We start from the raw sequence: 41,042 nt of genomic DNA, 5'->3' as shown, positions 1-41,042 counted from the left end.
GTCCCGCCTTCGCACCTCCGCCTTGCCAGATCGGCGCGATATCCCGCTCGCGACGGCGCCGACGTGAGAGACGCACGCTACAACCCCAGGCTCCGACCGATGATCTCCTTCTGGATCTCGGTGGTGCCGCCGTAGATCGTCTGGACGCGGGAGTTCAGGAACGCCTGCGCGATGGGGTACTCGCTCATGTAGCCGTAGCCGCCGTGGAGCTGCACGCCGGTGTCGACGGTGCGTTTCTGGAGCTCGGTGGTCCACCACTTCGCCATCGACGCGGTCGAGGGGTCGAGCTCGCCGCGCACGTGCTTCGCGACGCAGTCGTCGACGAACACCCGGGCGATCCGGGCCTCGGTGGCCATCTCGGCGAGCACGAACCGGGTGTGCTGGAACGTCCCGATCGGGCGGCCGAACGCGGTGCGCTCCTTGACGTAGGCGAGGCACAGGTCAAGCACCTTCTCGACCGCGCCGACCGCGGCCAGCGCGATCGAGAGCCGCTCCTGGGAGAGGTTCGTCATCAGGTGCACGAAGCCCTCGCCCTCGTTGCCGAGCCGATTGGCCTTCGGCACCTTCACGTTGTCGAAGAACAGCTCGGCGGTGTCCTGCGCGTGCTGGCCGATCTTGTCGAGGTTGCGGCCGCGCTCGAAGCCCTCCATGCCGCGCTCGACCACCAGCAGGCTGATGCCCTGGTGGCCGGCGTCGGGGTCGGTGCGGCACACCACGATCACCAGGTCGGCGAGAATGCCGTTGGAGATGAACGTCTTCTGCCCGTTGAGCACGTAGTGGTCGCCGGCGTCGACCGCGGTGGTGCGGATGCCCTGGAGGTCCGAGCCGGCGCCGGGCTCGGTCATCGCGATCGCGGCGATCAGCTCGCCGCGGGCCAGCCCCGGGAACCAGCGGGCCTTCTGCTCGTCGTTCGCGGCGGCCACGAGGTAGGGCACGATCATGTCGTTGAACAGGGGGAATGCGCAGCCGTAGACGCCGCGCCTGGCCATCTCCTCGACGATGACCGCGTTGAAGCGGTAGTCGGTGGTGCCCCCACCGCCGTACTGCTCGTCGAGCTGGAGCCCGAGCAGCCCCTGCTCGCCGGCCTTGCGCCAGACCTCGCGGTCGACGATGCCGTCGGCCTCCCACTTCTCCTGGTGCGGCACGCACTCGCGCTCGAGGAACGCCGCGACACCGGCCCGGAAGTCCTCGTGCTCCTGCTCGTAGACGCTGCGGTCGAGGCTCATGCGAGGTCCCCGGCGAAGCGCGAGCGCAGCGAGTGGTTCGTGGGGGTGTTCATGAGGCGTCGACCAGCTCGCGCATCTGCGCGACCAGGGCCACCGGGTCCTCGGCCGCGGGCGTGATCTGCAGGTTGGTCACGCCGGCCTCCTTGAACGCCGCGACCCGCTCCGCGACGTACGACGCGGGGCCGACGAGGTTGCCCAGCTCCAGCATCTGGAGCGGCACCGCGGCCTCGGCCTCCTTCTTGTGGCCGTCGAGGTAGAGGTCCTGGATCTTCTTCGCCTCGGCCTCGAAGCCGTACTGGCAGGCGAGGTCGTTGTAGAAGTTCTTGCCCCGGGCGCCCATGCCGCCGACGTACAGGGCGACGAAGGGGCGGGCGAAGTCGAGCAGGCCCTTCACGTCCTCGCCGATCGCGCACATGCCGCCGGCCGAGATCTCCAGCGGCGCCAGTCCCTCCGCCCGCCGGGCGCGGCCCTTGTCCAGCGCCTCGCCCCAGACCTTCGGCGCCTGCTCGGGGAGGAAGAGGATCGGCAGCCAGCCGTCGGCGATGGCGGCGGTCTGCTCCACGGACCTCGCGCCGAGCGCCGCGACGTAGATCGGGACCGCGTCGCGCTCGGGGTGGGTGAGGATCTTCAGCGGCTTGCCGAGGCCGGTGCCCTGCCCGGGCGGCAGCGGGAGGTTGATGATGCCCTCGTTGGTGAGCACCTGGCGGCGCAGGCCGCGGCGCATCAGGTCGATGATCTCGCGGGTGCGCGCCAGCGGCTTGTCGTACGGGACGCCGTGCCAGCCCTCGATGACCTGGGGCCCGGACGCACCGAGACCGATGATCGCGCGGCCCCCGGACACGTTGTCGAGCCCGGCCGCGGTCTGGATCAGCGTGCCGGGCGTGCGGGAGTAGATGTTGAGGATCGCGGAGCCGATCTCGACCCGCTCGGTCTTGGCCGCGAGGTAGCCCATCAGGGTCGGGGAGTCGAAGCCGTAGGCCTCGGCGATCCAGACCGTGTCCAGCCCGGCCTGCTCGAGGGCGGCGACCTGGTCGGCGGCCTCGCGCGGGTTGCCGGCGTACATCAGGGGCAGGGAGAGCTTCATGTCCGGCAACTGTGACAGAATCACTGTCACGATCGCAAGGGTCCTCGACGGGCCGCTCGACCAGCTGGGGAAGGACGGCGCGTGACGACGTATCGCATCGCGGTGATCGGGGGCACCGGCCCGCAGGGCAAGGGCCTGGCCTACCGCTTCGCCCGGCACGGCCACGAGGTGGTGATCGGCTCGCGGACCGCGGAGAAGGCGGTGACGACCGCGCACGAGGTCGCCGACCGGCTCACCGCGGAGGGGCACGCGCCGGTGCTGTCCGGTGCCGCGAACGTCGAGGCAGCGGCCGGCGCCGAGGTGGTCCTGCTGTCGGTGCCGTACGACGGTCACGACGAGCTGGTCGCGTCGCTCGCGGACGCCCTCGCCGGCAAGGTCGTGGTCTCCTGCGTCAACCCGCTCGGGTTCGACAAGCGCGGCGCGTACGGGCTCGACCTCGAGCAGTCCGCCGCCGAGACCGCCAGCGGCCTGGCCCCGGACGCCCGCGTGGTCGGCGCGTTCCACCACGTCTCCGCGGTGTCGCTGTGGGGGGAGGAGGAGTACCTTGACCACGACGACGTGCTGGTCGTCGGCGACGACCGCGACGCCAAGGAGGTCGCGCAGGAGCTGGCCCGGGCGGTGACCTCGCGGATCGGGGTCGACGCCGGCAAGCTCCGGCTGGCCCGTCAGCTCGAGCCGCTCACGGCCGTCCTGATCTCCATCAACCGCACGTACAAGGTGCGCTCGGGCATCCGCATCACCGGCCTCTGACCCGTCGTCGAGTCGCGCCCCCCTGAGCGTTGAGTCGCGCCCCGCTGAGCGTTGAGTTGCGCCCCGCTGAGCGTTGAGTTGCGCCCCGCTGAGGGTTGAGTTGCGCCCCGCTGAGGGTTGAGTTGCGCCCCGCTGAGGGTTGAGTCGTGCCGGGCTGAGCGTTGAGTCGCGGATCCCTTGCAGTGCTGGTCAAGGGAGGCGCAACTCACTGCTCAGGGAGGCGCAACTCAACGAAGAGGGCGGGGCGAGGGCCAGGAATAGCGTGGTCCTGCGGGCCCGAGATCCGCAGGCCCCGTGGGCTCGACGTACCCGCCGGGACGCTGCCCGAAACCCATCCTCGCAGGTCGGGTTTCGAGACCCGTGTCGTTGAGTTGCGCCTCCCTGACTGGCGGGCGCCCAGGGAGGCGCTTCTCATCGCCCGGCGGGGCGCTCTTCTCATCGCCCAGGGAGGCGCTTCTCATCGCCCGGCGGGGCGCTCTTCTCATCGCCCAGGGAGGCGCGTCTCATCGCCCAGGGAGGCGCGTCTCATCGCTCAGGGAGGCGCGTCTCAACGGGGTGGGGGTCAGGTGCCGTTCCAGGAGCGCCAGAGCGCGGCGTAGGAACCGTCGGCGTGCACCAGCTCGTCGTGGCTGCCGAGCTCGGTGATCCGGCCGTCCTCGACCACCGCGACACGATCGGCGTCGTGCGCGGAGAACAGCCGGTGCGCGATCGCGATCACGGTCCGGCCGTGCAGCACCGCGGCCAGCGACCGCTCGAGGTGCCGGGCGGCGCGCGGGTCGATCAGCGAGGTCGCCTCGTCCAGCACCAGCGTGTGCGGGTCGGCCAGGACCAGCCGGGCCAGCGCCACCTGCTGCGCCTGGGCAGCGGTCAGGGAGCGACCCCCGGAGCCGACCGCCTCGTCGAGGCCGTCGGGCAGCGCGCGCACCCACTCCTCCGCGTCGACCGCCGCCAGCGCCGCCCAGATGTCCTCGTCGGTGGCGCCGGGCTTGGCGGCCAGCGCGAGGTTCTCGCGCATGCTGCCGACGAACACGTGGTGCTCCTGGGTGACCAGAGCGACGTGCCCACGCAGGTCGTCCAGCGGCAGCTCGGTCAGGCCGACCCCGCCCACGGTCACCGAGCCCGCGCCCGGCGGGTGGATGCCCGCGAGCAGCCGGCCCAGGGTCGACTTGCCGGCGCCGGACGGGCCGACCATCGCGATCCGTTCGCCGACGCCCACGGACAGGTCGACACCGTGCAGCACGTCGCGCCCCTCGACGTACGCGAACCGCACGTCCTCGGCGTCGAGCTTCTCGCCCTGCGGCTGCGCGCCGGTGGCGACCCGGTCGTCCGGCACCTGCGCGACGCCGAGCAGCCGGGCGAGCGAGGCCGCTCCGATCTGGAGCTCGTCCATGATCGCCACCACCCGGTCGACCGGGTCGATGAGCATCTGGACGTAGAGGGTGGCCGCGGTGACCTCGCCCAGCGACACCTGCCCTCGGGTGTAGAGCCAGCCGCCGAACAGCAGGGTCGCCACCGTCGGGAGCAGGTAGGCGATCTCCATCGACGGGAAGAACACGGTGCGCAGGCGCAGGGTGTACTTCTCGGCGTCGTAGGAGTCCCCGCAGTTGCCGTCGATGGTGCGGATCCGCTCGTCGCCGAGGCCGAGCGACTCGACGGTGCGTGCACCCTCGGTGCTCTCGGTGAGGGTCGCGCTGATCGCGGAGTACGTCGCGTTCTCGCGGAGGTAGCCGTCCTTCGCCCGGGCGAGGTACCACCGCAGCCCGATCACCAGCGGAGGGACGCCGAGCAGGCACGGCAGCAGCACCCACCAGCCCACCGTGATCGCGGCCACGAACGTGAGGGCCGCGGTGACCACCGCGATCGTCCACTCCGGCAGCGCCCAGCGCACCGACCAGCCGAGCTGGTCGACGTCGCGGGACGTGCGGGTGAGCAGGTCGCCGGAGCCGGCGGACTCCACGACCCCGACCGGCAGCGCCAGCGTGTTGTCGACGAAGTCCTCGCGCAGCTCGGCCAGCACCTGCTCGCCGAACGACTGCGAGACGTAGCGGGCGTAGCGGGTGAGCACGGTCTGCAGGACCAGGAACACCGCCAGCACCGCGATGATCGTGTCGACATGGCTGGTGGTGGTGCCGTTCTCGACCGACTCGACGAGGTCGCCGAGCAGCCGCGGCGCCGCCAGGGCGGCCAGGGCCGCCAGCGCGTGCAGCCCGATCATCAGCGCCACCTTGGTGCGGTGGTGCCGGGCCAGGTGCGCGGCGTACGCCCTGACGTCCCGGGAGCCCGCGACGGGGAGGACGGTGTTCATCGGGCCTCCTCCATCGCGGCCTCACGGGTGACGGTGGCGCGGTACGCCGGGTGGGTGTCGAGCAGCTCGCGGTGCGTGCCGGTGGCGACCACGCGGTCGCGGACCAGGAACGCGACCACGTCGGCCTCGTCCAGCATCAGCGGGCTGGAGGTGGTGACCACCGTGGTCCGGCCGGCCCGGTGCTCGCGGAGCCGGGCCGCGATCCGGGACTCGGTGTGGGCGTCGACCGCACTGGTCGGCTCGACCAGGACCAGGATCTCGGGGTCGGTCAGCAGTGCCCGCGCGAGCACCAGGCGCTGGCGCTGGCCGCCGGAGAAGGAGCGCCCCTTCTCCGCGACCTCGCCCTCGAGCCCGCCCTCGAGCGCCTCGAGGACGTCCTCCGCGCTCGCGGCGTGCAGGGCCAGCGCGATCGCCTCGTCGTCGGCGTCGGCCAGGGCGAGCCGGTCACGCAGCCGGCCCATGAAGAGGGAGGACCCGGTGTCGGACACGACCACGCGGGTCCGGACCTCCGACGGGTCCAGCCGGGTCAGCGGCACCCCGCCCAGCCGGACCTCGTCGTCGGGCTCCGGAGTGTGCAGGCCGAGCCGGTCCGCGAGGTGCGCCGAGTCGTCGGGCTGCTCGGACACGACCGCCGTCAGCAGGCCGGGGCGTGCGGAGAACCCGGTCCGGGTGTCGACCAGCGTCGACCCCACCGGGGGCGACGGCTCCGGTGTCGGCACCGGACGCAGGTCCGGCTCGAGCGCGAGCACCCGGCACACGCGGCGCGCGGCCACCCGGGCCCGGATCACCTTGTTGGCGTACTCGGTCGCGGTGCGCAGCGGCAGCAGCAGGAACGCGGCGTACCCGTAGAACGCGACCAGCTCGCCGGCCGAGATCCGCCCCTCGACGGCGTAGCGCGCGCCCAGCCAGACGACCACCACGACGAACAGCCCCGGCAGGAACACCTGCAGCGCGTCGAGCACCGACTGGACGCGGGCGACCCGGACGCCGGCGCGGCGGGTGCGCTGCGACTCGCGGCGGTAGCGGTCGAGGAAGACCTGCTCACCGCCGATCCCGCGCAGCACCCGGAGCCCGCTGACGATGTCGCTCGCGGTGTTGGAGAGCTCGCCCATGAGGTCCCGGTGCACCGCGCTGCGGCGCTGGAGCGGGGCGAGCAGCGGGCCGATCAGCAGCATCAGCGCGGGCATGCCGAGCAGCACCAGCAGGCCCAGCGTCGTGCTGGTCTGCAGGAGGATCACGCTGACCAGCACGAACGACACGATCGCCCCGGCGAAACGGGCGGTGACGTCCATGACCTGGCCGAGCGAGGACAGGTCGGTGTTGCCGATCGCGACCACCTCGCCGGTGCTCACCTTGCGCGGGAGGGTGCCGCCGAGCCGGACCACCTGGCGGGCGATGAGCTGGACGGTGCGGTACGCCGCGGTCAGGAAGTTGGTGACCGCGAACCGGTGTCGCATGATCCCGCTGACCGCCTGGACCAGGCCGATCGCGAACAGGATCCCGGCGTACCGCAGCAGCTCGGCGGAGTTCTTCGCGGCGACGCCGTCGTCGATGGCGCGGCCGATCACCGCCGGCATGACCGCCTGGGCGCTCATCCAGATGATGCCGAAGACCATCCCCATGACGAGCGTCCGCCACTGGCCTTTCGCCATCCACCACAAGAACCTGCCCGCCGACCGGTGGTCGGCGGTTCCGGGGTTCTCGAGAGGAAGCTGGCGCACCCTTTCACGGTACGGACGAGATCCTTCGATAGCGAACGGTTTTCGGGTGCCCCTCGTCACCCCGGACCGATCGCCCGGCGCCGGCTTCATCGACCCTTCATCCGGGCCCCCTAGCGTCGACGGGAGGGAGGCTCGGGCCCGGTCGAGGGAGGTGCGATGGGGGTCGGACAGCTGCCCCGGGCGGCCGCCGTACCGCTGGTGGTGGCGGCGGCCGCGACGGCTGCCCGGCTCCCGTTCGTGGGCCGCCCGCTGTCCTCGGACGAGGGCGGCTTCCTGCTGGTCGCAGGCCAGTGGTCGCCCGGACGGTCGCTGTACGGCAACTACTGGGTGGACCGCCCGCCGCTGCTGATCGCGTTCTTCGGCCTCGCGGACCGGCTCGGCGGGGCCGTGGCGCTGCGGCTGCTCGGCGCCGCGCTCGCTGCGGCTGCGGTGCTGCTCGCGGCCCGGGTGGGCCGGCTGGTCGCCGACCGGGTCGGCGCCGGTGACCCGCACCCGGCGGTCGTGGTCGCCGCGCTCACCAGCGGGGTGTTCCTGGCCAGCCCGCTGGTCGGGTCGTTCGAGGTGGACGGCGAGCTGGTCGCCGTACCGTTGGTGCTGCTCGGCCTGGTGCTCCTGCTGGAGGGCGACCGGGCCGCGCTCGGGCGCCGGCTCCCGGTGCGCAGGCTCCTGCTCCTGGTGGCCGCCGGCGTGGTGGGTGCGGCGGCGGCACTGGTCAAGCAGAACGAGCTGGACGTGCTGCTGGCCGCCGGGCCGCTGCTGGTCCTCGCCCGCGGTCCTGCCGGCCACCGGGCCGGCGTACGTCGCGTGGTCGCCGACCTGGCCGGCGTCGCGATCGGCGCCGTGGCCCTCACCGCGCTGGTGGTGCTGGCCGCCGACGTGCGCGGCACCGAGCCCGGCGCGCTCTGGGACGCGGTGGTGACGTTCCGCCTCCAGGCCGGGGAGGTGATCCGGGCCTCGGCCAGCGCCGCGACCGGCGAGCGGTTCCGGCGGGTGCTGGTGGCCGGCATCACCAGCGGCGCGGTGCTGCTGCCGGTCGTCATGGTGTTCGGCGCCCGGCGGTGGCGCCGCGGCCCTGCCGCGCCGGTGCTGTGGACGGCGCTGGTCGTCGTCGGCTGGGAGGTGTTCACGGTCGCGGCGGGCGGCAGCTACTGGCTGCACTACCTGGTGGCGCTGGTGCCCGGGCTGGTGCTCTGCGGCTCCCTGGCCGCCGCGTCGCCGGGCCGGCTGCGGATCGCGGCCGGCGCCGCGCTCGGGTACGCCGCGCTGGTCGCGACGGTGGCACTCGCCGTGCTGCTCGTGCACCCGGTGGGCCAGTCGAAGGACGGCGGTGTCGACACCTGGCTGGTCGCCCACGCCCGTCCCGGCGACACCGCGGTCGTGGCGTACGGCCATCCCGACATCCTCGAGTCGACGGGGATGAGCAGCCCCTACCCGGGCCTCTGGAGCCTGCCGGTGCGGGTGCGTGACCCGCGGCTGACCGACCTGGCCACCGTGCTCGCCGGCTCGGACCGCCCGACCTGGGTGGTCACGATGCGCGGACCCGGCACCACCTCGCTGGGCGGGTGGGGGATCGACCCGGCCCGGGCGCAGTCGCAGCTCGACGCGCACTACCGGTCGGTGGCCGAGGTCGACGGGCACCTCGTCTACCTCGAGCGCGGGATCCCGCTGGCGACGTCCGCCGCACGGGCGCCGGCGTGACCCGGGTCAGCCGGCGAGGTCCGGCAGCACCTCGGCGCCGGGGAGCTCGGCGAGCAGCGCCCCGGGCAGGAACAGCTTGGAGCGACGTACCCCGCTGCCCACGATCGCCCGGCCGATGCCGGTCACCCGCTCGTCGAGCAGCAACCGCCAGTCGGCGGGCAGCCCGAACGGCGTGATCCCGCCGTACTCCATGCCGGTCTCCTCGACCGCCCGGTCCATGGGGTGGAAGGACGCCTTGCGGACGTCGAGCGTGCGCTTGACCAGGTTGTTGACGTCCGCGCGGGTGTCCGCCCGGACCAGGCAGGCCGCGATCCGCTCCTCGCCGGCCCGCTTGCCGCTGACCACGACGCAGTTCGCGCTGTCGAGCAGCGAGAGCCCGTAGGCCTCGGTCATCGCGGCGGTGTCGGCGAGGTCGGGCTCGATCGCGGCGACCTGCACCCGGTCGGCGTACGGCCAGTCGGCCAGCGCCTTCGCGACCGGGCCGCCGACCAGGTCGAGGTGGTCGAGGGCGGGCAGCATCTCGAGGTCCATGCCGGTCATCGTGTCATCCGGCCGCAATTGCAGCCGCGTGACAGATTTTCGGGACCGGGATGTGTCATACGGCTGCAATTGCGGAGTTCCGGCACCGCTCGCCGGTTCGTCACCCGGGCTTCACCGGTACGACGCCCGGACCTGCTGCCCTGAACGCGTGGCCGAGCTGTCCGTGGAGCGCCGAACCCGCGCCCGGGGGAGACGGCCGGCCACGCCCACCTCTCCCGCCCACCGGAGCCTGGTCGTCACGCCGGCCGTGGTGGCCCACCGCGGGGCCAGCGGCTACCGGCCCGAGCACACGCTCGACGCCTACCGGCTGGCGATCCGCATGGGCGTCGACGACATCGAGCTCGACCTGGTCGCCACGAAGGACGGCGTGCTGGTCGCCCGGCACGAGGCCGAGCTGTCCGTGACCACGGACGTCGCCGACCACCCCGAGCTCGCCGACCGGCGCACCAGGCGGCGGCTGGACGGCGTCGAGCGCGACGGCTGGTTCGTCGAGGACTTCACGCTCGCGGAGCTCAAGCGGCTGGCCGCCCGCGAGCGGCACCCGGAGCTGCGGCCCGGCAGCGCGACGTACGACCGGACCGCCGGCATCCCCACCTTCAACGAGGTGCTGGCGATGGTGCACGCCGAGTCCGTCCGTGCCGGCCGCACCGTCGGCGTGATGGCCGAGCTCAAGCACGCCGCCCACCACGACACGCTCGGGCTGCCGATGGACCGGGCGCTGCTGGCCGACCTCCGCCGGCACGGGCTCGACCACCCGCGCTCGCGGGTGACGGTGATGTCCTTCGAGCCCACGGTCCTGCGCCGCCTCGCCCGGCAGACCACGATCCCCCTCGTGCAGCTCCTCGACGACGCCGACCGGACCCCGCCGGACCTGCGCGCCGCCGGCGACCGGACGACGTACGGCGACCTGTGCACGGCCGAGGGCCTGGCCACGATCGACGAGTACGCCGACGGCATCGGGCCCCGGTCCACGCTGGTGCTGCCCCGCGACGCGGACGGCGCGTGCGGTGATCCGTCCGGCCTGGTCCGGGCCGCGCACCGGCTCTGGCTGACCGTGCACGTGTGGACGCTGCGGCTGGAGAACCGCTACCTGCCCACGAACCTGCGCGGCCCCGGAGGCCCGGCCGACCCGGGCGACCTCGCGGCCGAGGCCCGGCTGCTGCTCGGCGCCGGGGTCGACGGCCTGATCACCGACCACCCCGACCTGCTTCTCGACCTGCTCGACGAGCGCTCACCGGGCGTTCACCGGACCCCGGCGCCCCGGACACCCGTGACCACGTCGCTGGGGGCATGAAGCGCCTTCTCGGAACGGCCGTGCTGGCCGTCGTCGCCCCCCTTCCTCTTCACCCCCACCTCCTCCGCCGCGGCTCCCGTTGCCGCCCCGACGGATCCGGCCGCCCCGGCTGCCAAGCCGAAGCTCGCGTCGTACCGCCTGGCCGTCCGCCTGGGCGCCGACTGCATCGAGCCCGACCTGGTCTCCACCAAGGACGGCGTGCTGGTCGCCCGCCACGAGAACGAGATCGGCGGCACCACCGACGTCGCCGCCCGCCCGGAGTTCGCGTCCCGCCGCACGACGAAGACCATCGACGGTCGGCCGGTGACCGGCTGGTTCACCGAGGACTTCACCCTGGCCGAGCCGAAGACGCTGCGCGCGAAGGAGCGGCTGCCGCAGGTGCGCGCCGACAACACCCGGTACGACGGCCGGTTCGAGGTGCCGACCCTGGACGAGGTGCTCGACCTCGCGGCCGCGGAGGCGAAGCGCACCGGGCGCACGATCGGCGTCTACCCCGAGACCAAGCACCCGACGTACTTCGACTCCATCGGGCTGTCCCTCGAGGAGCCGCTGGTGCGCGCGCGGAAGCGGCACCACCTCGACCGCAGGAACGCGAAGGTGATCCTGCAGTCGTTCGAGACCGCCAACCTGCGTGACCTCGACCGGATGACGACCGTGCCGCTGGCGCAGCTCGTCGACGCGTCGGGGGGCCGTACAACCTCGTCGCGCAGGGCGACCCGCGCACCTACCGCGACCTGGTCACCCCGGCCGGGCTGCGCGAGATCGCGACGTACGCCGACGGGGTGGGGGCGCACAAGGACCTGGTGCTCCCGCGCAACGCGGCCGGTGCCACCACCGAGCCGTCGTCCGTGGTCCGCGACGCCCATGCGGCGGGGCTGGTCGTGCACGTGTGGACGGTCCGCGACGAGAACCAGTTCATGGCCACGAACTTCCGCCGCGGCACCGACCCGAACGCCAAGGGCGACTCGTTCGCCGAGTCCCGGGCGTTCCTCGACGCCGGCGTCGACGGGATCTTCTCCGACCAGCCGGACACCCTGTTCCAGGCCCGTGAGGAGTGGCTCGTCAACCGCTGACCACACGCAACCGGCGCTTCCCACGCAGTACCTCGCGTGGGAAGCGCCGGTTGCGCAGTCAACGGGTGACGTCGCGCCGGCGGCGACCGCCGAGGGTGGTGGCGAGCAGGCCGGCGGCACCGGCGAGCACCCAGGGGATCGGGAGCAGCCAGCGGATGTCGTCGTTGTCGATGACGTCGCCAACGACCAGGGCCCAGATCCCGACCAGGCCGGCGAAGGCCAGGCCCATCACCAGATGGCCCACGTTGACCGGGTGCCGGCCCGAGCGTGGCCGGTCGTCGGCGGGGGCGTGGTACGCCGCCCGGGCCGACGCCCAGGCCGAGGCGTGCGGGTCGTCGACCCGGTCGTCGGCACCGTCGCCGGCACCGTCGTCGGCACCGTCGTGGCCCAGGGTGAACGGCTCCCGGATGGCGGCGGCCAGCTCCTCGGCGGACGTGTCGGCAGGCTCGGCCACGGGCCCGGCGGCCGGCTCGGCGGCCGGTTCCGTCCGCCCGGTCTCCAGCACCGTGGTGGGCTCGTCGTCCGGGGTCGGGGCCGGGTTCCGGTCCGGGGTGCGGTCCTGCTCGTCCATGGGGGTCTCCTCGCTCGTCGGCTCGTCCTGGGGGGTGGGCTCCTTCTCGCTCATCGGGTCCTCACCTCCACCTCGCCGACGCCGACCCACGCCTCCAGGTCGAGCTGCGGGGCACCGACGCCGCCGTCGACGGAGGCACGCTCCTCGACGTTCACGCCGCCCTTGTCGCCGCCGAGGATCGACAGGTGCCCGGGGCCGTCGGTGTGCGCGTCGATCGCGACGTCCACGCCGTCCGGCAGCACCACCTCGACCCGGCCCATGCCGGCGTGCACCTGGATGTCACGGCCGTCGAGGTTCTCGACGTCGCGGACCCGGGAGAGGTCGACGATCACCTCGCCGGAGTCCAGCGAGTAGGAGTCGTCCACCTGCGCGGCGGTCAGGGGGGTCTTGTCGATGCGTCCACCGTCGTACTCCCCGGCCACGGTCGCCCCGACCGTCACCAGCGTGGCGAGCAGGCCGACCAGGATCAGTCCGCCGGCCCGTCCGTAGAATGCGCCGACCAGCAGCATCAGGGCGGTGATGCCGAGAGCCAGGGCCGGGTACGCCGAGTCGACCACCGGCACGCCGGCCAGGTCGAGGGTGCCCAGCACGCCCTCGGCCAGGAGGATCAGCGCGAGCGTGAACCAGAACAGGATCGGGCCGGCCTTGCGCGGGTCACGCGGGCGGGGTCGCGGCGGTGCGTAGTACGCCGGGTGGACCGGTCCCGCCGGTGCCGCGGCCGAGGTGTACGGCGTGCCCGGGGTGCCGGCGTACGGCGCGGGGCCGGGGGCCCGAACCGGCGCCGACGGACCTGCCGACGGACCTGCCGACGGAGCCGCGGTCGAGCCGGCGCCACCCGACGGCGGAGCGACCGGGGCCGAGGTCGACGGTGCGCCGGCCTGGGCCGCGGCCTGCGCGGCGGTGGCCTGGGCCGTCGCGGCCTGGGCAGCACCCGGCGCGCCCGGCCCCGGCGTACCGACCCAGCCGGACATGGTGCCGCGCTGGTAGTAGCCGGCCGGCGGCGGCGTCCAGCTCCCCCGGTTGGCCCGCCGCGCCCGGCGGCGCTCGCGGCTGGTGATCAGCACCCACGCGATCAGGCCGAGGAAGATCAGCGGCCAGGGGAACCAGCCGGGCCCGCCCCACACGTCGCCGGCGGTGAGCAGGGCCGCGAGGATCCCGATGCCGATCAGCGCGACGTTGCGGGTGCGGGCGTCGAGGTCGAAGACGGCCTCGTCGGTGTCCTCCTCGGGGACCAGCAGCCAGAGGGCGCCGTAGGCCATCAGGCCGGCCCCTCCGAAGAACGTGAGCACCACGAACGCGACGCGGATGATCACCGGGTCGATGTCGAGGTGCCGGCCGAGGCCACCGGCCACTCCGGCCACGTGGCGGTCGGTGCGGCTGCGGCGCAGGCGGGCGAGGTCGCGCATCTCGTCGCCGGTCACCCGGGGGCCGCCGTGGCTGCCCGGGCCCGAGGACTGCTGCGGCTCGTGGGGAGCGTCAGGCGGTGTCGTGGTCATGTACTCAACAGTGTCTCCCGAACGCCCCCGGGACCATCGGGGACGACCCTGATCGTCACCGGGGAGCCGCGGTGGCCGGTCAGGGTCGGCTCGGGGTCGATCCTCATGGTCCGGCCCCGGGCGCTGTGTGACGATGAGAGCACGATGACCACCACCGCGCCGTACGAGCCGCGCCGGGCCACCCGTGACACCTCCGACTCCTACCTCGGTGGTGTCGCCTCGGGACTCGCCCGGCACCTCGGCCTGCCCGTGCTCTGGGTGCGCGTGGCGTTCGTGGTGAGCGCCGCGCTCGGCGGGCTCGGGGCCGCGTTCTACGCCGGCCTCTGGATGGTGCTGCCGACCGACGACAAGTTCAACCGGGCCGCTCCGGGCCTCGAGGCGGCCAGCCGCGACGGTCGCCGGCCGGGCGCCGTGCGCCGGTTCGTCGACGTCGGCCCGATGATCGCGCTGGCCGCGCTGGGCATCGGCATCGTGCTCGCCTTCGAGACCACGTTCGGCCGCGGCGCCCTGTTCTGGCCGGTCGTGATCGGCATCGGCGGCGTGGTGCTGATCTGGCGCCAGGCCGACGAGGCGCAGCGCGAGCGCTGGCTCGACACCACCGGCCGGATCGACCCGCTGCGGGCGCTGGTCGGCCGGGGCACCTGGGCGTCGTACGCCCGGCTGTTCGCGGGGGGCCTGCTGATCCTCACCGCGTTCGCGGTGTTCGCGTTCCGCACCGGCCAGCTCGGCGCCGCCCGCGAGATCCTGGTCGCCGGCCTGCTCGGCGTCGTCGGCCTCGCGATCGCGATCGGGCCGTGGGTGTTCCGGCTGGCCTCCGACCTCGCCGACGAGCGGGCCGAGCGGGTGCGCAGCCAGGAGCGCGCCGACGTCGCCGCACACCTGCACGACTCGGTGCTGCAGACCCTCGCCCTGATCCAGAAGAACGCCCACGACGCCCCGACCGTGGCCCGCCTGGCCCGCGCCCAGGAGCGCGACCTCCGGACCTGGCTGTTCGAGGAGCACAGCATCGACGGCACCCACCTCGCCTCCGCGCTGCGCGGCCTGGCCGCGGAGGTCGAGGCCGGCCGCCAGGTGGTGGTCGAGGTGGTCACCGTCGGCGACCTCACCCTCACCGAGGCCTACGCCCCGTTGCTGCGCGCCACCCGCGAGGCGGTCACCAACGCCGCCAAGCACGCCGGCACCGGCAAGGTCGACGTGTACGCCGAGGTGTCGCCGCAGGCCGTCGAGGTCTTCGTCAAGGACCGGGGCGTCGGATTCGACCCGGCCACCATCGCCGCGGACCGGCACGGCGTCCGTGGCAGCATCATCGACCGCATGGAGCGCCACGGCGGGACCGCCGAGGTGCGCAGCACGCCCGGGGAGGGCACCGAGGTGGTGCTCCGGATGCCGGTGCAGGAGGAGAAGCAGTGACCACTGTCGTCATCGTGGATGACCACGCCATGTTCCGTGCCGGGGTGCGCGCCGAGCTCGGCACCGACGTCGACGTCGTGGCCGAGGCGGAGGACGTCGACACCGCGATCGCCGCGATCTCCGCCCACCGGCCCGAGGTCGTGCTGCTCGACGTCCACCTGCCCGGCGGTGGGGGCGTCGAGGTGATGCGCCGGCTCGGCCCCACCGACACGAAGTTCCTCGCGCTCTCCGTCAGCGACGCGGCCGAGGACGTGATCGGCACCATCCGCGGCGGTGCCCGCGGGTACGTCACCAAGACCATCACCGGCCCCGAGCTGGTCGACGCGATCCGCCGGGTCGCCGACGGCGACGCCGTGTTCTCGCCGCGGCTGGCCGGCTTCGTGCTCGACGCGTTCGCCGGCTCCATCGAGGTCGCCGCCGTCGACGAGGACCTCGACCGGCTCACCGAGCGGGAGCGCGAGGTGATGCGGCTGATCGCCCGCGGCTACGCCTACAAGGAGGTCGCGAAGGAGCTGTTCATCTCCATCAAGACCGTCGAGACCCACATGTCCAGCGTGCTGCGCAAGCTCCAGCTCTCCAGCCGGCACGAGCTCACGAGGTGGGCTTCGGACCGAAGGCTTCTCTAGGTGGGTGCCGGGGGTGCGGCGAGCGACCGCAGGCTGCTCGAGGGAGGCAGAACCCGCCGGCGCATGATCCGCCGACGACCGGGCACGACGCCGGGAACTGCCGGACGATGCCGGGCCCCGCCCGGCCGGAAGCGAGGCCTCCCGTGCCCGACACATCCACCCGAGAATCCGTGCCCGACGCCCCTGAGGACCAGCTCAAGCGGTCCATCACGGGGCGTCTGCTCTTCTTCTACGTCCTCGGCGACGTGCTGGGCTCCGGCATCTACGTCCTCATCGGCGCCGTGGCCGGGGCGGTGGGCGGCGCGTTCTGGATCGCGTTCGCAGTCGGCGTCTCGATCGCCACCATCACCGGCCTGGCCTACGCCGAGCTGGTCACCAAGTACCCCCGCGCCGCCGGCGCCGCGCTCTACGTCAACAAGGCGTTCCGCAACAAGGCGCTGACCTTCCTGGTCACGATCTCGTTCCTGTCGGCGAGCTTCGCCGCGTCGGGCTCGCTGGCGTCGGGCTTCGCGAAGTACTTCGCCGAGGTGTGGGACCTCCCGCCGGCGCTGCTGGTCACGATCCTGTTCGTGCTGGTGCTGAGCATCGTCAACTACATCGGCATCACCGAGTCCGTGGTCGTCAACATGCTCATGACGTTCGTCGAGGTCGCCGGCCTGGTCATCATCATGGGCATCGGCCTCTGGTACGTCGTCGAGGGCAACGCGCACTTCGGCACCCTCACCGAGTTCACCACCGAGGGCAACGAGATCTTCGCGGTGGTGGCCGGCGTAGCGCTGGCGTTCTTCGCGATGACCGGCTTCGAGAACGCCGCGAACGTCGCCGAGGAGACCATCGCCCCGAAGAAGACGTTTCCGCGGGCGCTGGTCGGTGGCATGGTCGCCGCCGGGGTGATCTACGTGCTGGTCGCGATGACCGCCGCGCTCACCGTCGACATCCCGGTGCTCGCCGACTCCGACGCCGCGCTGCTGGAGGTGGTGCGTGAAGGCATCATCCCGGTGCCGGTCGGCGTGATGACGATCCTCTTCGCCTGCATCGCGATGATCGCGATCACCAACACCACGCTGGTCTCGGTCGTCACCCAGTCGCGGATCCTCTACGGCATGGCCCGGGAGGACGTCGTACCCGGCGTGTTCGCGAAGATCCACCCCGAGCGCCGCAGCCCGTGGGTCGGCCTGGTGTTCAGCTTCGTGGTGGTGGCGGCCCTGCTGGTGGTCGGCGACGTGATCGTGCGGGCCGGCGGCGAGGACGTGGTGTCCCGGCTGGCCACCGTGACCGTGGTGTTCCTGCTGTTCATCTACGCCCTCGTGATCGTCTCCGCGCTCAAGCTGCGTGGGCAGGACGAGTCCGAGGAGACCTTCCGCGCCAACACCGGGCTGCTCCTGGTCGGCCTGGTCGGCAACGCGGTCCTGCTGGCCTACGTCGTGATCGACGACCCCAGCTCGCTGTACTGGGTGGGCGGCCTGCTCGCGATCGGCGTCGGGCTGTTCGTCGTCGAGTACCTCTTCGGCAGTCGCGACCGGCCCGCCGGCCGCGAACGCGGCGAGCCCGACCCGACCGACGACCTGATGAAGGGAGCGTGAGCGCGATGCACGTCGTCGTCGCCACCGACGGATCCCGGCAGTCGCTGGCTGCCGCGAAGAAGCTCAAGGAGTTCGCCGACCCGGACCGGATCACCGACATCTCGGTGGTCGCGGTGCTGCGGCCGCTGGCGGCGGTCGCGTTCGCCGACGACCTCGACGACAAGCGGAAGGCCGTCGACGAGGTCTCGTTCAAGGCGGCGGCCGAGAGCGCGGTCGCCGCGGTCGCCGCGACGTACGACGGGTGGGGGCCGAAGGTGCACAGGAAGATCCGCAGCGGGTCCCCAGCCAAGGAGATCATCCGGCTCGCCGACTCCGTGGGCGCCGGGCTGATCGTGGTCGCCAACGGCAGCCGCGGGCTCAGCGACACCGTCCTCATGGGCAGCACCGCCCAGCGGGTGCAGCACTACGCGCCCTGCCCGGTGCTGGTCGTGAGACCCACGCCACGCAAGCCGAGGAGGGGTGGCAAGGGCTGAGGAGCCGCTGGCTACCCTCCACGCCATGGAGACGCTGCGCCTGGTCCTGCTGTTCGTGCACATCCTCGGCTTCGCCGCCCTGATCGGGGGGTTGCTCGTCCAGGTCGGGCCCGGCGAGAAGCGGGTGAACGGCCCCATGCGCGACGGCGCAGGCACCGCTTTCCTGGCCGGCCTCGCGCTGGTGGGCGTGCTCGAGGCCGGCGACGGCGACGTCAACCACGCGAAGATCGGCGTCAAGGCGCTGGTCGGCCTGGTGGTTCTCGTGCTGGTGATGGCCAACCTGCGCAAGGAGCGGATCTCCGACGCGATCTTCTACACGATCCTCGGGCTGAGCGTCCTCAACGTGGCGGTCGCGGTCTTCTGGTCGCCGGTCCACTCCTGATCACCAGTCGTCCGCCTCACGGGGGTCCAGGGACCCTCCTGAGGCGGACGACCCGGGTCAGCCGCCGGGGCAGTACGCCGACCCCGGCTCCTGGTCCGGGTGGATCGCGCCGTCCCGGGTGCTGATCGAGCCGACCGCGGACGCCGCGCCCCGGCGTACGGCCACCATCTCGGCGAGGATCGACACCGCGATCTCGCCGGGCTGGTCAGCGCCGATGTCGAGCCCGATCGGCGCCCGGAGCGCGGCCAGCGCCTGCTCGGTGACGCCGTTGTCGAGCAGCCACTCGCGGCGCCGGGCCTGGGTGCGCCGCGACCCCATCGCTCCGACGTACGGCGTCCCTGCCTCGAGCGCGGCCCGGATCGCCGGCCCGTCGGTGCCGTCGTGGTGGCTGAGCACGACGACCGCGTCGGCCACCCCCAGCGCACCCGCCACCTCGTCGAGGTCGGTGGTCGTGGTCGGCGACCAGCCCAGCGCCGCGACCATCGGGGTGAGCACCGCGGCCACCGGCCCGTCGCCCACGATCAGCACCTGCACGTCGTCGCCCATGCCGCCAGTATCGCCCCGCCCGCACAGCTGTAACGCGGTGTTCTTGTCACTCCGCACGTGGTCGAACACGTGCCAAGCGACAAGAACACCGCGTTACATGGCGTGGCGGGATCAGGACGTGTGGTGCACCTCCTGCAGGTGGAAGACCGGGGTCGCGATGCCCTCGTAGCGGGCCTTGAGCTGCAGCGCGAGGTAGAGCGAGTAGTGCCGGGACTGGTGCAGGTTGCCGCCGTGCATCCAGAGGCTCGGCACCTGGGTGGGCTTCCACATGTTGCGCTGCTCGCCCTCCCACGGACCCGGGTCCTTGGTGGTGTCGGAGCCGAGGCCCCAGCACTTGCCGAGCCGGTCCGCGGTGTCCTGGTCGATGAGGTCGGCGACCCAGCCGTTCATCGAGCCGTAGCCGGTCGCGAACACCACCAGGTCGGCCGGCAGCTCGGTGCCGTCCGCGAGCTTCACGGAGTCCTCGGTCAGCTCGACCACCTGCCCGTGCGCCAGCTTCACGTCGCCGTTGGCCACCAGGTCGGCGGCGCCCACGTCGATGTAGTAGCCGGACCCGCGGCGGAGGTACTTCATGAACAGCCCGGAGCCGTCGTCGCCCCAGTCGTGCTGGAAGCCGGACTTCTCCAGCCGCTCGTAGAAGTCCTTGTCCCGCTCGGCCATCGCCTCGTACGCCGGGATCTGGAACTCGTGCAGGATCCGGTAGGGGAGCGAGGCGAAGATCAGGTCGGCCTTCTCCGTGGTGACGCCGTTGCGCAGCGCCCGCTCGGAGTAGAGGTCGCCGAGGCCGATGTCCATGAGCGAGTCGCTCTTGACGATGTGGGTCGACGAGCGCTGCACCATCGTGACGTCGACGTCGTTCTCCCAGAGCGCGCCGCAGATGTCGAACGACGAGTTGTTGCTGCCGATCACCACCGCCCTCTTGCCGCGGTAGGCGTCCGGCCCGGGGTGCGCGGAGGAGTGGTGGACGTCGCCGCGGAAGACGTCGGTGCCGGGCACGGCGGGCAGGTTGGGCTTGCCGGACATGCCGGTGGCGAACACGAGCTGCTTCGGCCGCAGGGTGAGCGCCTTCCCCTCCCGCTCCACCTGGACGGTCCACTCGCCGGTCTCCTCCGACCAGTGTGCGCTGGTGGCGACGGTGTCCGACCAGTACGGCACCTCCATCACCCGCGTGTAGAACTCCAGCCAGTCGCCGATCTTGTCCTTGGGGGCGAACACCGGCCAGTTGTCCGGGAACTTGAGGTAGGGCAGGTGGTCGTACCAGACCGGGTCGTGCAGGCACAGCGACTTGTAGCGGTTGCGCCACTGGTCGCCGGGCCGCGGGTGCTTGTCGATGACCAGGCTCGGTACGCCGAGCTGCCGGAGCCGGGCACCGAGCGCGATGCCGCCCTGGCCGCCGCCGATCACCAGCACGTAGGGCTGCACGGTGCTGCCCAGGCTCTCCGCCTCGGCCTGCCGGCGCTCCTTCCAGGTGGTGCGCTCCTTGGTCGCGCCGTGCTCGGCGCCCATCGGCCGGTGGTCGTTCAGGGGCTCCTCGTGGCCCTTGAGCTCGTAGAGCGTGGTGAGCAGGGTCCAGGCGCCCTCCTCGGTCAGCCGGAGCAGCCCGCGCCCGCGACCGACCGCGGTCTCGAACGTGATCCAGGCCGTGGTGACGCCGTCGGCCTCCTCCGGTGGCTCGCTGGTCGCGAACCCGCTCGGGTCGGTGGCCGCCAGGGTGCTCTCGAGCAGCTCCCGGACGCCGTCCCGGTTCTCGACGGTGGTGATGTTCCACGAGAACGCGATCAGGTCGCGCCAGAAGCTCGTGGTCGCGAACATCTCGCTGGCCCGCTCGACGTCGCGGTCCCGCAGGGCCTGCTCGAACCCGGCGAGCCAGGCGTCGACGCGCTGCTGCGGCGTCTCGCCACCGGTCGTGGCCGGCTTGTCCAGGGTCTGGGTCATGGTTCCTCCTTCGCCTACGCTGTGTGAGGCAGCACACAGCGCGGGCCGGGTGGTCCGGAAGGGTTGCAGCGGGTTGCATCGGGTCGGCGGTCCGGCCCGGGCCTCCCGGGTGCGGCCATCGGCACGAGGGAGCACGACGTGGTCGACGAGGTCGAGCGCGGCCGGCACCGGACCCGGGACGCGGTCCTGACCGGCGCCTCCGGTGCGCCCGCACCGCGCACCGAGATCGCCGCGTCGTGGCGCCGGGTCGCCGCAAGCGGGGTGGACCCCGGCGGCGGGCCGAGCATCGCGCCGCTGTCGGAGGCCGACCTCGAGCGCCGCCGTACGACGAGCGGACTGGGCGACCGCATGCCCGGGCTGACCCACGCGCTCTCGTCGGCCGTCGACGCCGGGCAGCTGGTCGTGGTCACCGACCCGGAGGGGCGGGTGCTGTGGCAGGTCGGGAACGCCGGCGTACGACGGCTGGCCGACCGCCTCGGCTTCGTCGGCGGCTCCGCCTGGACCGAGGGCAACGTCGGCACCAACGCGATCGGGACGGCGCTGGTGCTCGGCGAGCCGGTGCAGATCCGCGGCGCCGAGCACTTCGTCGAGTCGCACACGTTCTGGGGCTGTGCCGCCGCGCCGCTCACCGACCCGTGGACCGGCGCGACGCTCGGCGTGGTCGACGTCAGCGGCCCCTCGCGCACCCTGCACCCGGCCGAGCTCGGGCTGGTCACGCTGGCCGCGCGCCTGACCGGGCTGGAGGCGGTCGAACAGCGCCGGGCGTCGCTGGACCGGCTGCGCAGCCTGGCCGCGCCGATGCTGGCCCGCATGGACGGCCAGGCGCTGGTGGTCGACGACGCGGGCCACACCGCCCTGGCGACCGGGCTCCAGGCCCCCGACCGGGTCACCCTGCCGACCGGGATGGAGGTCGGCGAGATCTGGGTGCCGAGCCTCGGCGCGGCCACCGCCGAGCCGCTGCCGGGTGGCTGGCTGCTGCGGCTCGGCGAGCGCCGGACCGGGCGTACCACGCTCGAGGTCGACCTCATCGGGAGGCCCGAGGTCCGGGTCTTCGGCGAGACCGGGAGCTGGCGGCACGAGCTCACCCCGCGGCACGCCGAGCTGATGGCGGCGTTGGTGGCGGCCGGCGCCGAGGGTCGCACCGCGGCCGGGCTGGCCGAGGACCTGTTCGCGGACCCGACCCGGGTGGTCACGGTCCGCGCGGAGCTGTCCCGGCTCCGCCGCGGCCTCGGCGGCACCCTGCTCGCGCAGCCCTACCGGATCGCTCCCGGCGTGGCCGCCCGGCTGCTGCTGCCCGACGACCGCCGTACCCTGCTCCCCGGCTCCTCCGCCCCCGTCGTGCTCCGTCTCCGCGCCGCCTGACCTTCTATCGGACACCTCCGCTGTAACGCGGTGTTCATGTCACTTCGCACGCGGTCGAACACGTGCTGAGTGACACGAACACCGCGTTACAAGGGGACGCGGCGGACGTCGGTGGCGACACGTAGGGTTGGGGTCGAGATGAGCACGTTCCCGATCCCCGGCCTCGAGGCCGTCGAGCCCCGCCGCACCCCGTCCTCCGACTCCCTCCTCGAGGGGCTGAACGAGCCCCAGCGGGCGGCCGTCGTGCACGCCGGGCCGCCGCTGCTCGTGGTCGCCGGCGCCGGCTCCGGCAAGACCCGGGTGCTGACCCGCCGGATCGCCTGGCTGATCTCCGAGCGCAAGGCCCACCCGGGCTCGATCCTGGCGATCACCTTCACGAACAAGGCGGCCGCCGAGATGAAGGAGCGGGTCGAGGACCTGGTCGGCAAGCGCGCCCGGATCATGTGGGTCTCGACGTTCCACTCGGCGTGCGTGCGGATCCTGCGCAAGGAGATCGACAAGCTCGGGTTCAAGTCGTCGTTCTCGATATACGACGCCGCCGACTCCAAGCGGCTGATGACGTTGGTCTGCCAGGACCTCGACCTCGACCCGAAGCGCTACCAGCCGCGGGCCGTGCTCAACTGGGTCTCCAACGCGAAGAACGAGCTCAAGGACCCCGAGGACGCGGCCAAGGACGCCCGCAACTCCTTCGAGGAGTCGTACGCCGCGGCGTACGAGCTCTACCAGCGGCGTCTGCGCGACGCCAACGCCCTCGACTTCGACGACCTGATCATGACCACCGTGCACCTGTTCCAGGCGTTCCCTGAGGTGCGCGAGACCTACCGGCGGCGGTTCCGGCACGTCCTCGTCGACGAGTACCAGGACACCAACCACGCCCAGTACGCCCTGATCCACCAGCTCTGCGCCGACTCCATGGAGGAGACGGTCGCGGGAGGCGACCGGGTCGAGCCCGCCGAGCTGATGGTGGTCGGTGACGCCGACCAGTCCATCTACGCCTTCCGCGGTGCGAACATCCGCAACATCCTCGACTTCGAGCAGGACTTCCCCGACGCGACCTCGATCCTGCTCGAGCAGAACTACCGCTCCACCCAGACCATCCTCAACGCCGCCAACGCCGTGATCGGCAACAACAAGGGCCGCAAGCCCAAGCGGCTGTGGTCCGACGCCGGTGAGGGTGCGCAGATCGTCGGCTACGTCGCCGACGACGAGCACGACGAGGCGCGGTTCGTCTCCGAGGAGATCGACACGCTGACCGACGACGGGCACGCCCGGGCCGGCGACGTCGCGGTGTTCTACCGCACCAACGCCCAGTCGCGCGTGTTCGAGGAGGTCTTCATCCGCACGGGTCAGCCCTACAAGGTCGTCGGCGGGGTGCGGTTCTACGAGCGGCGCGAGGTCCGGGACGCACTCGCCTACCTGCGGATGCTGGCCAACCCGGCCGACGAGATCTCGCTGCGCCGGGTGCTCAACACGCCCAAGCGCGGCATCGGCGACCGGGCGGAGGCCTGCGTCGCGGCGTACGCCGAGCGCGAGCGGATCATCTTCTGGGAGGCGCTGCGCCGTGCCGACGAGGCCCCCGGCATCGCCACGCGGTCCCTCAACGCGGTCCAGGGCTTCGTCGCCATGGTCGAGGAGCTCCAGTCGATGGTCGACGCGGGGGAGCGCGCCGACGTGATCCTCGAGTCGGTGCTGGAGCGGTCCGGCTACCTCGCCGAGCTCGAGGCCTCCGACGACCCGCAGGACGAGACCCGCGTGGAGAACCTCGCCGAGCTGGTCGCGGTGGCCCGCGAGTTCTCCGACGACCCCGTGGCCGGCCCCTCCGCGGACCCGGCCGACGTCGACGCCGGCATCGTCACGCCCGGCCTCACCGACTTCCTCGAGCGGGTCGCGCTGGTCGCCGACACCGACCAGATCCCCGACGCCCCCGACGAGGACGACGTGGGCGTGGTCACGCTGATGACCCTGCACACCGCCAAGGGCCTCGAGTTCCCGGTCGTGTTCCTCACCGGCATGGAGGACGGGGTGTTCCCGCACATGCGCTCGCTCGGCGACCAGCCCGAGCTCGAGGAGGAACGGCGGCTCGCGTACGTCGGCGTGACCCGGGCCCGCGAGCGCCTCTACCTCTCCCGCGCGGTCATGCGCTCGGCCTGGGGCGCGCCCTCGCACAACCCCGCGTCACGGTTCCTCGACGAGATGCCCGCGACCCTGGTCGACTGGCGGCGCACCGCCGCCGAGCAGACCTCGTGGAACCGGCCTGACGTCAGCGGTGGCCGGGCCGGGTCGTTCGGTACGCCGACCGCGGCCGGGCGCCGCAACTTCGGCACCGCCGCGATCCGCATGGACGCCGCCCAGAAGGCCAAGCCGGCCCGGGCGATCCCGTCCCTCGACCCGGGCGACCGGGTCGTGCACGACTCGTTCGGCATGGGCACCGTGGTGGCGCTCGAGGGCCAGGGCGACAAGGCCGTGGCCTCGATCGACTTCGGCTCCGAGGGCGTCAAGCGGCTGCTGCTGCGCTACGCCCCGGTCGAGAAGCTCTGATCGCTCGGGCCGAAACCGTCCCCGAGGTCCTCCTCGCTTCGCTCGGTCGTCGGGTGGCCGGAACCTCCCCGCGGTTCTCCTTGCTTCGCTCGGTCGTCGGGTGGCCGGAACCTTCCCGCGGTTCTCCTTGCTTCGCTCGGTCGTCGGGTGGCCGGAACCTTCCCGCGGTTCTCCTTGCTTCGCTCGGTCGTCGGGTGGCCGGAACCTCCCCGCGGTTCTCCTTGCTTCGCTCGGTCGTCGGGTGGCCGGAACCTTCCCGCGGTTCTCCTTGCTTCGCTCGGTCGTCGGGTGGCCGGAACCTTCCCGCGGTTCTCCTTGCTTCGCTCGGTCGTCGGGTGGCCGGAACCTCCCCGCGGTTCTCCTTGCTTCGCTCGGTCGTCGGGTGGCCGGAACCTTCCCGCGGTTCTCCTTGCTTCGCTCGGTCGTCGGGTGGCCGGAACCTTCCCGCGGTTCTCCTTGCTTCGCTCGGTCGTCGGGTGGCCGGAACCTCCCCGCGGTTCTCCTTGCTTCGCTCGGTCGTCGGGTGGCCGGAACCTTCCCGCGGTTCTCCTTGCTTCGCTCGGTCGTCGGGTGGCCGGAACCTTCCCGCGGTTCTCCTTGCTTCGCTCGGTCGTCGGGTCGCCGGAACCTCCCCGCGGTCCTCCTCGCTTCGCTCGGTCGTCGGCTTGCGGGGTGCGCCCTGATCGCCGAGACGTCAGTTCTCGCCGTTCCCCCGCTTCGCTCCTCCACGCAAGAACGGACCTCTCGGCTCCGACCACGCAGAACCGGCGGATCGCCCACGGGCTGAACCGCTCCGCTCGCTGGCGCTCGCTACGGGTTCAGCCCGTGGGCGATCAGCGCGTCGTACGGGTCGACCGGGTCGCCGGCGCCGGGGCGGTACTCGAGGTGGAGGTGCGGGCCGGTGACGTTGCCGGTGCTGCCGACGTAGCCGATGACCTGACCGCCACGGACGACGTCCCCGACGGAGGCGCCGAACTCGTTCATGTGGCAGTACCAGAACTCTTCGCCCTCGTCGGTCGTGATGACGACCTTGTTGCCGTAGGAGCCGTCGTAGCCCACCTCGGTGACGGTGCCGTTGGTGACCGACATGATCGGCGTGCCGGTGTCGGCGGCGAAGTCGAGGCCCGTGTGCGTGTGCGCCCACAGGCCGCTGGACTCACCGAAGCCGGCGGTCAGGTGGTAGGCGATGTCGGCGACCGGGAGGTGCCAGGCGTTGAGCTTGAGCTTGGCCGCCTGCTTCTCGGCGGACTTGGCGAGCTTCGCCAGCTCGGCGTTGCGCTGCTGCGCCTGCGCCTCGGCGGCCTGCTGGAGCTGCTCGGCCGAGGCGTCCTCGAGCGCGTCGCGGCGCGAGTCGCGCGAGACGGCGAGGCGGCGCTCCTCGGCGGCGGAGGAGGAGGAGACGACGCTGGTGCCGGTCAGGGCGTTGGCCTGGACGAGGCGGTGGCCGTCGTCGTCGATCAGGTCGTCGCCCATGCTGATCGCGCCGAAGCTGGAGACGGCGAGCGCGGCGACGCCGAGCAGGATCGGCGCGGACGGCATCTTGCGGAGGAAGGATCCGCGGGGGGCGGCGTGCTTGACGGCACGGCGCTTGCCGGCGCTGGTCCGGCTGGTGGTCTGCGTGACGGTCTGGGAGCTTGCGGACGAGGCGTCGGCCCGAGCCGAGGTCCCTGCGACGTCGCCGGAGCGGCGTCGGGTAGCCCGGTGGTTGCCCATGGAGAAGAGATCCTCGAAAGTTCGCTGACAGTTAAACGACCACAGACACTAACCCACGGGTCAGGCGCCCCGAAATCGCCAGGACCTCGATTGTGGAGGAAATCCGTGGTTTCCTGCGGCGGAGCCAGCGCATTCCGTGTCCAAGGCCACACAAAACGGACAAGTCCGTCATCGTGGCGGCGTCCGTACCCTCGAGATGCTCCGGTCATGCGTCCCGGGATGTGGGCGGTCTAGCGGCGCCGTACGACGGGTGTGCGTGGCCGCTCACGACGTGGTCGCCGGGCGTCGTCTCGTGTGCGCAGCCCCACATGGTCGTGACCGCCGTCACGGGTCTAAGGTGCCGAGAGGGCTGTGCGTGTTTCACGTGCCCCGAGGAATTCCCCGGTCTCGCGACAACCGCGGCCGCAGGGAAAGACACACGAGCCGCACAAGAAGAGGACTGGGTGGACCAGTGGACCTGATGGAGTACCAGGCGAAGGAGCTCTTCGCCAAGCACGGTGTGACCACGACGCTGGGCGTCGTCGTCGAGACCGCGGAGGCCGCCAGGGCCGCCGCCGAGAACCTCGGCGGCGTGACGGTCGTCAAGGCGCAGGTCAAGGCCGGCGGCCGCGGCAAGGCCGGCGGCGTGAAGCTCGCCAAGACCGCCGACGAGGCCTTCGAGCACGCCTCCAACATCCTGGGCATGGAGATCAAGGGCCTCAGGGTCAACCGCGTCCTGGTCACCCCGGCCACGCCGCCGGAGGAGGAGTACTACTTCTCCTTCCTCCTCGACCGGGCCAACCGCCAGTACCTCTGCATCGCCAGCGTCGAGGGCGGCGTCGAGATCGAGGAGGTCGCCAAGACCAACCCCGACGCCGTCAAGCAGATCCCGGTCGACCCGGGCACCGGCGTCGACGAGGAGAAGGCCCGGGCGATCGCGACCGAGGCGAAGTTCCCCGAGCCGGTCTTCGAGCAGGCCGTGGCGATGATCCAGGCGCTCTACAAGGTCTTCGTCGACGAGGACGCCACGCTGGTCGAGGTCAACCCGCTCGCGCGGCTGGCCGGCGACAAGCTCGAGGCGCTCGACGGCAAGGTCTCCCTCGACGAGAACGCCTCCGAGGTCCGTCACCCCGACCACGAGGAGTTCGAGATCCGCGAGGAGGCGGACCCGCTGGAGTCGAAGGCCAAGGACAAGGGCCTCAACTACGTCAAGCTCGACGGCCAGGTCGGCATCATCGGCAACGGCGCGGGCCTGGTCATGTCCACGCTCGACGTGGTCGCCTACGCCGGCGAGGCACACGGCGGCGTGAAGCCCGCGAACTTCCTCGACATCGGTGGCGGCGCGAACGCCCAGGTGATGGCGGACGGCCTCGACGTGATCCTCCACGACCCGCAGGTCAAGAGCGTCTTCGTGAACGTCTTCGGTGGCATCACCGCCTGCGACGAGGTCGCCAACGGCATCGTCGGCGCGCTCGACATCCTCGGCGACGAGGCGAGCAAGCCGCTCGTCGTACGCCTCGACGGCAACAACGTCGACGAGGGCCGGCGGATCCTGAGCGACAGGAACCACCCGCTCGTGACGATGGTGGACACGATGGACGGTGCGGCCGACAAGGCCGCCGAGCTGGCGAACGCCTGAGGAGCGAGACGATGTCGATCTTTCTGAACAAGGACTCCAAGGTCATCGTCCAGGGCATGACCGGCGGGATGGGCTCGAAGCACACCACGCTGATGCTCGACGCGGGCACCAACATCGTCGGCGGCGTCAACGCACGCAAGGCCGGCACCTCGGTCGAGCTGGGCGGCAAGGACCTGCCGGTCTTCGGGACCGTCAAGGAGGCGATGGCCGAGACCGGTGCCGACGTGTCGGTCGTGTTCGTGCCGCCGGCGTTCACCAAGGACGCCTGCATCGAGGCCATCGACGCCGGCATCGGCCTGCTCGTGGTGATCACCGAGGGCGTGCCGGTGCAGGACACGGCCGAGGTGTGGTCCTACCTCCAGGGCAAGGACACCCGCATGATCGGCCCGAACTGCCCGGGCATCATCACCCCGGAGGAGTCGCTGGCGGGCATCACGCCGCACACCATCGCGGGCAAGGGCCCGGTCGGCCTGGTGTCGAAGTCCGGCACGCTGACCTACCAGATGATGTACGAGCTGAAGGACTACGGCTTCTCCACCGCGATCGGCATCGGTGGCGACCCGATCATCGGCACCACGCACATCGACGCGCTCGAGGCCTTCGAGGCCGATCCCGAGACCAAGGCGATCGTGATGATCGGCGAGATCGGTGGTGACGCCGAGGAGCGCGCCGCGGCGTACATCAAGGACCACGTGACCAAGCCGGTCGTCGGGTACGTCGCGGGCTTCACCGCCCCCGAGGGCAAGACGATGGGCCACGCGGGCGCGATCGTGTCGGGCTCGTCGGGCACCGCCCAGGCGAAGAAGGAGGCCCTCGAGGCCGTCGGCGTGAAGGTCGGCAAGACGCCGTCCGAGACCGCCGCCCTGATGCGCGAGGTCTTGAGCGCCCTGGGCTGAGCTCGCGAAGCCCAGCTCGGCGCGAAGGTTGAGGAGCCGGTCGCAGACCCGAACGAAGAGAGGGGCTGCTTCCGGCGTCTCGAAACCCCCAGGGCCGCTGAGCCCTCCGGACCGAGTCGGGCCCCGTGCTCCCCGAGTGGGAGCGCGGGGCCTTTCCCGTTGTGGGACCGGGGTACGGCGTCAGCAGCCGGCCTCGGCGAACCGGCACAGCCGGGCGACCAGGGGATCGGTGTTCAGCTTCTGCTCGTCGACGAGCTGCGGCAGCGTGGTCGACGACGTCTCGCCGGTGTACGACGTGGCCAGCACGGCCCGGCCGACGCGGACGAACATCCAGTAGGTCCCGCCGAGGCCCTGGTCGGAGTGCTGGAAGAACGCGACGTGGTCGTGGCCGAGGCCGTGCACCTCCTGCGGGTCGAGCAGCAGGGTGCCGTCGGACGTCTCCTGCCGCGGGCAGCTCTCGACCGCCTGCCGCAGCGCGCTCAGCACACCGGCCGCCTCGGTGGCGTCGGTGAACGTCACCAGCTCGCGGGCGTCGACCATCTCCGGCCCGGTCGAGCGGACCGCCAGCCGGTCTCGCGCGGTGACCGGCCAGGCTGCCGCGTCGCACGGGGCCAGCACCCCGACACCGCCGGCGGCCTCCCGGGACGGGTCGGTGACCACGCCGCCGTCGCCCGCCCCGGCCCTGCGCAGGCCGTCGGCGACCGGGAAGTCGGCCGGGAGGTCGGCGCCGGGGGCGGTGGCGATGCTCCCGTCGGACCCGTCGCCGGGACCCCCGTCGGACCCGTCCGTGACGCCGTCCGGCGAGACCACGCCGGGGTGCTCGGCGAACACGTTCATGTCGTCCACGGCCAGCAGGGTCTCGTCCTCGGCGGCGTGCTCCGCCCGCGCGACGGCCTCCGGGCCCTCGACGCGCTGGTCGGACGTCGTGGCGACCAGGAGCGCGTTGCCGACGCGCACCACGTGGGTCACGGTCAGGCCGGGGGCGAAGCCCGAGCCGGCCCGCGAGCGCGTGGTCCAGGCGTACGACGCGTCCCCGGCCGCCCAGTCCAGCGGCGTGAGCACCTGCCCGTCGCCGTCGGGAGCAGGGCAGGCCGCGACCGCCTCCCGCAGGTTGCCGAGGGCGGCCTGCGCGGCCGCGTCGTCGGCGTACAGCTGCAGCGCGCGGGACCGGGGCATGGCCGGGGCGACGTACTTCACGACCGCCTCGTCCACCCGGTCCGCCCCGGTCGGGACGTCGGGACCACAGACGGCCAGGCTGGAGCCGCTGATGTCGCGGTCGACCTCGACCGGGCTGCCGTCCGGGTTGGTGTCGGGGTAGCCCACCGCCAGGTCGAAGTCGTCCGGGAGCGCGGACAGCCAGCCCGAGGCGGCGCGGGCCGTCGGGGTGGAGCCGCCGGTGGCGAACCCGGGCTCGCGGTTGTCGGGGCCGCCTCCGTTGCCCCCGCCGGCCAGGGCCAGCGGGGCGGCGACGACGACGGCGACGGCGAGCGCGGCACCGCCGGCCAGGGCGACGGCACGGCGCCGGCGCATCCGGTCGCCGCGGCGGCGGACCTCGGCGGCGGGCAGGGTGTGCACGGGTGGGCCTCCGACGGTGAAGTTCTCCAGCTCCTGGATCGGGTCGCGCTCAGGCATGGGTGGCTCCCTCCGCGAGGTCGGGGTCGTCGGAGAGGAGCGCGGCGAGCGCGGTCCGGCCGCGGGACAGCCGGGCCTTGACGGTTCCTTCCGGTACGCCGGTCTCGGCGGCCACGGCGTGCACCGGCAGGTCGCACACGTGGTGCAGCACCAGCGCGCGTCGTTGCGGCTCCGGGAGCCGGCGCAGTGCCGCGACCAGGGCCACGTGGCTCTCGCTCACCGGCTCGGCCGCGGTGGCCGGACCCAGTGCCCGGTCCGCGGGTCGCCGACCGAGCGACGTACGCCGCCAGCGGCTGACGGCGAGCCGGTACGCGGTGGTGCGCACCCAGGCCTCGGGGCTCTGCGCCCGGTCCAGCCGACGGCGGTGCGACCAGGCGCGGACGAACGCCTCCTGGACGCACTCCTGCGCCTCGTCGCGGTCCCCGACCATCGCGTAGAGCTGTCCGGCGATGCGCGTGAAGGACGCGGCGTAGAAGTCGTCGAACTCCTCCTCGGTCACGACGCACCCCCCGTCCGCTCGTCTCCATTGTTCACCGGGGATACGCGTCGCGGGCAGGTCCGGTTGCACCGGATCCGGAGAACTTTCTGCTCAGCCGTCCTTCGGCAGGTTCGAGATCCGCTCGACGGCACGCTGCGCGAGCGCGGTGAAGTCTCCGCGGCCGAGCGCGTGGCCGGGCACCGGGACGAACCCGAGCTGGATCACCACGTCGCCCTGCCGGCCGAGGGCCATCAGGTAGGTGACCTCCTGCTTGTCGGAGACCTCGACCGAGGCGCTCCAGATGCTGAGGTCCCCGGAGGCGGTGTGCCGGCCGTAGACCCGGGCCACCCTGGTGGTGAGGTCCTTGTCGTCACAGGAGTTCATGCGACCGCGGATGTCCGCGAAGAACCCCTGAGCCGCCGTCGGGCTGGAGAACCGGCCGAGCGTCTCGGTGAGGCCGAACTGCCGCGGCAGCCGCGCCTGCGGGACCAGGAAGCTGCGGGTGGTGGCGTAGCTGATCTTCGGGTCCAGGAACTTCGCCCGGTCGCACCGTGTGGCGGCGGTGTTCACCCGGGGTACCCGGGGGTCGGTGGCGACCCACGGCTTCGAGACCCCCTGGGCCGGCGGCAGGTCGACGACCTGGAGCAGGCCGCGGGCGTCCTCCGCGGGCGGCGGGGGCACGGGTCGTGCCTTCGGCCGGGTGGAGCAGGTGCCGGCGGCGGGGTGGTCGCAGATCGACCAGACCGCGCTGCCCATCAGCTCCAGCATCGACCCCATCGACGGCTCCTCGGCGGAGCGCACCTCCCGCACCGCCTGCGTGACGATGCTGCCGGTGCGCGCGATGCCGACGGTGTACGTCGTGACCGGGGAGTCCCAGTCGCGCAGCACCAGCATCCGGCCCTCGTCGGCGGTGCCGCTGAGGGCGTGGGTGGACAGCAGCTGGACCCGGTCGTCGCGGCATCCGGTGTACCAGCCGACCGTGCGCACGAACGCCTTGTGGGCGGCGTAGTCGGTGTCGGAGAGCTCCGCGGTCTGCACGGCCGACATCGCGGGCTTGCCGGAGATGTCGTAGGTGCGGACCAGCGCACCCCGGCCGTCGGGGTCGGCGAACCGGTCCTGCTGGCAGATCGTGTTGATGCCGTCGCCGTCGGTGTTGTCGTCGGTGCGCTCCTCCTTGACCGACCGGGACGACGCGAGGCGCCCGACCTGCTCCGGGGAGAGCAGGTCGTCGACCCGCAGCGTCGGGGACGACGCAGGCTCGAAGGCGTTGGAGCCGGTCGCCGGGGCGCCGTGCAGGGCGGGAGCCACGCCGCCGCTCTCGTGGACCAGCGCACCGCCGAGCAGCATGGCGGCCACCGCGGCGGCGACGCCGGCGCCGGTGTGGGCACGGCGACGGGTGGCGCCCGCCCGGCGGATGATCGTGGGGCGCGGGAAGCGGGCGTCGTCGACCCGCGCCGTGAGTGCCTGGAGGTGGTTGCGCACCGACGTCGAGGAGACGTCACGCAGCTGGGCGAACCGCGAGGTCGCGGTCTGCAGCTCGCGCTCGGCGGCCTCGAGCGTGAGCCCGACCTCACGCCCGATGTCCTGCATGCTGCTCGCGCTCAGCTGGGTGAGCAGCAACACCTTGCGCTGGGTCAGGTTGAGCTTCGCCAGCGCGTCGAGGGTGGCGCGCGACTCGGGGTCGAGGGTCTTGTCGCGGTGCCAGATGCGGGCGGTGTGGCGGCGCTGCGCGTGCGCCCAGGCATGGGGCCGCACCCACGACTCGGGGTCGGGGTGGCGCGAGACCTTGCGCCAGTGGTGCCAGGCGGCGACGAACGCGTCGCGCACGGCGCTGCGGGATGCCGGCAGGTCGCCGGTCAGCGCGTAGGTCTGCACGAGCAGCCGCCCGCGGGCAGCCTTGTAGAACGCGTCGAACTCGTCGGGACCTTGATGCATGACCGCTCCAAGGTACGGGAGCGCCCGAGGGATCCGAAACCGGCGACGGCGGCGTGTGCAGCCCGGAGCGGGCCCGTCGGCGCGCCAAGATGGTCGCGCCATGACCGCCATCCTGACCCCGCCGCGGGCGCCCGAGACTCCTGCGGTGCAGCGCCCGCTGACCCTGCTGGCGACCCTCGCGGGAGCCGCCGCGGCGGGCTCCGTCCTGGCCGTCTGCCTGGCGGTCGGGGTGATCGGCTGGTTCGTCACCGACGGTGGCGTGCACGGCGAGCCGCGCGACGGTCTGCGCACGGGAGCCCTTGCCTGGTTGATGTCTCACGGTTCCGGAGTGAGCGTGCAGGGCACGTCGCTGACCGCGGTGCCGCTCGGGCTGACCCTGGTCGTCGCCTGGGTCGTGTGGCGGTTCGGGCTGCGGCTCGGTGAGGCGGTCGCGGGCCACGGACCGGACGCCGACGCGCTCTCCGACGGCGAGCGGGACTGGACGGTGCCGCTGGCGACGATGCTGTACGCCGCGTCGTACGCCGTCGTGGCGATCATCACGCTGGTCCTCGCGGGCTCGCCGGGCACCCAGCCGTCCGAGGGCCGGGTGCTGCTGTGGTCGCTGGTGCTGACGGTGCTGCTGGGGGGCATCGCGATCGCGTCCGGCTCCGGCCGGCTCGCGGTGTGGCTGTCGCTGGTCCCGCCGTCGGTGCGCGCGACCGTGCAGGCGGCCGGCAGCGTGCTGGTCTGGTTCCTGCTCACCGCCGCGGTGGTCTTCGCCGTCGCCCTCGCGCTCGACCTCGGCACCGCGATGAACGTCCTCTCGCGCCTGCACACCGACACCGGCGACGCCGTGCTGTTCTCGGCCCTCGTCCTGCTGCTGGTGCCGAACGCCGTGGCCTTCTCCGCGGCCTACCTCCTCGGACCGGGCTTCGCGGTCGGCACCGGCACCCTGGTCTCCCCGACCGTGGTCGCCGTCGGGGCGGTCCCGATGTTCCCGCTGCTGGCCGCCCTCCCCGACAACGGCCCGACGCCGGCCTGGACGCCGGCGCTGATGGCGCTCCCGGTGCTGGCCGCCGCGGTCGGCGTCGCCCGCAGCCAGCGGCGCAGCCCGACCACCGCGTGGGACCAGGGCGCGCTGCGCGGGGTCGTCGCCGGGGTGCTGGCCGCGGTGGGCGTCGCGGTGCTGGCCGCGGTCGCCGGGGGAGCGGTCGGCCCGGGCCGGATGACCGACGTGGGGCCCGAGGCCGGGCAGGTGCTGGTGCACGCGATCCCGGCGCTCGGCGGGGGCGGCCTGATCGGTGGTCTGCTCGCCACCTGGCGGCAGCGCCGGGCCGCCGACTGACGCTCGATACACTCCCGCCGTGCCCACCCGCCGTACCGCTCGTCTCGTCGTGCTCGTCTCCGGCGCCGGCACCAACCTCCAGGCGCTGCTCGATGCCACCGCTGACCCGGCGTACGGCGCCGCCGTGGTCGCCGTCGGCGCCGACCGCGACGGCATCGAGGGCCTGGCCCGGGCGGAGCGGGCCGGGATCCCGACGTTCGTGCACCGCGTGAAGGACCACGCCACCCGCGAGGAGTGGGACGCCGCGATGACCGCGTCGTGCGCGTCGTACCAGCCGGACCTGGTCGTGTCGGCCGGGTTCATGAAGCTGGCGGGGGCGACCTTCCTCGAGGCGTTCGGTGGCCGCTACCTCAACACCCACCCGGCGCTGCTGCCGTCGTTCCCCGGGATGCACGGCGCCGCCGACGCCCTCGAGCACGGCGTCAAGGTCACCGGTGCCACCCTCTTCGTGGTCGACGCCGGCGTCGACACCGGGCCGATCGTCGCGCAGGCCGTGGTGCCGGTGGAGGACGACGACGACGTGGAGAGCCTCCACGAGCGGATCAAGGTCGCCGAGCGACGGATGCTCGTCGACAGCGTGGGCCGGCTGGCCCGCGAGGGATTCACCATCACCGACAGGAAGGTGCGGTTCGGTTCATGAGCCCCCAGACGGACACCCCCACCGACGGCCCCGGCAGCGGCCCGGACAACGGCAAGGTCCCGATCCGCCGGGCCCTGGTGTCCGTCTACGACAAGACCGGGCTGGAGGAGCTGGTCCGCGGTCTGCACGGTGCCGGGGTGGCGCTCGTGTCGACTGGCGGGTCCGCCCGCCTGATCGAGGAGCTCGGCCTCCCGGTCACGAAGGTCGAGGACCTGACCGGGTTCCCCGAGTGCCTCGACGGCCGGGTGAAGACCCTGCACCCGCGGGTGCACGCGGGGATCCTCGCCGACCGCCGGCTCGAGAGGCACGTCGCCCAGCTCGAGGAGCTGGGCGTCGAGCCGTTCGACCTCGTCGTCTCCAACCTCTACCCGTTCGCGGACACCGTCGCCTCCGGCGCGTCTCCCGACGAGTGCGTCGAGCAGATCGACATCGGCGGCCCCTCGATGGTGCGGGCCGCCGCCAAGAACCACCCGTCGGTCGCGATCGTGACCTCCCCGGCGAAGTACTTCGACGTCCTCGAGGCGGTCGCCCACGGCGGCTTCACGCTGGAGCAGCGCCGGGCGCTGGCCGCGGAGGCCTTCGTCCACACCGCGACGTACGACGTGCACGTGGCGTCGTGGATGGGCAGCGTGCTCACCGACACCTCGGGCGGCAGCGGGTTCCCGGCCTGGATGGGCGCGACGTGGACCAAGCAGTCGGTGCTGCGGTACGGCGAGAACCCGCACCAGCGGGCCGCGCTCTACGTCAACGGCTACCAGCCGCGGCCCGGGCTCGCGCAGGGCCGGCAGCTGCACGGCAAGGAGATGTCCTACAACAACTTCATCGACGCGGACGCCGCGCACCGGGCGGCGTACGACCACGGCGACCAGCCGACCGTCGCGATCATCAAGCACGCCAACCCGTGCGGGATCGCGGTCGGCGCCGACATCGCCGACGCGCACCGCAAGGCGCACGCCTGCGACCCGGTGTCGGCGTACGGCGGGATCATCGCGACCAACCGTCCGGTCACCGCGGCCATGGCGGAGACCGTGAAGGACATCTTCACCGAGGTCGTGGTGGCGCCGTCGTTCGACGAGGACGCTCTCGAGGTCCTCACCGCGAAGAAGAACCTCCGGCTGCTCGAGGTGGCCGCGCCGCCCGTCGGCGGCATCGAGACCCGCCCGGTCTCCGGGGGACTGCTGCTGCAGAGCCGCGACGCGATTGACGCGAAGGGCGAGGACAAGGACGGCAACCCGACCGGCGACGACCCGTCCCGCTGGCGGCTGGCCGCCGGCGCCGCGGCGTCGCAGGAGACCCTCGCCGACCTCGCCTTCGCCTGGCGGGCGATCCGCGCGGTCAAGTCCAACGCGATCCTGCTCGCCAGCGGCGGCGCCTCGGTCGGGGTCGGCATGGGCCAGGTCAACCGGGTCGACTCCTGCCGGCTCGCCGTGTCCCGCGCCGGCGACCGGGCCGCGGGCTCGGTCGCCGCCTCCGACGCCTTCTTCCCGTTCGCCGACGGCCCGCAGATCCTGCTCGACGCCGGCGTCGCCGCGATCGTGGCCCCGGGTGGCTCGATCCGCGACGACGAGGTGATCGCCGCCTGCAACGCCGCCGGCGTGACCCTCTACTTCACCGGCACGAGGCACTTTGCTCACTAGGAGCGCCAGCGACGACGGGAGCCCAGTGACTCGTAGGAGCCGAGGCGTCCGACGTCTCCGCTGCGACGAGGGGCACCAGGAGTCGAGGCGTCCGAAATTGTCGTAGGCGCCCTGGCGCCGGAGACGATTTCTGATGCCTCGGCGAGGGGACCGGGGCGTGGCGCCGGAGCGGGTGCCGAACCGACAGGGGTTTGTCTGAGACGGGGACCACCGGCCGCGGGTCCAGACGGACCGGGATGACAGGATGACCACGTGACGGCACAGAAGCTGGACGGGACCGCCACCGCGGCGGCGATCAAGGACGAGCTCAAGGGCCGGGTGGCCGCGCTGCGCGGACGCGGCGTGGTGCCCGGGCTGGGCACCGTGCTCGTGGGCGACGACCCCGGGTCGACGTGGTACGTCGGGGCGAAGCACAAGGACTGCGCCGAGATCGGCATCGAGTCGATCCGCGTCGACCTGCCGGCGACTGCCACCCAGGCCGAGGTCGAGGCGCAGATCGACGAGCTCAACGCCCGCGAGGACTGCACCGGCTTCCTGGTCCAGCAGCCGACCGGGCTCGACGAGTTCGCCCTGCTGTCCCGGGTCGACCCGGACAAGGACGTCGACGGGCTGCACCCGGTCAACCTCGGCAAGCTGGTGCTCAACGAGTCCGGCCCGCTGCCGTGCACCCCGGTCGGCACGATCGAGCTGCTCCGGCGGCACGACGTACCCATCGCCGGGGCCGAGGTCGTGGTCGTGGGCCGCGGGATCACCGTCGGCCGGCCGCTCGGGCTGCTGCTGACCCGCCGCTCCGAGAACGCGACCGTCACGCTCTGCCACACCGGCACCCGCGACCTGGCCGGGCACGTCCGCAACGCCGACATCGTGGTGGCCGCGGCCGGGGTGCCCGGCATCATCACCGGCGACATGGTCAGGCCCGGCGCCGCGGTGCTCGACGTCGGCGTCTCCCGGGTCGACGGCAAGATCGCCGGGGACGTGGCCGCGGACGTCTGGGACGTCGCCGCGTGGGTGTCGCCGAACCCGGGAGGCGTGGGCCCGATGACCCGCGCCATGCTGCTCGCGAACGTCGTGTCGATCGTCGAGAGCCGGCTGGGCTGACCCCGGTGGCCGAGGACGAGGTACGCGAGCCCGCCCGCGGGCAGGAGCCGGCCCGGCAGCCCACCCAGCCCACTGCCGAGCCCACCCTGGAGCCGTCGTCGCAGGCGGCCACGGAGGCGGTGCCGGGCCTGCCGCCCGAGCCGGAGCCGGCCACGGAGTCCGACCGCCGGCCCGTGACCGAGTTCAAGAAGCCGTCGACCGTCGGCGGCGTCATCTACCTCTTCGTGCTGGCCGGCGCCATCAGCGGCGTGGTCGTCGCCGCCACCGGTCCGTGGCGCACGGGCGTCAGCTGGCTGGCGTTCTCCCTGCTGGCCGCGGCCGCCGCCCGGCTGGTGCTCCCCGACGCCGACGCCGGGATGCTGCGGGTCCGCAGCAAGATCCTCGACGCCGTGATCCTGGTCGCGATGGGCGTGACCATCCTGATCCTCGCCAGCACCATCCCCGACCAGCCCGTCTGACCGGCTGCCCTGGTCGCAAGGCCGCAATTGCGGCCGTAGGACATGGTCGGCGTCCGAAAATGTGTCACGAGGCTGCAATTGCAGCCCTACGACGCGCCCACGACGCATGCCGGACGGCGCTCCGGGCCGGCGCGCGCAGCCGCGACGATGACGGGATGAACCCGCCCGACGACGTCTACACGCACGGCCACGCCGAGTCGGTCCTCCGGTCCCACCGGTGGCGCACCGCGGAGAACTCGGCGGCCTACCTGCTGCCCCGGCTGCACGAGGACGCACGAGTCCTCGACGTGGGCTGCGGGCCGGGGACGATCACGGTCGACCTCGCCCGCATCGTGGCGGCCGGGTCTGTGGTCGGCATCGACCGCTCCGAGGAGGTCGTCGACGAGGCCCGTGCCACCGCCCGACGGGCCGGCGTGACGAACGTCGAGCTCCGGGTGGGGGACGTCTACGCCCTCGACCACGACGACGCCAGCTTCGACGTCGTGCACGCGCACCAGGTCCTCCAGCACCTCAGTGACCCGGTCGCCGCGCTGCGCGAGATGGGGCGGGTGTGCACACCCGAGGGGCTGGTCGCGGTCCGCGACAGCGACTACGCCGCCTTCACCTGGTGGCCCGCCGTACCGGAGCTCGACGCGTGGCTGGATCTCTACCGCGCGGTCGCACGCGGAAATGACGCGGAGCCGGACGCCGGCCGTCAGCTGAAGGGCTGGGCGCTCGCCGCCGGGCTCGAGGTGGTCTCGTCGACGGCCGGCACCTGGTGCTTCTCCACGCCCGAGGACGTGGCGTGGTGGGGCGGGATGTGGGCGGACCGGATCGTCGCCTCCGCCATGGCCGACCAGGCCCGGGAGCGTGGCCTGGCCACGGATGAGGAGCTCCAGCGGCTCGCGGAGGGGTGGCGGCGCTGGGCCGGGTCGTCATACGCGTGGTTCGTGGTCCTCCACGGCGAGCTCCTCTGCTCGCCCGCGGGCGTGCAGGCACCCACCGACGCGAACGGGGCCACCACCCGCAGGTGATGGCCCCGTCGGTGCGAGGATGGTCGGCCTCAGATCAGGCCGAGCTCTGTGACCGCGCTGCGCTCGTCGGCGAGCTCGGCGGTGGAGGCGTCGATCCTGCCGCGGGAGAACTCGTCGATCTCGAGGCCCTGGACGATGCTCCAGTCGCCGTTCGCGGTGGTGACCGGGAACGACGAGATCAGGCCCTCCGGCACGCCGTACGACCCGTCCGAGGCGACGGCCATCGAGACCCAGTCGCCCTCGGCGGAGCCGTAGAGCCAGTCGCGGGCGGCGTCGATGGTGGCCGATGCGGCGGACGCCGCGGACGAGGAGCCCCTGGCGTCGATGATCGCGGCACCGCGCTTGGCCACGGTGGGGATGAAGTCGTTCTCCAGCCAGGCCTGGTCGTTCACGACCTCGAAGGCGTTCTTGCCGGCGATCTCGGCGTGGAAGATGTCGGGGTACTGGGTGGCGGAGTGGTTGCCCCAGATGGTCATCTTCGCGATGTCGGTGACCGGGGCGCCGGTCTTCGCGGCGAGCTGCGAGATGGCGCGGTTGTGGTCGAGGCGGGTCAGCGCCGAGAACCGCTCCTGCGGGATGTCGGGGGCGTTGTTCATCGCGATCAGCGCGTTGGTGTTGGCCGGGTTGCCCGTGACGCCGATGCGTACGTCGTCCGCGGCGACCTGGTTGAGCGCCTTGCCCTGGGCGGTGAAGATCGCGCCGTTCGCCTCGAGCAGGTCGCCGCGCTCCATGCCCGGGCCGCGGGGGCGCGCGCCGACGAGGAGGGCGAGGTTGACGCCGTCGAAGATCTTCTCCGGGTCGTCACCGATCTCGACACCGGCCAGGCCGGAGAACGCGCAGTCGTCGAGCTCCATGACGACGCCCTCGAGGGCCTTCAGCGCGGGGGTGATCTCGAGCAGCCGGAGCTCGACGGGCCGGTCGCCGAGCGCACCGCTGGCGAGGCGGAACAGCAGGCTGTAGCCGATCTGGCCGGCGGCGCCGGTGACCGCCACCTTGAGGGGTGTTGAGCTCACGGGGACTCCTTGGGAGGAACGGGTCGATTCGGCTCCCGACGCTAGCAGCGGCGATCGGCGCCCGCGACGGGAGGGTTCAGCATCCCTTCAGCATCTCTGCGTCATCCTGTTCCCCATGACCACACGGACCTCACGCGGCACCCGACGCACCCGCCGTACGGCGTCCCGCGCCGCGGGCGCCCTGCTGCCGCTGCTCGTCGCGCTCCCGCTGCTCGCCGCCTGTGGCTCCGCGCCGGAGACCAGCGCCCCCTCGGGCGTCGACGGCCTGGAGATCCCGACCCCGTCACCCGACCCGAAGGACTTCGTGGACCTGATCGACAACACCTACCTGCCGCTGGCGCCGGGTTCGGTCTGGAAGTACCGCACCACCTCCACCGAGGGGCCCGAGACCAACGTCGTGACCGTCACCAACCGGACCCGGGTGGTCGCCGGGGTCACCACCACCGTGGTCCACGACGTCGCGCGCGACGGCCGCGGGCGGATCATCGAGGACACGTGGGACTGGTACGCCCAGGACACGGCCGGCAACGTCTGGTACTTCGGGGAGGACACCACGGCCTACGACGACGGGAAGGCCAGCACCGAGGGCTCGTGGGAGGCCGGCGTGAACGGGGCCCAGGCCGGGCTGGCGATGCCGGCCGACCCACGGGTGGGGGACGGCTACGCCCAGGAGCACGCGCCCGGGGTCGCCGAGGACCGCGGCGAGGTCCTCGCCGTCGACGACACGGTCAGGATCCCGTTCGGCGCGTTCCAGGACGTCGTGCGCACCGAGGACACCACGCCGCTGGAGCCGGACCTCGTCGAGAACAAGTTCTACGCGCCCGGCGTGGGGGTGGTGATGGAGCGGACCGTCCAGGGTGGCGACGAGCGGGTCGAGCTGGTCGCCTTCACGTCCGGCTGACCCCCGCTGACCCGGCACAGGATGTGCCGACTCGCCGACGGTCCGGGGTGGTGACCCGGCACAAGATGTGCCG

At 72.7% G+C, this 41,042-nt stretch carries 34 protein-coding genes and 1 pseudogene; 21 read left to right on the top strand and 14 right to left on the bottom strand.

The window, feature by feature from the left end; genetic code table 11:
- Positions 1 to 77 precede the first annotated feature (77 nt).
- Both EKO23_RS21085 and EKO23_RS21080 read right to left on the bottom strand, forming a co-directional pair.
- Positions 78 to 1,226 carry an acyl-CoA dehydrogenase family protein gene (locus EKO23_RS21085; RefSeq protein WP_134720414.1) on the bottom strand — a complete coding sequence of 383 codons (1,149 nt, stop codon included), beginning with the start codon at positions 1,224 to 1,226 and terminating at the stop codon, positions 78 to 80.
- 49 nt (positions 1,227 to 1,275) lie between these two features.
- Complete coding sequence (locus EKO23_RS21080) at positions 1,276 to 2,310, bottom strand: LLM class F420-dependent oxidoreductase (RefSeq protein ID WP_134720412.1); 1,035 nt, start codon at positions 2,308 to 2,310, stop codon at positions 1,276 to 1,278.
- An 81-nt stretch (positions 2,311 to 2,391) separates the two neighbouring features.
- On the opposite strand from EKO23_RS21080, the gene npdG reads away from it, so the two are divergent.
- On the top strand, positions 2,392 to 3,060 hold the full coding sequence (gene npdG, locus EKO23_RS21075) for an NADPH-dependent F420 reductase (RefSeq protein WP_134720410.1): 669 nt from the start codon (positions 2,392 to 2,394) through the stop codon (positions 3,058 to 3,060).
- Between the two features lie 562 nt (positions 3,061 to 3,622).
- Here npdG and EKO23_RS21070 read toward each other — a convergent pair.
- Together EKO23_RS21070 and EKO23_RS21065 are read right to left on the bottom strand one after the other, a co-directional pair.
- On the bottom strand, positions 3,623 to 5,365 hold the full coding sequence (locus EKO23_RS21070; RefSeq protein WP_134720408.1) for an ABC transporter ATP-binding protein: 1,743 nt from the start codon (positions 5,363 to 5,365) through the stop codon (positions 3,623 to 3,625).
- Positions 5,362 to 7,086 carry an ABC transporter ATP-binding protein gene (locus EKO23_RS21065; protein ID WP_217702738.1) on the bottom strand — a complete coding sequence of 575 codons (1,725 nt, stop codon included), beginning with the start codon at positions 7,084 to 7,086 and terminating at the stop codon, positions 5,362 to 5,364. The genes EKO23_RS21070 and EKO23_RS21065 overlap by 4 nt, the downstream gene beginning before the upstream one ends.
- A 156-nt stretch (positions 7,087 to 7,242) precedes the next feature.
- On the opposite strand from EKO23_RS21065, the gene EKO23_RS21060 reads away from it, so the two are divergent.
- Positions 7,243 to 8,784: a hypothetical protein gene (locus EKO23_RS21060; RefSeq protein WP_134720406.1), complete on the top strand. Its 1,542-nt coding sequence runs from the start codon at positions 7,243 to 7,245 to the stop codon at positions 8,782 to 8,784.
- 6 nt (positions 8,785 to 8,790) lie between these two features.
- Here EKO23_RS21060 and EKO23_RS21055 read toward each other — a convergent pair whose 3' ends face one another.
- The gene (locus tag EKO23_RS21055) at positions 8,791 to 9,315 is read right to left on the bottom strand and encodes a YbaK/EbsC family protein (RefSeq protein ID WP_134720404.1); all 525 of its coding nucleotides are present in this window, start codon (positions 9,313 to 9,315) and stop codon (positions 8,791 to 8,793) included.
- Positions 9,316 to 9,472: 157 nt separating this feature from the next.
- Here EKO23_RS21055 and EKO23_RS21050 point away from each other — a divergent pair, with 157 nt between their 5' ends.
- The 3 genes and pseudogenes from EKO23_RS21050 to EKO23_RS26545 all read left to right on the top strand — a co-directional run bounded on the left by EKO23_RS21050 (position 9,473) and on the right by EKO23_RS26545 (position 11,691).
- Positions 9,473 to 10,618, top strand: coding sequence for a glycerophosphodiester phosphodiesterase family protein (locus EKO23_RS21050; protein ID WP_167880581.1), 1,146 nt, complete (start codon positions 9,473 to 9,475; stop codon positions 10,616 to 10,618).
- Between the two features lie 138 nt (positions 10,619 to 10,756).
- Positions 10,757 to 11,257: pseudogene (locus EKO23_RS26550) on the top strand (glycerophosphodiester phosphodiesterase family protein); the annotation flags it as partial.
- A 95-nt stretch (positions 11,258 to 11,352) separates the two neighbouring features.
- Positions 11,353 to 11,691 carry a glycerophosphodiester phosphodiesterase family protein gene (locus tag EKO23_RS26545; protein WP_342773625.1) on the top strand — a complete coding sequence of 113 codons (339 nt, stop codon included), beginning with the start codon at positions 11,353 to 11,355 and terminating at the stop codon, positions 11,689 to 11,691.
- A gap of 58 nt (positions 11,692 to 11,749) precedes the next feature.
- On the opposite strand, the gene EKO23_RS25455 is transcribed toward EKO23_RS26545, so the two are convergent.
- On the bottom strand, positions 11,750 to 12,316 hold the full coding sequence (locus tag EKO23_RS25455) for a hypothetical protein (RefSeq protein ID WP_167880580.1): 567 nt from the start codon (positions 12,314 to 12,316) through the stop codon (positions 11,750 to 11,752).
- Positions 12,313 to 13,758 (bottom strand): PspC domain-containing protein, encoded by a 1,446-nt coding sequence (locus tag EKO23_RS21035; protein ID WP_134720398.1) that lies wholly within the window; start codon positions 13,756 to 13,758, stop codon positions 12,313 to 12,315. Before EKO23_RS21035 ends, EKO23_RS25455 begins: the two co-directional genes overlap by 4 nt.
- Before the next feature lie 144 nt (positions 13,759 to 13,902).
- On the opposite strand from EKO23_RS21035, the gene EKO23_RS26295 reads away from it, so the two are divergent.
- From EKO23_RS26295 to EKO23_RS21010, 5 genes are all read left to right on the top strand, one after another.
- Positions 13,903 to 15,168 carry an ATP-binding protein gene (locus EKO23_RS26295; RefSeq protein ID WP_246051218.1) on the top strand — a complete coding sequence of 422 codons (1,266 nt, stop codon included), beginning with the start codon at positions 13,903 to 13,905 and terminating at the stop codon, positions 15,166 to 15,168.
- A gap of 29 nt (positions 15,169 to 15,197) precedes the next feature.
- Positions 15,198 to 15,794, top strand: coding sequence for a LuxR C-terminal-related transcriptional regulator (locus EKO23_RS21025; protein ID WP_425464412.1), 597 nt, complete (start codon positions 15,198 to 15,200; stop codon positions 15,792 to 15,794).
- A 170-nt stretch (positions 15,795 to 15,964) separates the two neighbouring features.
- A complete protein-coding gene (locus tag EKO23_RS21020; RefSeq protein WP_217702736.1) occupies positions 15,965 to 17,377 on the top strand; it encodes an APC family permease in 1,413 nt (470 codons plus the stop codon).
- A 5-nt stretch (positions 17,378 to 17,382) separates the two neighbouring features.
- On the top strand, positions 17,383 to 17,850 hold the full coding sequence (locus EKO23_RS21015) for a universal stress protein (protein ID WP_134720416.1): 468 nt from the start codon (positions 17,383 to 17,385) through the stop codon (positions 17,848 to 17,850).
- A 25-nt stretch (positions 17,851 to 17,875) separates the two neighbouring features.
- Positions 17,876 to 18,232, top strand: a complete 357-nt coding sequence (locus tag EKO23_RS21010) for a hypothetical protein (RefSeq protein ID WP_134720390.1) — start codon at positions 17,876 to 17,878, stop codon at positions 18,230 to 18,232.
- Between the two features lie 57 nt (positions 18,233 to 18,289).
- Here EKO23_RS21010 and EKO23_RS21005 read toward each other — a convergent pair whose 3' ends face one another.
- Together EKO23_RS21005 and EKO23_RS21000 are read right to left on the bottom strand one after the other, a co-directional pair.
- On the bottom strand, positions 18,290 to 18,778 hold the full coding sequence (locus tag EKO23_RS21005) for an XdhC family protein (RefSeq protein ID WP_134720388.1): 489 nt from the start codon (positions 18,776 to 18,778) through the stop codon (positions 18,290 to 18,292).
- Between the two features lie 111 nt (positions 18,779 to 18,889).
- Positions 18,890 to 20,713 carry a flavin-containing monooxygenase gene (locus EKO23_RS21000; protein ID WP_134720386.1) on the bottom strand — a complete coding sequence of 608 codons (1,824 nt, stop codon included), beginning with the start codon at positions 20,711 to 20,713 and terminating at the stop codon, positions 18,890 to 18,892.
- A 138-nt stretch (positions 20,714 to 20,851) separates the two neighbouring features.
- Here EKO23_RS21000 and EKO23_RS20995 point away from each other — a divergent pair, with 138 nt between their 5' ends.
- A complete protein-coding gene (locus EKO23_RS20995; RefSeq protein WP_134720384.1) occupies positions 20,852 to 22,075 on the top strand; it encodes a GAF domain-containing protein in 1,224 nt (407 codons plus the stop codon).
- A 138-nt stretch (positions 22,076 to 22,213) separates the two neighbouring features.
- Positions 22,214 to 24,613, top strand: a complete 2,400-nt coding sequence (gene pcrA / locus EKO23_RS20990) for a DNA helicase PcrA (RefSeq protein ID WP_134720382.1) — start codon at positions 22,214 to 22,216, stop codon at positions 24,611 to 24,613.
- A gap of 810 nt (positions 24,614 to 25,423) precedes the next feature.
- On the opposite strand, the gene EKO23_RS20985 is transcribed toward pcrA, so the two are convergent.
- Positions 25,424 to 26,326 carry a M23 family metallopeptidase gene (locus EKO23_RS20985; RefSeq protein WP_134720380.1) on the bottom strand — a complete coding sequence of 301 codons (903 nt, stop codon included), beginning with the start codon at positions 26,324 to 26,326 and terminating at the stop codon, positions 25,424 to 25,426.
- 451 nt (positions 26,327 to 26,777) lie between these two features.
- Between EKO23_RS20985 and sucC the strand changes: the two genes are divergently transcribed.
- Both sucC and sucD read left to right on the top strand, forming a co-directional pair.
- Positions 26,778 to 27,944, top strand: coding sequence for an ADP-forming succinate--CoA ligase subunit beta (sucC, locus tag EKO23_RS20980; RefSeq protein WP_134720378.1), 1,167 nt, complete (start codon positions 26,778 to 26,780; stop codon positions 27,942 to 27,944).
- Between the two features lie 11 nt (positions 27,945 to 27,955).
- On the top strand, positions 27,956 to 28,840 hold the full coding sequence (gene sucD / locus EKO23_RS20975; RefSeq protein ID WP_134720376.1) for a succinate--CoA ligase subunit alpha: 885 nt from the start codon (positions 27,956 to 27,958) through the stop codon (positions 28,838 to 28,840).
- Between the two features lie 180 nt (positions 28,841 to 29,020).
- Here the strand turns inward: sucD and EKO23_RS20970 are convergent, their stop codons facing one another.
- The 3 genes from EKO23_RS20970 to EKO23_RS20960 all read right to left on the bottom strand — a co-directional run bounded on the left by EKO23_RS20970 (position 29,021) and on the right by EKO23_RS20960 (position 32,885).
- The gene (locus tag EKO23_RS20970; protein ID WP_134720374.1) at positions 29,021 to 30,472 is read right to left on the bottom strand and encodes a hypothetical protein; all 1,452 of its coding nucleotides are present in this window, start codon (positions 30,470 to 30,472) and stop codon (positions 29,021 to 29,023) included.
- Positions 30,465 to 30,971 (bottom strand): SigE family RNA polymerase sigma factor, encoded by a 507-nt coding sequence (locus tag EKO23_RS20965; RefSeq protein ID WP_134720372.1) that lies wholly within the window; start codon positions 30,969 to 30,971, stop codon positions 30,465 to 30,467. Before EKO23_RS20965 ends, EKO23_RS20970 begins: the two co-directional genes overlap by 8 nt.
- A gap of 90 nt (positions 30,972 to 31,061) precedes the next feature.
- Positions 31,062 to 32,885, bottom strand: a complete 1,824-nt coding sequence (locus tag EKO23_RS20960; protein ID WP_134720370.1) for a SigE family RNA polymerase sigma factor — start codon at positions 32,883 to 32,885, stop codon at positions 31,062 to 31,064.
- A 100-nt stretch (positions 32,886 to 32,985) separates the two neighbouring features.
- Between EKO23_RS20960 and EKO23_RS20955 the strand changes: the two genes are divergently transcribed.
- The 6 genes from EKO23_RS20955 (at position 32,986) to EKO23_RS20930 (ending at position 39,055) form a co-directional block, all read left to right on the top strand.
- On the top strand, positions 32,986 to 34,209 hold the full coding sequence (locus EKO23_RS20955) for a cell division protein PerM (protein WP_134720368.1): 1,224 nt from the start codon (positions 32,986 to 32,988) through the stop codon (positions 34,207 to 34,209).
- Between the two features lie 19 nt (positions 34,210 to 34,228).
- On the top strand, positions 34,229 to 34,849 hold the full coding sequence (purN, locus tag EKO23_RS20950) for a phosphoribosylglycinamide formyltransferase (RefSeq protein ID WP_134720366.1): 621 nt from the start codon (positions 34,229 to 34,231) through the stop codon (positions 34,847 to 34,849).
- Complete coding sequence (gene purH / locus EKO23_RS20945) at positions 34,846 to 36,486, top strand: bifunctional phosphoribosylaminoimidazolecarboxamide formyltransferase/IMP cyclohydrolase (protein ID WP_134720364.1); 1,641 nt, start codon at positions 34,846 to 34,848, stop codon at positions 36,484 to 36,486. The genes purN and purH overlap by 4 nt, the downstream gene beginning before the upstream one ends.
- 252 nt (positions 36,487 to 36,738) lie before the next feature.
- Positions 36,739 to 37,584 carry a bifunctional methylenetetrahydrofolate dehydrogenase/methenyltetrahydrofolate cyclohydrolase gene (locus tag EKO23_RS20940; protein WP_134720362.1) on the top strand — a complete coding sequence of 282 codons (846 nt, stop codon included), beginning with the start codon at positions 36,739 to 36,741 and terminating at the stop codon, positions 37,582 to 37,584.
- A gap of 5 nt (positions 37,585 to 37,589) precedes the next feature.
- Positions 37,590 to 38,042 (top strand): DUF3017 domain-containing protein, encoded by a 453-nt coding sequence (locus EKO23_RS20935; RefSeq protein WP_134720360.1) that lies wholly within the window; start codon positions 37,590 to 37,592, stop codon positions 38,040 to 38,042.
- Positions 38,043 to 38,197: 155 nt separating this feature from the next.
- Complete coding sequence (locus EKO23_RS20930) at positions 38,198 to 39,055, top strand: class I SAM-dependent methyltransferase (protein WP_134720358.1); 858 nt, start codon at positions 38,198 to 38,200, stop codon at positions 39,053 to 39,055.
- 29 nt (positions 39,056 to 39,084) lie between these two features.
- On the opposite strand, the gene EKO23_RS20925 is transcribed toward EKO23_RS20930, so the two are convergent.
- Positions 39,085 to 40,068 (bottom strand): malate dehydrogenase, encoded by a 984-nt coding sequence (locus EKO23_RS20925; RefSeq protein ID WP_134720356.1) that lies wholly within the window; start codon positions 40,066 to 40,068, stop codon positions 39,085 to 39,087.
- Positions 40,069 to 40,183: 115 nt separating this feature from the next.
- Between EKO23_RS20925 and EKO23_RS20920 the strand changes: the two genes are divergently transcribed.
- Complete coding sequence (locus tag EKO23_RS20920) at positions 40,184 to 40,969, top strand: hypothetical protein (RefSeq protein WP_134720354.1); 786 nt, start codon at positions 40,184 to 40,186, stop codon at positions 40,967 to 40,969.
- Positions 40,970 to 41,042 lie beyond the last annotated feature (73 nt).

Origin of the sequence: Nocardioides guangzhouensis (genome assembly GCF_004519545.1) — a bacterium.
GTDB classification, from domain to species: domain Bacteria; phylum Actinomycetota; class Actinomycetes; order Propionibacteriales; family Nocardioidaceae; genus Nocardioides; species Nocardioides guangzhouensis.
This window is presented reverse-complemented; position numbering and strand designations above follow the sequence as displayed.

Coding starts and splice junctions, on each gene's coding strand:
- EKO23_RS21085 (WP_134720414.1), bottom strand. CDS start 1,226: ATGAGCCTCGACCGCAGCGTCTACGAGCAGGAGCACGAGGACTTCCGG.
- EKO23_RS21080 (WP_134720412.1), bottom strand. CDS start 2,310: ATGAAGCTCTCCCTGCCCCTGATGTACGCCGGCAACCCGCGCGAGGCC.
- EKO23_RS21070 (WP_134720408.1), bottom strand. CDS start 5,365: ATGAACACCGTCCTCCCCGTCGCGGGCTCCCGGGACGTCAGGGCGTAC.
- EKO23_RS21060 (WP_134720406.1), top strand. CDS start 7,243: ATGGGGGTCGGACAGCTGCCCCGGGCGGCCGCCGTACCGCTGGTGGTG.
- EKO23_RS21055 (WP_134720404.1), bottom strand. CDS start 9,315: ATGGACCTCGAGATGCTGCCCGCCCTCGACCACCTCGACCTGGTCGGC.
- EKO23_RS25455 (WP_167880580.1), bottom strand. CDS start 12,316: ATGAGCGAGAAGGAGCCCACCCCCCAGGACGAGCCGACGAGCGAGGAG.
- EKO23_RS21035 (WP_134720398.1), bottom strand. CDS start 13,758: ATGACCACGACACCGCCTGACGCTCCCCACGAGCCGCAGCAGTCCTCG.
- EKO23_RS26295 (WP_246051218.1), top strand. CDS start 13,903: ATGACCACCACCGCGCCGTACGAGCCGCGCCGGGCCACCCGTGACACC.
- EKO23_RS21025 (WP_425464412.1), top strand. CDS start 15,198: ATGTTCCGTGCCGGGGTGCGCGCCGAGCTCGGCACCGACGTCGACGTC.
- EKO23_RS21015 (WP_134720416.1), top strand. CDS start 17,383: ATGCACGTCGTCGTCGCCACCGACGGATCCCGGCAGTCGCTGGCTGCC.
- EKO23_RS21010 (WP_134720390.1), top strand. CDS start 17,876: ATGGAGACGCTGCGCCTGGTCCTGCTGTTCGTGCACATCCTCGGCTTC.
- EKO23_RS21005 (WP_134720388.1), bottom strand. CDS start 18,778: ATGGGCGACGACGTGCAGGTGCTGATCGTGGGCGACGGGCCGGTGGCC.
- EKO23_RS21000 (WP_134720386.1), bottom strand. CDS start 20,713: ATGACCCAGACCCTGGACAAGCCGGCCACGACCGGTGGCGAGACGCCG.
- pcrA (WP_134720382.1), top strand. CDS start 22,214: ATGAGCACGTTCCCGATCCCCGGCCTCGAGGCCGTCGAGCCCCGCCGC.
- EKO23_RS20985 (WP_134720380.1), bottom strand. CDS start 26,326: ATGGGCAACCACCGGGCTACCCGACGCCGCTCCGGCGACGTCGCAGGG.
- sucD (WP_134720376.1), top strand. CDS start 27,956: ATGTCGATCTTTCTGAACAAGGACTCCAAGGTCATCGTCCAGGGCATG.
- EKO23_RS20970 (WP_134720374.1), bottom strand. CDS start 30,472: ATGCCTGAGCGCGACCCGATCCAGGAGCTGGAGAACTTCACCGTCGGA.
- EKO23_RS20960 (WP_134720370.1), bottom strand. CDS start 32,885: ATGCATCAAGGTCCCGACGAGTTCGACGCGTTCTACAAGGCTGCCCGC.
- EKO23_RS20955 (WP_134720368.1), top strand. CDS start 32,986: ATGACCGCCATCCTGACCCCGCCGCGGGCGCCCGAGACTCCTGCGGTG.
- purH (WP_134720364.1), top strand. CDS start 34,846: ATGAGCCCCCAGACGGACACCCCCACCGACGGCCCCGGCAGCGGCCCG.
- EKO23_RS20930 (WP_134720358.1), top strand. CDS start 38,198: ATGAACCCGCCCGACGACGTCTACACGCACGGCCACGCCGAGTCGGTC.
- EKO23_RS20920 (WP_134720354.1), top strand. CDS start 40,184: ATGACCACACGGACCTCACGCGGCACCCGACGCACCCGCCGTACGGCG.